The sequence below is a fragment of the Kitasatospora sp. NPDC101183 genome (assembly GCF_044767945.1).
Lineage (GTDB): Bacteria > Actinomycetota > Actinomycetes > Streptomycetales > Streptomycetaceae > Kitasatospora.
The window spans coordinates 222,913-278,015 of sequence record NZ_JBIWOW010000005.1; the positions used below are offsets into that span (position 1 = coordinate 222,913).

55 protein-coding genes (1 of these 55 running past the window's edge) are annotated in these 55,103 nt (G+C 73.9%); 27 read left to right on the plus strand and 28 right to left on the minus strand.

Features of this window, described 5'->3' with window-relative positions; translation table 11 throughout:
* Window positions 1-540 carry the start of a CRISPR-associated helicase Cas3' gene (cas3, locus tag ACIRRS_RS08565; protein WP_402966782.1) on the minus strand. 2,505 nt of this gene lie to the left of the window's left edge, so the window shows 540 of its 3,045 coding nt (coding positions 1-540); it begins with the start codon at window positions 538-540; its stop codon lies beyond the left edge, outside the window.
* On the opposite strand from cas3, the gene ACIRRS_RS08570 reads away from it, so the two are divergent.
* From ACIRRS_RS08570 to ACIRRS_RS08590, 5 genes are read left to right on the plus strand one after another with little or no spacing between them, the layout of a single operon-like run.
* Window positions 539-2,080, plus strand: coding sequence for a type I-E CRISPR-associated protein Cse1/CasA (locus ACIRRS_RS08570; RefSeq protein ID WP_402966784.1), 1,542 nt, complete (start codon window positions 539-541; stop codon window positions 2,078-2,080). The two genes, cas3 and ACIRRS_RS08570, sit on opposite strands and share 2 nt — an antisense overlap.
* A complete protein-coding gene (gene casB, locus ACIRRS_RS08575; RefSeq protein ID WP_402966786.1) occupies window positions 2,077-2,733 on the plus strand; it encodes a type I-E CRISPR-associated protein Cse2/CasB in 657 nt (218 codons plus the stop codon). Before ACIRRS_RS08570 ends, casB begins: the two co-directional genes overlap by 4 nt.
* Complete coding sequence (locus ACIRRS_RS08580; RefSeq protein ID WP_402966788.1) at window positions 2,730-4,154, plus strand: type I-E CRISPR-associated protein Cas7/Cse4/CasC; 1,425 nt, start codon at window positions 2,730-2,732, stop codon at window positions 4,152-4,154. Before casB ends, ACIRRS_RS08580 begins: the two co-directional genes overlap by 4 nt.
* Window positions 4,151-4,999 (plus strand): type I-E CRISPR-associated protein Cas5/CasD, encoded by an 849-nt coding sequence (cas5e, locus tag ACIRRS_RS08585; protein WP_402966790.1) that lies wholly within the window; start codon window positions 4,151-4,153, stop codon window positions 4,997-4,999. Before ACIRRS_RS08580 ends, cas5e begins: the two co-directional genes overlap by 4 nt.
* Window positions 4,996-5,709 carry a type I-E CRISPR-associated protein Cas6/Cse3/CasE gene (locus ACIRRS_RS08590; RefSeq protein WP_402966792.1) on the plus strand — a complete coding sequence of 238 codons (714 nt, stop codon included), beginning with the start codon at window positions 4,996-4,998 and terminating at the stop codon, window positions 5,707-5,709. The genes cas5e and ACIRRS_RS08590 overlap by 4 nt, the downstream gene beginning before the upstream one ends.
* Before the next feature lie 195 nt (window positions 5,710-5,904).
* On the opposite strand, the gene ACIRRS_RS08595 is transcribed toward ACIRRS_RS08590, so the two are convergent.
* A complete protein-coding gene (locus tag ACIRRS_RS08595; protein ID WP_402966794.1) occupies window positions 5,905-9,105 on the minus strand; it encodes a cytochrome P450 in 3,201 nt (1,066 codons plus the stop codon).
* A 184-nt stretch (window positions 9,106-9,289) separates the two neighbouring features.
* Between ACIRRS_RS08595 and ACIRRS_RS08600 the strand changes: the two genes are divergently transcribed.
* Window positions 9,290-9,973 carry a LuxR C-terminal-related transcriptional regulator gene (locus ACIRRS_RS08600; protein ID WP_402966796.1) on the plus strand — a complete coding sequence of 228 codons (684 nt, stop codon included), beginning with the start codon at window positions 9,290-9,292 and terminating at the stop codon, window positions 9,971-9,973.
* 32 nt (window positions 9,974-10,005) lie between these two features.
* Here the strand turns inward: ACIRRS_RS08600 and ACIRRS_RS08605 are convergent, their stop codons facing one another.
* The 7 genes from ACIRRS_RS08605 to ACIRRS_RS08635 all read right to left on the minus strand — a co-directional run bounded on the left by ACIRRS_RS08605 (window position 10,006) and on the right by ACIRRS_RS08635 (window position 15,600).
* A complete protein-coding gene (locus ACIRRS_RS08605; RefSeq protein ID WP_402966798.1) occupies window positions 10,006-10,563 on the minus strand; it encodes a hypothetical protein in 558 nt (185 codons plus the stop codon).
* 134 nt (window positions 10,564-10,697) lie between these two features.
* Window positions 10,698-11,207 carry a hypothetical protein gene (locus ACIRRS_RS08610; protein WP_402966800.1) on the minus strand — a complete coding sequence of 170 codons (510 nt, stop codon included), beginning with the start codon at window positions 11,205-11,207 and terminating at the stop codon, window positions 10,698-10,700.
* A 151-nt stretch (window positions 11,208-11,358) separates the two neighbouring features.
* On the minus strand, window positions 11,359-12,288 hold the full coding sequence (locus ACIRRS_RS08615; RefSeq protein WP_402966802.1) for a GlxA family transcriptional regulator: 930 nt from the start codon (window positions 12,286-12,288) through the stop codon (window positions 11,359-11,361).
* Complete coding sequence (locus ACIRRS_RS08620; protein ID WP_402966804.1) at window positions 12,285-12,869, minus strand: cysteine hydrolase family protein; 585 nt, start codon at window positions 12,867-12,869, stop codon at window positions 12,285-12,287. Before ACIRRS_RS08620 ends, ACIRRS_RS08615 begins: the two co-directional genes overlap by 4 nt.
* Before the next feature lie 139 nt (window positions 12,870-13,008).
* A complete protein-coding gene (locus ACIRRS_RS08625; RefSeq protein ID WP_402966806.1) occupies window positions 13,009-14,172 on the minus strand; it encodes an oxygenase MpaB family protein in 1,164 nt (387 codons plus the stop codon).
* A 104-nt stretch (window positions 14,173-14,276) separates the two neighbouring features.
* The gene (locus ACIRRS_RS08630) at window positions 14,277-15,329 is read right to left on the minus strand and encodes a polyprenyl synthetase family protein (RefSeq protein ID WP_402966808.1); all 1,053 of its coding nucleotides are present in this window, start codon (window positions 15,327-15,329) and stop codon (window positions 14,277-14,279) included.
* The gene (locus ACIRRS_RS08635) at window positions 15,322-15,600 is read right to left on the minus strand and encodes a polyprenyl synthetase (RefSeq protein ID WP_402966810.1); all 279 of its coding nucleotides are present in this window, start codon (window positions 15,598-15,600) and stop codon (window positions 15,322-15,324) included. The genes ACIRRS_RS08630 and ACIRRS_RS08635 overlap by 8 nt, the downstream gene beginning before the upstream one ends.
* A 505-nt stretch (window positions 15,601-16,105) precedes the next feature.
* Here ACIRRS_RS08635 and ACIRRS_RS08640 point away from each other — a divergent pair.
* From ACIRRS_RS08640 to ACIRRS_RS08660, 5 genes are all read left to right on the plus strand, one after another.
* Window positions 16,106-16,477, plus strand: a complete 372-nt coding sequence (locus ACIRRS_RS08640; protein WP_402966812.1) for a hypothetical protein — start codon at window positions 16,106-16,108, stop codon at window positions 16,475-16,477.
* A 92-nt stretch (window positions 16,478-16,569) separates the two neighbouring features.
* On the plus strand, window positions 16,570-18,435 hold the full coding sequence (locus ACIRRS_RS08645; RefSeq protein WP_402966814.1) for a tetratricopeptide repeat protein: 1,866 nt from the start codon (window positions 16,570-16,572) through the stop codon (window positions 18,433-18,435).
* A complete protein-coding gene (locus tag ACIRRS_RS08650; protein ID WP_402966816.1) occupies window positions 18,428-19,753 on the plus strand; it encodes a serine/threonine-protein kinase in 1,326 nt (441 codons plus the stop codon). Before ACIRRS_RS08645 ends, ACIRRS_RS08650 begins: the two co-directional genes overlap by 8 nt.
* Before the next feature lie 24 nt (window positions 19,754-19,777).
* Window positions 19,778-20,089: a hypothetical protein gene (locus tag ACIRRS_RS08655; protein WP_402966818.1), complete on the plus strand. Its 312-nt coding sequence runs from the start codon at window positions 19,778-19,780 to the stop codon at window positions 20,087-20,089.
* Between the two features lie 164 nt (window positions 20,090-20,253).
* The gene (locus ACIRRS_RS08660; protein WP_402966820.1) at window positions 20,254-20,577 is read left to right on the plus strand and encodes a putative quinol monooxygenase; all 324 of its coding nucleotides are present in this window, start codon (window positions 20,254-20,256) and stop codon (window positions 20,575-20,577) included.
* A gap of 125 nt (window positions 20,578-20,702) precedes the next feature.
* Here the strand turns inward: ACIRRS_RS08660 and ACIRRS_RS08665 are convergent, their stop codons facing one another.
* Window positions 20,703-21,506 (minus strand): exodeoxyribonuclease III, encoded by an 804-nt coding sequence (locus ACIRRS_RS08665; protein ID WP_402966822.1) that lies wholly within the window; start codon window positions 21,504-21,506, stop codon window positions 20,703-20,705.
* 291 nt (window positions 21,507-21,797) lie between these two features.
* On the opposite strand from ACIRRS_RS08665, the gene ACIRRS_RS08670 reads away from it, so the two are divergent.
* A complete protein-coding gene (locus tag ACIRRS_RS08670) occupies window positions 21,798-22,571 on the plus strand; it encodes a GntR family transcriptional regulator (RefSeq protein ID WP_402966824.1) in 774 nt (257 codons plus the stop codon).
* A gap of 128 nt (window positions 22,572-22,699) precedes the next feature.
* Window positions 22,700-23,125: a hypothetical protein gene (locus ACIRRS_RS08675; protein ID WP_402966826.1), complete on the plus strand. Its 426-nt coding sequence runs from the start codon at window positions 22,700-22,702 to the stop codon at window positions 23,123-23,125.
* Between the two features lie 16 nt (window positions 23,126-23,141).
* On the opposite strand, the gene ACIRRS_RS08680 is transcribed toward ACIRRS_RS08675, so the two are convergent.
* Both ACIRRS_RS08680 and ACIRRS_RS08685 read right to left on the minus strand, forming a co-directional pair.
* Window positions 23,142-24,305 (minus strand): ROK family protein, encoded by a 1,164-nt coding sequence (locus ACIRRS_RS08680; protein ID WP_402966828.1) that lies wholly within the window; start codon window positions 24,303-24,305, stop codon window positions 23,142-23,144.
* A 320-nt stretch (window positions 24,306-24,625) separates the two neighbouring features.
* On the minus strand, window positions 24,626-26,155 hold the full coding sequence (locus ACIRRS_RS08685) for a hypothetical protein (RefSeq protein WP_402966830.1): 1,530 nt from the start codon (window positions 26,153-26,155) through the stop codon (window positions 24,626-24,628).
* Window positions 26,156-26,451: 296 nt separating this feature from the next.
* Between ACIRRS_RS08685 and paaK the strand changes: the two genes are divergently transcribed.
* From paaK to ACIRRS_RS08700, 3 genes are all read left to right on the plus strand, one after another.
* The gene (paaK, locus tag ACIRRS_RS08690) at window positions 26,452-27,792 is read left to right on the plus strand and encodes a phenylacetate--CoA ligase PaaK (protein WP_402966832.1); all 1,341 of its coding nucleotides are present in this window, start codon (window positions 26,452-26,454) and stop codon (window positions 27,790-27,792) included.
* Between the two features lie 176 nt (window positions 27,793-27,968).
* Window positions 27,969-28,643 carry a class I SAM-dependent methyltransferase gene (locus ACIRRS_RS08695; protein ID WP_402966834.1) on the plus strand — a complete coding sequence of 225 codons (675 nt, stop codon included), beginning with the start codon at window positions 27,969-27,971 and terminating at the stop codon, window positions 28,641-28,643.
* A 74-nt stretch (window positions 28,644-28,717) separates the two neighbouring features.
* Entirely contained in the window at window positions 28,718-29,158 is a 441-nt protein-coding gene (locus ACIRRS_RS08700; protein WP_402966836.1) for a GNAT family N-acetyltransferase, read from the plus strand.
* Here the strand turns inward: ACIRRS_RS08700 and ACIRRS_RS08705 are convergent.
* Entirely contained in the window at window positions 29,155-30,600 is a 1,446-nt protein-coding gene (locus tag ACIRRS_RS08705; protein ID WP_402966838.1) for an aminopeptidase P family protein, read from the minus strand. The genes ACIRRS_RS08700 and ACIRRS_RS08705 overlap by 4 nt on opposite strands.
* Before the next feature lie 134 nt (window positions 30,601-30,734).
* Between ACIRRS_RS08705 and ACIRRS_RS08710 the strand changes: the two genes are divergently transcribed.
* Window positions 30,735-31,337: a helix-turn-helix domain-containing protein gene (locus ACIRRS_RS08710; RefSeq protein ID WP_402966840.1), complete on the plus strand. Its 603-nt coding sequence runs from the start codon at window positions 30,735-30,737 to the stop codon at window positions 31,335-31,337.
* Between the two features lie 25 nt (window positions 31,338-31,362).
* Here the strand turns inward: ACIRRS_RS08710 and ACIRRS_RS08715 are convergent, their stop codons facing one another.
* The 4 genes from ACIRRS_RS08715 to ACIRRS_RS08730 all read right to left on the minus strand — a co-directional run bounded on the left by ACIRRS_RS08715 (window position 31,363) and on the right by ACIRRS_RS08730 (window position 34,889).
* Window positions 31,363-31,956 carry a hypothetical protein gene (locus ACIRRS_RS08715; protein ID WP_402966842.1) on the minus strand — a complete coding sequence of 198 codons (594 nt, stop codon included), beginning with the start codon at window positions 31,954-31,956 and terminating at the stop codon, window positions 31,363-31,365.
* Between the two features lie 119 nt (window positions 31,957-32,075).
* Window positions 32,076-32,744: a GNAT family N-acetyltransferase gene (locus ACIRRS_RS08720; protein ID WP_402966844.1), complete on the minus strand. Its 669-nt coding sequence runs from the start codon at window positions 32,742-32,744 to the stop codon at window positions 32,076-32,078.
* Between the two features lie 102 nt (window positions 32,745-32,846).
* Window positions 32,847-33,362, minus strand: a complete 516-nt coding sequence (locus ACIRRS_RS08725; RefSeq protein WP_402966846.1) for a ricin-type beta-trefoil lectin domain protein — start codon at window positions 33,360-33,362, stop codon at window positions 32,847-32,849.
* A gap of 135 nt (window positions 33,363-33,497) precedes the next feature.
* Window positions 33,498-34,889, minus strand: coding sequence for an MFS transporter (locus ACIRRS_RS08730; RefSeq protein ID WP_402967057.1), 1,392 nt, complete (start codon window positions 34,887-34,889; stop codon window positions 33,498-33,500).
* Window positions 34,890-35,052: 163 nt separating this feature from the next.
* Between ACIRRS_RS08730 and ACIRRS_RS08735 the strand changes: the two genes are divergently transcribed.
* The gene (locus tag ACIRRS_RS08735; RefSeq protein ID WP_402966848.1) at window positions 35,053-35,472 is read left to right on the plus strand and encodes a winged helix-turn-helix transcriptional regulator; all 420 of its coding nucleotides are present in this window, start codon (window positions 35,053-35,055) and stop codon (window positions 35,470-35,472) included.
* On the opposite strand, the gene ACIRRS_RS08740 is transcribed toward ACIRRS_RS08735, so the two are convergent.
* From ACIRRS_RS08740 to ACIRRS_RS08755, 4 genes are all read right to left on the minus strand, one after another.
* Entirely contained in the window at window positions 35,462-36,442 is a 981-nt protein-coding gene (locus tag ACIRRS_RS08740) for a hypothetical protein (RefSeq protein ID WP_402966850.1), read from the minus strand. The genes ACIRRS_RS08735 and ACIRRS_RS08740 overlap by 11 nt on opposite strands.
* Before the next feature lie 65 nt (window positions 36,443-36,507).
* A complete protein-coding gene (locus ACIRRS_RS08745) occupies window positions 36,508-36,924 on the minus strand; it encodes a hypothetical protein (RefSeq protein WP_402966852.1) in 417 nt (138 codons plus the stop codon).
* Window positions 36,925-37,208: 284 nt separating this feature from the next.
* A complete protein-coding gene (locus tag ACIRRS_RS08750) occupies window positions 37,209-37,838 on the minus strand; it encodes a DUF4328 domain-containing protein (RefSeq protein WP_402966854.1) in 630 nt (209 codons plus the stop codon).
* Between the two features lie 115 nt (window positions 37,839-37,953).
* Complete coding sequence (locus tag ACIRRS_RS08755; protein ID WP_402966856.1) at window positions 37,954-38,916, minus strand: AraC family transcriptional regulator; 963 nt, start codon at window positions 38,914-38,916, stop codon at window positions 37,954-37,956.
* Between the two features lie 282 nt (window positions 38,917-39,198).
* Between ACIRRS_RS08755 and ACIRRS_RS08760 the strand changes: the two genes are divergently transcribed.
* Window positions 39,199-40,887: a hypothetical protein gene (locus ACIRRS_RS08760; RefSeq protein WP_402966858.1), complete on the plus strand. Its 1,689-nt coding sequence runs from the start codon at window positions 39,199-39,201 to the stop codon at window positions 40,885-40,887.
* 3 nt (window positions 40,888-40,890) lie between these two features.
* Here ACIRRS_RS08760 and ACIRRS_RS08765 read toward each other — a convergent pair whose 3' ends face one another.
* On the minus strand, window positions 40,891-41,982 hold the full coding sequence (locus tag ACIRRS_RS08765; RefSeq protein WP_402966860.1) for a DNA gyrase subunit B: 1,092 nt from the start codon (window positions 41,980-41,982) through the stop codon (window positions 40,891-40,893).
* A gap of 282 nt (window positions 41,983-42,264) precedes the next feature.
* Between ACIRRS_RS08765 and ACIRRS_RS08770 the strand changes: the two genes are divergently transcribed.
* A complete protein-coding gene (locus ACIRRS_RS08770) occupies window positions 42,265-43,500 on the plus strand; it encodes an epoxide hydrolase family protein (protein ID WP_402966862.1) in 1,236 nt (411 codons plus the stop codon).
* Between the two features lie 9 nt (window positions 43,501-43,509).
* Here ACIRRS_RS08770 and ACIRRS_RS08775 read toward each other — a convergent pair whose 3' ends face one another.
* Window positions 43,510-44,106 (minus strand): hypothetical protein, encoded by a 597-nt coding sequence (locus ACIRRS_RS08775; protein WP_402966864.1) that lies wholly within the window; start codon window positions 44,104-44,106, stop codon window positions 43,510-43,512.
* Window positions 44,107-44,237: 131 nt separating this feature from the next.
* A complete protein-coding gene (locus ACIRRS_RS08780) occupies window positions 44,238-45,104 on the minus strand; it encodes a phosphotransferase family protein (RefSeq protein ID WP_402966866.1) in 867 nt (288 codons plus the stop codon).
* A 143-nt stretch (window positions 45,105-45,247) separates the two neighbouring features.
* Between ACIRRS_RS08780 and ACIRRS_RS08785 the strand changes: the two genes are divergently transcribed.
* The gene (locus tag ACIRRS_RS08785) at window positions 45,248-46,207 is read left to right on the plus strand and encodes a 2-dehydropantoate 2-reductase (RefSeq protein WP_402966868.1); all 960 of its coding nucleotides are present in this window, start codon (window positions 45,248-45,250) and stop codon (window positions 46,205-46,207) included.
* Window positions 46,208-46,217: 10 nt separating this feature from the next.
* Here the strand turns inward: ACIRRS_RS08785 and ACIRRS_RS08790 are convergent, their stop codons facing one another.
* On the minus strand, window positions 46,218-47,213 hold the full coding sequence (locus tag ACIRRS_RS08790; protein WP_402966870.1) for a LuxR C-terminal-related transcriptional regulator: 996 nt from the start codon (window positions 47,211-47,213) through the stop codon (window positions 46,218-46,220).
* Between the two features lie 308 nt (window positions 47,214-47,521).
* Between ACIRRS_RS08790 and ACIRRS_RS08795 the strand changes: the two genes are divergently transcribed.
* Genes ACIRRS_RS08795 through ACIRRS_RS08805 form a run of 3 tightly spaced genes read left to right on the plus strand, consistent with a single transcriptional unit; the run spans window position 47,522 to window position 50,031 of the window.
* Complete coding sequence (locus ACIRRS_RS08795; RefSeq protein WP_402966872.1) at window positions 47,522-47,842, plus strand: hypothetical protein; 321 nt, start codon at window positions 47,522-47,524, stop codon at window positions 47,840-47,842.
* Window positions 47,843-47,847: 5 nt separating this feature from the next.
* Complete coding sequence (locus ACIRRS_RS08800) at window positions 47,848-48,123, plus strand: hypothetical protein (RefSeq protein ID WP_402966874.1); 276 nt, start codon at window positions 47,848-47,850, stop codon at window positions 48,121-48,123.
* Window positions 48,124-48,153: 30 nt separating this feature from the next.
* Complete coding sequence (locus tag ACIRRS_RS08805) at window positions 48,154-50,031, plus strand: hypothetical protein (protein ID WP_402966876.1); 1,878 nt, start codon at window positions 48,154-48,156, stop codon at window positions 50,029-50,031.
* A gap of 29 nt (window positions 50,032-50,060) precedes the next feature.
* Here ACIRRS_RS08805 and ACIRRS_RS08810 read toward each other — a convergent pair whose 3' ends face one another.
* Window positions 50,061-50,300 carry a multiprotein-bridging factor 1 family protein gene (locus ACIRRS_RS08810; RefSeq protein WP_402966878.1) on the minus strand — a complete coding sequence of 80 codons (240 nt, stop codon included), beginning with the start codon at window positions 50,298-50,300 and terminating at the stop codon, window positions 50,061-50,063.
* Window positions 50,301-50,527: 227 nt separating this feature from the next.
* On the opposite strand from ACIRRS_RS08810, the gene ACIRRS_RS08815 reads away from it, so the two are divergent.
* The gene (locus ACIRRS_RS08815) at window positions 50,528-51,964 is read left to right on the plus strand and encodes an alpha/beta hydrolase (protein WP_402966880.1); all 1,437 of its coding nucleotides are present in this window, start codon (window positions 50,528-50,530) and stop codon (window positions 51,962-51,964) included.
* 42 nt (window positions 51,965-52,006) lie between these two features.
* Here the strand turns inward: ACIRRS_RS08815 and ACIRRS_RS08820 are convergent, their stop codons facing one another.
* Both ACIRRS_RS08820 and ACIRRS_RS08825 read right to left on the minus strand, forming a co-directional pair.
* Window positions 52,007-52,528, minus strand: coding sequence for a hypothetical protein (locus ACIRRS_RS08820; RefSeq protein ID WP_402966882.1), 522 nt, complete (start codon window positions 52,526-52,528; stop codon window positions 52,007-52,009).
* Window positions 52,529-52,684: 156 nt separating this feature from the next.
* Window positions 52,685-53,683 (minus strand): helix-turn-helix domain-containing protein, encoded by a 999-nt coding sequence (locus ACIRRS_RS08825; RefSeq protein WP_402966884.1) that lies wholly within the window; start codon window positions 53,681-53,683, stop codon window positions 52,685-52,687.
* Window positions 53,684-53,787: 104 nt separating this feature from the next.
* Between ACIRRS_RS08825 and ACIRRS_RS08830 the strand changes: the two genes are divergently transcribed.
* Window positions 53,788-54,570, plus strand: coding sequence for a GNAT family N-acetyltransferase (locus tag ACIRRS_RS08830; protein ID WP_402966886.1), 783 nt, complete (start codon window positions 53,788-53,790; stop codon window positions 54,568-54,570).
* A 152-nt stretch (window positions 54,571-54,722) separates the two neighbouring features.
* Entirely contained in the window at window positions 54,723-55,013 is a 291-nt protein-coding gene (locus ACIRRS_RS08835) for a hypothetical protein (protein WP_402966888.1), read from the plus strand.
* The last annotated feature ends 90 nt before the right edge of the window (window positions 55,014-55,103 follow it).

Consider the following 55,103-nt stretch of genomic DNA (forward strand, 5'->3'; position numbering starts at 1 on the left):
GAGGTGAGCCGCCGTGATGTGTTCGTGCCGGGCGTCGACCTGACCGTAGGGGTGGGCGTCGCCGGGGAGCCGGGCGGCGGAGGCCTGGGCGCGCCAGGCGTCCGACTCGCGGGTCCTGAGCGGCAGGTCGTCGTTGCGGCCGGTTCCGAAGGTGCGGAGGAAGCAGCCGGAGGCCTTGCCGAGGTCGTGCAGACCGGCGAGCAGCATCACGATCCGGCGCGCGGTCTCCTCCTCACCACCCCCGAACGCCTCCGTGAGCCTCCGCCGCATCCCGGGCGTGAGGTACCGCTCCCAGAGCCGCCCCGTGCACGCGGCCGTGTCGAGGACGTGCGCGGTGAGCGGGTTCCACGCCGGGCCGCCGCTTCCACGGGACCGTCGGCGCTGGTCGGTCTTTCCCCAAATCGTATGGTGAGTAAGGATCTTGATCCTCTGATGCTCCGTCATGACACCCCTTCCTGGGCTGCTACTGTCCTGCCGTGACGGCGGGACCAACGGAGTCTGTGACTCGACGCCGACCCGGCGGAGGGGAGGAGCGGACATGCGATGGGACCCACGCCACCAAGCATGGATCCCGGTCCTGACACTCGACGGCGAGTCGGGTCGAACCGACCTCGCCAAGGTCTCCGCCGTCCGCGCGCTCCGGGACGCCGACCGGATCGCCGCCGTCTACGGGCGGACACCGGGGGAGACCGTCGCCGTCGTCGAATGGCTGCTCGGCGTGCTGTACGCCGCCGGGTGCCACCCGGAGACGTACGGCCAGTGGCTCGCCCTGGTGGAGGAGCGCGAACCGCTCACCCGGGCCGCGGACCGGCTCGCCGGGCACGAGGGCGTGTGGGACCTGTTCGACGCCGAGCGCCCGCTGGGCCAGAACGCCGCCCTGCTCAGGCATCTGGACGCCTTCGGCGCGGGCCCCGCCCAGCTGGTGATCGAGCAGGCCGGCGACTACAACCAGCACTTCGACCACCGCCACCTCCACCACGCCGCACCGCTCCCGGCCGACGCCGCCTGGCGCGCCGTGCTGACCCAGCACGCCTTCGGCCAGGGCCGCCGCGCCCGGATCCAGGCCAAGGAGATGGGCCTGCCCGCCCCGTTCACCAACCTCTCCACCTGCCGCCTCGGTGCGCGCATCCGGGTCCTCGCGCTCGGCCCCACCCTGGGCGACACCCTGCGGCTCAACCTCGCTCCCTGGGACGGGGAGACGGCGGGCACGCTCAACCTGACCTGGGGGGACCACCCCCTCCGGCGGGAGTTCCGGCGCACCGGCGCCCACGAGGCCCGCCGGATCGACGGCCCGGCCGACCTCCACACCGTCCTCGGCCGCTCGGTCGCACTCCGGCCCGTGGTGATGGAGGACGGCGAGCCGGGCGTCGACAGGGTCCTCGTCGGCCCCGGGGACACGCTCGTCCCGCTCCCCGACGTCTACCGCCAGGACGAGGTCCTGGTCATGCGCGCGGGCAAGCCGGTGACCCTCAAACCGCAGGCCTCGCGGGAGCTGTGGCGCGAGTCGCACGCGCTGTACGCCGCCATCGCCGAACGCGTCAAGGGCAACGACCTGTACGGACGCCTCGCGATGCTGCGCGGCCTCCGCCCGGAACTGTGGGCCGTCGGCCTGCTGGCGGACAAGGGGCAGCCGATCGCCTGGGTGGACGACCGCTTCCCGTACGTCCCCGGGCGGGAGGCCGGCCTGCGGCACGCGAGCGAGCAGGGCTCGGCGGTCGCCGAGTACGCGGCGACGGCGCTTCGGGCCGCCGCCACGACCGCCTGCGAGCACGCCTACCCGGGCGCCAAGGCCACCGGCCGGGCGGCCGGCTTCACCGGCGAGCGCACGATGTGGGCGGGGGCCGGTGAGGAGTTCCACGCCCTGCTCGACGCCGTGGCCGACGGCCACCCGGTCGCGGAGGCGCTGGCCCTGTTCGGCGCCAGGATCAGGGCGCTGGCCACGGCCGCCCTGAAGGCCGACCTGGACGGCCTCCCCGCCGCGGGCCGGGGCTTGAAGGCGCACACGCTGGCCGCCAAACGGCTCCAGGACGTCCTGGACCACCCCGACGCGCCGAAACCGCTGAAGGAGACGACCCCGTGACCGACCCCGTGACCGATTCCGTGACCAACCGCGTGACCGACCCCGCGCCGACGCTCCCGGAACCGCCCGCGGAGGCGGACGGCCGGCCCGACCCGGCCCCCGGGAGGCAGCTCACCGCCTGGCTCTGCGGCCTCGTCCGCGCCCGGCAGTACGGGCAGTTGGCCGACCTGCGGCGCCCGGCCGCCGTGACGCATGCCCGCCTCGTCGCCGCGAACTTCGCGCCCTCCGAGGGGACCAGGCCCGTCTTCGAGCACGTCGCCTTCCTCTTCGCCCGGTACCACGCCGGGCGGCTGGACCCGTCCCCGGGCCGGGGCGACGTCGGGGCGGCCCTCGGCCGCATCGGTACGGGGGCGGGACGGGGCCAGGCCAACCCCGGCGCGGTGCGGCTGCTGGACCGCGTGGTGGCCTCCCGGAGGGTCCCGTGGCGCCACCTCCAGCACGTGGTCGAGCGCGCCAGGTCCTGCGACACCGCGCCCCCGTCCTGGGCGGTGCTGACCGAGGACCTCGCCGGATGGTCCGGCCGGGGACGGCCGGTGCAGTACCGGTGGGCCCGCTCCTTCTACACCCCGACCTTCACGCCCGGCACCCGGATCGCCGCGTCCCGGCACCGCGGGGCCGCGCCCGCCGCCGATCCGATCGGAGACAGCACGTGACCAGCACCGCAGAGCCCTTGACCGCCGGGGTCTCCGCACCGGCCACCGGAGGCGCCGACCTCGACGACGCGCAGTACCTCTCCCTGCACCTCCTGGAGACCCTGGTCGCCGTCCTGCCGGTGCGTGACGAGAACGGGATGCCGAAGTCGATCAGCCTCGGCGGCGACCTCCGGACGATGATCACCTCGCAGGCGCGCCGCCGCGCGGAGCGCACGTACTCCCGCAACCGCGCCAACGCGGGCGAAGGGGCCCTGGCCGGCCACACGATGGGGCTGCGCACCCGCGAGTGGGCGAAGATCACGGCCGCCGCGCTGGAGGCCGGGGGCTGGGAGGCGGGGACGGCCCTGGCCACCGCCAAGGCCGTGCTCAGCGGCGTGGGCCTGAAGTTCGGCGACAAGCCCACCACCGCCGACCTCACCAAGGTGCTGCTGTTCGCCCCCGAGAACGCCGGGAAGGCCCTCGCCGACAGACTCCTCGAACACCGCACCGCCGTCGCCGAGTGGAGCACCGCGTACGTGGCGGCCCAGGAGGCCGCGGCGGAGAGGAAGGCCAAGGCCGCCGCCAAGCGCCGCGCCCAGGCCAAGGACCGCAAGGAGGGCCGGGTGCCCGTCGAAGACCCGCAGGAGGGCGGCGGCGAGGCCGGGGAGGAGAAGCTGCCTGTCCTGCCGAAGGACCTGCGGGCCGCCGTCCTCACCGCCCTCGCCCCCGGAGACGCGATCGACATCGCCCTCTACGGCCGCTTCCTCGCCGAGATCGCCGACTCGCCCAACGTCGACGGCGCCGTGCAGACCGCCCACGCCTTCACCGTCCAACCCGCCGAGCACATCGACGACTTCTACTCGGCCGCCGACGACGCCAAGCTCGACCGCCGTGACCGCTCCCGCGCCAACGCCCTCGACCACCTGGACGCCGCCGAGGACTCCGGCGCCGGCATGACCGGGTACCAGTCGCTGGTCTCCGGCACCTTCTACCGCCACGCCGTCCTGGACCGCCACAAGCTGCGCGCCAACCTGAGGGCCGCCGGGATGCGGGCCGAGCGGATCGAGGCGGCGGCCCGCGCGGCCGAACGGGAGGTGGTCGACGCCTTCGTCAACTCCCAGCCCAGGGCCAAGGCCAACACCACCGCCTCGACCGGCACCCTGCCGAAGCTCGTCATGGCCTTCGACGGCAAGCGCCCGTTCAACTACGGCCTGGCCTTCGAGAGCGCCGTCTTCGAGGAGGCGCAGGGCCCGGCCTCCCTGGAGGCCGTCCGACGGCTCCTCGCCCAGCACGCCCTCGTCCTGCGCAAGCGCGACGACATCGGCCCCGCCCGCCTCCTCACCTACGACCTCGCGGTCGAGCGCCTGCTCAGCGAGGAGGCCGCGAACGGCGACCTGCCCGGCGAAGAGGTCCACTCCGTCGACGGGCTGACTCGGCCGTGACGCGGTCCGTCCTCCTCGTACGGCTCGCCGCGCCCCTCCAGTCCTGGGGGACGAACTCGCACTTCGAGCGGCGCGACACCCGACTCCGCCCCACCAAGGCGGGGTGCGTCGGACTGGTCGCCGCCGCCCTCGGCCTCGACCGCGCCGACGACATCGGCCACCTCGCCGCGCTGCGCTTCGGCGTGCGCGCGGACCGCCCCGGCACGCCCGTCCACGACTACCAGGTCGTCGGCGGCGGGCCGATGCCGCTGCGCCCGCGCGACCTGATCACCGACTCCCGGCGCGCGGACGCCGCCGCCGTCCACCTCGACGGCGAGAACGGCCCCCACTTCGGCCGTTGCGCCGGCACCGCGCTCGCCTCCTGGTACGGAGCGCCGAAGGAGATCGCCCCGGAGGAGCGGACCGGGGCCCTCACGGCCGGGAACCTCCGCCGCGACCCCCTGCAGACCTACCGCTGGTACCTGGCGGACGCCGCCTTCCTCGCGGCCTTCGAGAGCCTGGACCGCGACCTGCTGGAGCGGATCGCGCAGGCGCTGGAGCAGCCGAGGAGGCTGCTCTGGCTCGGACGGAAGTCCTGCCCGCCCTCCGGCACCCTCGCGGGCGGGGTGCACCCGGGCACCCTGGAGTCGGTCCTGCGCTCCACCGCGCTGCTGCCCAACGCCACGGCGCCGGCGCCGTGGTTCTGGAGCGAGGTCCCGCCCGGCACCGGGAACGCGAGCCGGACCACCGACCAGCCCGTCACCTTCGACCCCGAGCAGCGCATGCACGCGGACCGCTGGGAGTCCCGCACCCGCCTCACGCCCGACCCGGACCCCGCCATCCGATGGGAGGACCTGATCCCGTGACGGTCCGACTGATCACCTGCCACAGCGTCATCGCCCTGAACGCCCGCCACCCCGTCGCCGCCCGCAGCCTGCTCGACGCCCAGGACATGCACCGCCTGGTGATGAGCGGCTTCCGCGGCTGGGTGGAGGACGGCGAGCGGGACCCCAGGGCGCAGATGGGAGTCCTGTCGACCTGGACGGTGGACCTCAGGACGGACACCCTGCTCATGGTCGTGCAGTCCAAGGTCCCCCCGGACTGGTCGCTCGTCCCCCGGGAGGCGCTCACCCGCAGGATCGAGACCATCGACGTCGACCAACCCGTCCGCAAGGGCGACCGGTTCACCTTCCGTACGGTCCTGAGCGCCCTGACCGCCCGCAGCGGCGGCCCACCCCGGGAGGCGCGCTCCCGCAAGCTCCCGGCGTCGACGCCGGACCAGGTCCGCGCCTGGCTGATGAAGCGGGCCCGGCCCACCGTCGACGCCCCGGCCGCGCCGCCGGACAGCGGCGTACGGTTCCTCGGAGCCGACATCGACCGCGCCACCCTCGCCGTCCGCATGCTGCCCCCGGTGACGAGCCGCCACCACGCGGGCCTGAAGATCACCCGCGCCGAGGCCAGGGGCCGACTGACGGTCGACGACCCGGAGGCGCTCCACCGCACCCTGACGGACGGCCTCGGCTCCGCCCGCGCGTACGGCTGCGGCCTCCTGCTGGTCCGGCCCGCGCACGGGTAGCGTCACCCCGCCCCGCCCACGCGGGGATGCCTCTGGAGTGTGGGACGTCGATGCCCCAGGCCCGGCCCCGGCCGGGACGGCCTGCCGGCGCGCGGGTCGGACGTACGGGCCGGACGTACGGGCCGGACGTACGGGCCTGACACGCGCCGCGCCGCCCGGGGCTTCCGGGTGGCGCGGCGGCGGTGGTGTGCGGGGTCAGCGGGCGGCGTAGACGTCCTGGACGTAGCGGCCGGTGTCGAGCAGGTGCTGGAGCCAGGCTTCGGCGTCCGCCTGCGTCGCGCCGGGGGTGTGGCTGAGGTGGAGGGCGCGGAAGGCGGCCCGGACGCCCGGGGCCATGCGGGCGCCGTCGCCGCAGACGTACACCTGGGCCCCGGCCTCCAGGAGGGCCCAGATCTCCTCGGCCTCGGCCGCGATGCGGTCCTGGACGTAGCGGGCGCCCGCGACCGGCGCCTCGCTGAAGGCCGGGCGCAGGGAGACGGCGCCCGCCTGCTCGGCGGCCTCCAGTTCGGCCCGGTGGAGGTAGTCGGCGCCGGGGGCGTCGCAGCCGAAGTAGAGGAGGGCGGTGGGCAGTTCGGCGGTGGGCAGGCCGAGGCGGTCGGCGACGGCGCCGCGGAAGGGGGCGAGGCCGGTGCCCGCCGCGATCATGATCACGGGGGTGGCCCGGTGGTCGATCCGGAACGCCTCCCGGCAGGGCTGCACCCGGGCGAGCACGGTGTCCCCGACGGCGACGCGGGCCAGGTGGCCGGAGCCGGTGCCCCGGAAGGCGCCGCGCCCGGAGCGGGCCGGGGCGTCGAGGACCGAGACCATCAGGTCGACGTGGGCGGGGCTCGCGGCGGGGGAGGAGGAGACGGAGTAGTGCCGGGTCCGGATCGGCGGCAGCAGGTCCAGGAGCACCGGCCAGGTCAGGGCCTCCCGCAGCGCGGGGTGGTCCTCGACGAGGTCGAGCAGGGTGCGCGGGTCGTCCTCGGCCACGGCGAGCAGCGCGGCCCGCTCGGGCGGGCACGGGTTGAGTGCGGCCAGCGCCGTACGCTGCCCGGCGGTCGGACGGTCCTGCAACTCGACGTGCCGGCCGAGGAGTTCGCGCACCGTCAGCGGCCGGTCCACGGCGAGGCCGCCGCGCCGGTGGGAGACGATGCCGAGCACGGTGTCCGGATCGGCGCCGAACAGCTTCGCCGCCCGCTCGACGAGCGCCGGGTCGTTGACGGGCAGCACGGTGAGGTGGTCGGCGGTGCGGTAGGCGACCCCCTCGGGCAGGGCCAGCCGGACGAGCCGCTTGACCCGCGGGTGGGCGGGGTCGGTGAGGCTCTCGACGGCCGTGACGGTGAAGGCCGCCAGGTCGTGCCGTGCGGCCAGGGCGTGCAGGGGGCCGCCGGTCACCTCCGTCACGGTGTAGGCCGCCTCGGGCGCGGCGGCGGCCGCCGGCGCGTCGGCGTCGCCGTAGCGCTCCAGCAGCAGCGTGCGCAGGGCGGTCGTGAACGTCCGTACGCCGCCCGCGAGGTCGCCGGAGGCGTCGGCCTCGCCGGCGGGGAGAAGCCGGGTGCCGCCGAGGGCGGCGAGGCGCTCGTCGATGAGGGTCGGGACGCGCTGGTAGGTGGCGGCGTAGGTGCGGTCGCCGATGCCGAGCACCGCGTACACCACGCCGCGCGCCGCGCCGTCCTCCGTCGTTTCCTGGAGGCGGCGGACGAAGAGCGCCGCGTCGTCGGTCGGCTGGCCGTTGTAGCTGGCGGCGGTGATCACCACCGGTCGGTCGGTCGGCAGCCCGTCCGCGTACGCGTCGAGCGGGGCGACAGCCGTGTCGCAGCCCAGTTCGGCGGCCGTCTCGGCGAGTTGCCGGGTGAAGTCGCGCGAGGCGCCGTAGTTGGAGCCGTGCAGGAACAGCACCCCGGTGCCCTGCCGCACCCGCCCGGGCAGGTCGGCGGCGCCCGGGCGGGCCGTCGCTGGGGTCGGGGTCGTGACCGGCGGGGCGGGAGTGCGCGGGGCGAGGGCGAGGGTGAAGCCGTCCGGCTTGATGGTGAGCGTCTGCTTGAGCGTCAGCCGGTAGTTCGCGTGGTCGATCAGCCGGTAGCGGTGCACCAGCATGCCGAGCAGCATGGTGGCCTCGTGCATCGCGAACTGCCGCCCGATGCAGGCGCGTTCGCCCGTACCGAAGGGCTTGAAGGCGTGCGGGGAGCGGGCCGCCTCCACCTCGGGGTCGAAGCGGGAGGGGTCGAACAGCTCCGGGTTGTCGCCCCAGACCGAGGTCCGGTGGAGCATCGGCGTGCTCACCATGACGGTCTGCCCGGGGCGCAGCGGGATCCGCCCGCCGAGCAGGGTCTCCGTACGGGCTTCGCGGCTGAACGCGGGGGCCGTCGGCCACAGCCGCAGCGCCTCGTTGAGCACCTGCCGGGTGTAGCGCAGGAGGCCGACGTCCTCGAAGGAGGGCTCGGGGTCGGCCTGCCGGCCCCAGAGGGCGTCCACCTCGCGCTGGACCTCGCGGAGCACGGCCGGGTTCTTGGCGAGGTGGTGGAGGGCGAAGGAGAGCATGCCGGAGGTGGTCTCGTGGCCGGCGATCAGGAAGGTGATCACCTGGTTGCGGATGTTCTCGGCGTCGAGTCTGCTGCCGTCACCGGGGTGGACGGCGCCGAGCATCAGGCCGAGCAGGTCCTCGGCGGCCCCCGGCTCCTGGGGGCTGTCGGCGCGGCCGGCGATCACCTCGTCGACGACGCGGGCCAGGTAGTCGGCGTCGGCCCGGAAGGCCGCGTCGCGCTCGGCGTGGTCGAGGTCGGGCGAGCGGGTGAGCTTCGTCATCGCCCACTCCAGGCAGTTGACCATGGCCTCGACGAAGGGGTGCGGATCGTCCCGCTCGAAGGAGCCGAAGTCGAATCCGAACCCGGCCAGGCCGATCGTGTCCAGCGTCATCCGGGTCATGTCGCCGGGGACGTCCACCGGCAGCCCGGCGGCGAGGGCGCCGTCCCAGGAGTCGATCAGGCGGCGGGCGACGCGGAGCATCACCGGGTGGTAGGTGCGCATCGAGCCGAGCGCGAACGCGGGCATCAGGATGTCGTGCGCCCGGGCCCAGTTGGGCTCCTCGTTGTACGCGGTGAACAGCCCGTCGCCGGTGAACTCCCGGACGTTGAGCAGGCCGGGGCCGATGGACTTGGCGAACCGCTCCTCGTCGGCCAGCTCCTCGACGAGCTCCAGGCTGCTGATCATCAGGAGGTCCCGGCCGTGCAGGCGCTGGACGAAGGCGGGGCCGTGCTCCCGGGCCAGGTCCAGGGTCCGCAGGAGCGGGACGGCAGTGGGCGGCAGGGCGGAGATGTCCACGACGGGGACGCCGACGAAGGGGGAATCGGCGGAGGCGGGGGCCTGCGCGGAGGCCGGTGCGGGGGCCGGTGCGGGGGCCAGGGTCTCGGTCATCGGTGGGATCGCCTTCCGTGACAGGTGCGGCAGGTGGTGGCGGAACGCTGACGACTCTTCACACCCACCACTGTGCGCCCACCGGGTGGGCCACCAAGGCCCCCTGACTACATGATGGTGTAGTGCGCGAGGCCCGTCCGGGCCTTGCGCACGCACCGTCGGATGTGGTGGGAGGGGAACCGGCATGCAACTGATGATCGACTGCGAGACGGGCGCCGAGAGCTGGTACGAGCGCGCCGTCGTCTGGCGCAACCGGACGCTGCGCCTGCTCGACCACGTACCGGTGCCGATCGCGGTGTGCGAGTACGGCGGCCGGATCATCCTCGCGAACCGGGCGATGGCGGCCGAATTCGGCTTGCTGACGGGGGAGTTGCTCCAGCGGAAGATCCTCGACCTGTTCACCCTCCGCGACAGCGCCACGCTGCCCGTGCTCGCCGAGGCCGTCCGGCTGCACCGCCGCTCCCAGTACGACGCCCGGGTCTCGTGGACGGCCGCCGGCGGCGTCGAGCGACAGGGGGAGATGAACGTCGCGCTGGTGAGCGACACCGCCGAGGAGAGGCCCAACCTGCTGCTCTCGCTGCGCACGTACGCGACGCTCCCGGCCCCGCCGCCGCCCGCCGCGCCGCCCGCGCCGTGCGCCGCGGTGAGCCCGACTGAGGCGCGCATCCTGGCCGCCGCCGCCCGGGGCGCCACCACCGCCCGGATCGGCAAGGAGATCGGGCTCACCACGGACGGCGTCAACTACCACCTCGCCCGCCTCAGCCGCCGCTGGCACGTCCCCAACCGGACGGCCCTGGTGGCCCGCGCCTACGCGTACGGCGTCCTCGCGGCGGACGTCTGGCCCCCGGAGCCCGCCCACCGCGTGTGACGGGGCGGGCGGTCGGGGCCCTCAGCAGTCCGTCACGGGCAGAGGTGGTGGGGGTAGGGCTGGCACGCGTTCACGAGGATCGGGGGAAAGTTGGTGTACCACAGGGGGTCGTCGCCCTGGAAGATCGCCATGTTGCCCTCCTGGATGGAGAGGACGGCACCGGGGCTGCCGGCCGTACCGCTCGACCAGACGGGCTTGAGGTCCCAGTTGTAGACCACGAGGTTGCCGTCGCCCTGCATGGACAGGTGGTGGCCGGTGCCGACGGTCCAGGAGGCCCAGACCGCTGCGCCGTCCTTGTAGAGCACGAGGTTGCCGTCGCTCTGCATGGTGAGCACGGTCCGGCCGCTGGGCGTGGTCCAGGACTGGTTCCAGTTGAGGGTGCTGCCGGCGGGCACGTTCCTCCAGGGGTGGGCCGGCGCGGTCGTGGCGGAGGCCGGGGTCGCGGCCGTCGCGGCCTGCGCGGTACCGGCCGCGATGCCGCCGAGGCTGATGGCGACGGCGGTGGTGACGGCCGCGGCGCGTAAACGGAGCTTGGACATGCGTACCTCGTTCTTCGGGGTGGGCGCGGCTCCGGTCGGGGCCGGTGTCATCTGACGATGTGTCAACCATGCTGGTGCGAGGGCCGATCGCGGGCCGCCGTCCGGTCCGTTCCCCCGGCGCCTCCGCAACGTGCCGGCTCTGCCGCTCGGGCGACGGGGCCGGCGGTCGGGGCTTCAGGCGTCCGTCACGGGCAGATGCCGTGGGGGTAGGTCCCGCAGGGGTGCTCCGCCACCTGCGGGTAGAAGTCGGACCACCACAGGGGCAGGATGCTCTGGTAGACCACCATGTTGCCCTCCTGGACGGAGAGGTAGGCGCCGGAGTGGGCGCTGGTGCCGCTCGACCAGAGGGGGATGTTGTTCCAGGTGTAGACCACGAGGTTGCCGTCGCCCTGCATGGACAGGTGGTGGCCGGTGCCGACGGTCCAGGAGGCCCAGACCGCTGCGCCGTCCTTGTAGAGCACGGCGTTGCCGTCGCCCTGCATGGTGAGCACGGTCCGGCCGCTGGGCGAGGCCCAGGACTGGTTCATGCCGAGGACGCTGTTCCCGAGGACGGTCGTCCCGGAACTGGTCAGTGCGGCCTTGGCGGGGGCCGGGGGCGCGGCGGTCGTGGCCTGCGCGGTACCGGCCGCGATGCCGCCGAGGCTGATGGCGACGGCGGAGGCCAGGGCCGCGGTGCGTAAACGGAGCTTGGACATGCGTACCTCGTTCTTCGGGGCGGGCACGGGTCCGATCGGGACCGGTGCTGGTGTCTGACAGGAAGTCGGCAGCGCTGAAGCGCAGTTCAGCCATCGGCCGGACGCGAGAGCGGACATCCGTGGAACCACGGAGCGTGAGACGTGGTGAGCCTCAGGCCTCGGGGGCGGCCTCGGCCTCGGTGCGGGCGCGGAGGCGGCGCAGCATGCGGGCGTCCTGGAAGCCGACCGTGCGGGCGGCCGTCTCGGCGGTCGCGCCGTGGGACATGAGGTGTTCGGCGCGTTCGAGACGGAGTTCCTGCTGGTAGCGCAGCGGGGTGAGCCCGGTGGCCTCGGTGAAGTGGCGGGTGAGGGTGCGCTCGCTGACACCGGAGGCGCAGGCGAGGTCGGTGAGGCTGAGCCGGGTGTCGAAGCGGGCGTCGAGGAGGTCCTGGACGCGGTGGACGGCGTCGACGAGGTGGTTGCGGTGCCGGAGCAGCGCGCTGGTCTGCCGCTCCTCGCCGTTGCGGCGGGCGTAGACGACCATCTCGCGGGCGATCCGGGCGGCCGCCGCCGGGCCGTGCCGGACGGCGACGAGGTGCAGGGCGAGGTCGATCCCACTGGCGATGCCCGCCGACGTGACGACCCGGTCGTCCACGACGTAGAGCACGTCGCGCACGACGCGCGCCCGCGGGTAGCGGTCGGCGAGCTGGTCCTGGAGGTCGTGGTGGGTGGTGCAGCGCCGACCGTCCAGCAGCCCGGCGCGGCCGAGCGCGTCGGTGCCGGCGCACACGCTGGCGACCGTCCCGCCGCCCGCGTGGTGCGCGGCCAGCCGCTCCAGCGTGGCCGTGGTCAGCGCGCCCTTCCGCCGCAGCGCGTCCGACCGCCAGCCGGGCACCAGCAGGAGGTCCCCGGGCGACAGCTCCGGCCAGACGGTCGAGGCCCTCAGCGCGATGCCCTGCGCCGTGGGGACGTCCTCCTGCTCGGCCACGTACGCGCTCTCGTAGCCGAGGCCGTGGTCGGCCGCCGTGGAGAACACCTGGGCGGGCCCGGCAAGGTCCATCAGGTGGACGTCCGGGACGAGCAGGAAGACGACGCGGGTCACGATCCGGTCAGCTCCTTCACAGTGGTCACGGTGGCGAAGCGTCCGGCCAGAGCGTACTCGGTACGGGCGATGATGTCGTCCGTGGAGAGGGTGCGCGGGTCGGCGAGGACCTCGGCGAGGCTGCGCCCGGCGGGGGCGTCGCGGTGCTCGATCGGGTGGGTGGCGGTGGCGTCGGTGACGAAGACGACCTCGTAGCCGAGGTCGCTGGCGACCCGGGTGGTGGTTTCGCAGCACTGCTCGGTGCGGATGCCGCTGACGACGACGCCGCGGACGCCGTGCTGGGTGAGCAGCTGCTGGAGGTTGGTCGTGGTGAACGCGTTGTGCGAGGTCTTGGTCACGACGGGCTCGCCCTCGGCGGGCGCCAGACCGTCGATGGGCCGGACGAAGCCGTGGGCCGGGTCGAAGACCGTGCCGGTGCCGGGCTCGGAGTGCAGGACCCAGACGACGAGGTCGCCCCGGCCCCGGGCGTGCTCGACGAGCTCGTTCACCCGCTCGACGATCCGCGGTTCGGACACGGCGGCCCAGTTCTCGCGCTGCCGGAAGGATTCCTGGACGTCGATGACGAGGAGTGCGTTCTTCATACGTCGATCATCGCGCCCGGAGGGGCCGGGGCGTAGACACCATCGGGCCCCGATGCGGAACGATCCGGTCAGGCCGGTGCCCGCCCCGTCGCGGACGGTCAGGGGTGTGGCGGCGGGGCCCCGTCCCGCGCGTCCGCCGTCAGGAGGCGACGGTGGGGGCGGGAGGGGTCCAGCGCCGGTTGGGGGCGACGCCGCCGGTGACGCCGAAGTCCTTCTTCAGGTGCTCCGGGATGGCGTAGTGCATGACGCGCCCCCGGGTGAGGGAGGAGAGTTCGAGGACGGTGGTGAGGTGCCCGAGCCGGTCCAGGGCCCAGGCGCCCAGCGGCGAGTGGTCCTCGATGGTCTCCAGGACCCCGAGCAGGGTGGGCACGGCCTTGACCACGGTGTCCCAGGTGGTGCGGGGCACGTCGAGCCAGTCGGCGCAGGTGTCGCCGACGAGGTAGCGGATGAGGGCGGCGACGATGGGGTCGAAGAACGTCCCGGGGACGACCTCCTCGTAGAGGTCGATGAGCTGCCGGGTCAGGTGGGCGCCCTCCTCCGACGGGCCCATGTGGCGGATCATGTACAGGTCGAGGAACTGCCTGGCGTCCTCCAGGGTCGTGGGCACGGCGTCCTGGTCGACGCCGAGCATGGCGCCGACGACGCGCCACGCGTAGTAGTACGACTCGGCGCCCTCGGTGGTCATGTGGATGCCGAGGCGGTGCAGGCTGTCCAGGACGAGCATGGAGAAGAACATCTGCCCGCCGATCATGTCCTCCTGGCAGATCGGCGTTCCCAGGGCCGCGACGTCCCAGCGGTCCTCGCGCAGGAGGTGGTGGCGGATGGAGGCGTGCAGCAGGCGCACCTTCTGCGCGGCGGGGATGAAGCGGCTGCCCGCCTCGAAGGCGTCGGGCTGCATCAGGTAGACGGTGAACTGGCCCGTCTCGGCCATGCGCCTGGACGGGTAGTTCAGCCCGTGCGTGGCGGACAGCAGCCGGGCGACGTGCGGCACGACGTAGCAGGCGGGCATGGAGGCGAAGGACAGCGCGGTGCTGATGTGCACGTTGTTGTCGACGAAGAAGAGCCGGGCCTTCTCCATCTCGCCCCAGTCGACCCAGGCGGGGGGCGCGCTGGTGGTGTGGAGGTACTCGCGGGCGACCTCCGGCAGTCCGTCGGGCAGGGGGGTTCCGACGGTCGAGACGTAGCGCATCAGGGTGTTGAACTTCCCGACCTCCCCCCGTTCGAACAGCGTGGCCACCACGGCGTCGGCGAGTTCGTCGCCCGATGCGCGCAGGGCGTTCATGGAGGCTTCCGTGTACGGCATGTCGGCAGTCCTTGGGGGTGGCAGGAGGGTGGCAGGAGGGTGGCGGGAGGGCGTCAGGACGGGGTCACGGGCGGGGGCAGCGGCGGCGGTGGGTGTGGCGGAGCTCAGTGGCGGCGGTGGGTGGCGGACTGCGCGAGCGCGGTCAGGGCCCGGCGCGCCTGACCGGGCACGCCGGAGCCGCCCAGCCGGCCGACGGCCTCCCGGGTCCGGGCGGCGATCATGCCCTCCACCCGCTCCAGGGCGTCGAGTTCGACCATCAGCTCGCGGACGTCGCGCAGGTGCCGCTCGTCGAGGTCGCGGCGCCCCAGCACGCCGGCGAGGCGCTCGCGCTGCGCGGCGTCCGCGGCCTGCCAGGTCATGGCCAGCAGCGCGGTGGGCCGGTGGGTGCGGATGTCGTCCAGCGAGGCCTTGCCCGTACGCTCCGGCGTGCCGAACAGGCCGAGCAGGTCGTCGCGCAGCTGGAAGGCCTCGCCGAGCGGAAGGCCGTAGGCCGACAGCGCCTCGCGTACGTCCGGGGAGGCGCCCGCGAGCAGGGCGCCGATGAGCAGGGGCTGCTCCACGGTGTACTTGGCCGTCTTGTAGCGGACGACCTTCAGGGAGACCTCCGGGTCCGGCCGGGATCCGGTGGCCAGGATCTCCAGGCACTCGCCGGCGACCAGGTCCCGCGCCAGGTCGGCCCACAGCGGCCGGGCCCTGGCCAGATAGGCCCCCGGGAGGCCGCTGGCGGCGAAGAGCTGCCCCGCCAGCGCCATCAGGTGGTCGCCCACCAGCATCGCCAGCGAGCGGGCGGCGCCGCGCGCGTCCGGCCTGCCGTCGAGCGCCGTCCGCAGGGCGACGTGGGCGGTGGGCAGACCGTGGCGCAGCGGACTGTCGTCGATGATGTCGTCGTGCACGGTCGCCGCGGCGTGGACGAGTTCCATCGAGGCGGCCGCGCGCAGGAGGGGTTCGCTGTCGGGCTGGCCGCCCGCACGCCACCCCCAGTAGCAGAAGGCCGCCCTGAGACGCTTGCCGTGCCGAGCGGCCGCCCGCAACTGCCCGGCGACCGGCTCCAGGGCCCCGTCGATCGCGAGGAGCCGCTCGCCCTCCTCCGCCAGGAACTCGTCCAGCAGGTCGTCCACACGGTCCTTGAACCCGGCCGGATCCCAGCCGTCAGACATCGCCGCCCGACTCCCGCCGGGCCACCGCGTGCCGGGCCAGCACCTCCAGGTGCGCCGGAGGGGCCGAGTTGACGCGGTCCAGCGCGATGCGGCCCCGGGCCATCAGGTCGTGGTGCACGTCCCGCGCGATCTCTGGCCCGTCCGACCTCCGCAGCAGTTGCTGCAGCGCCCCGACGGCCGTGCCGACGGCACTCACCGCCACGTCCGCCAGACCCGCGACGACCAGCAGCACCTGCTTGTCCGGACCCGGGTTCCCCGGAGTCGATGTCATCCCGATTCCTCTGCCACCTCGGCCACATGCGGCACCCGCCTGTCCGGGGTGCCGCCGGGCCCAAACTAGCCCCGGAAACAGCCGCCGAACCGCGTCATCCCAGCTCGAAACACACTTTCGAGTGATCCGAGAACGGGTTCGCGCCACGCCCGGCGGCCGTGTTGGCGTGAAATGGCCAACGACCGTGGAAGGGCGGGGAGATGGCACGGGGAGGCCGTCACCCACGGGTGACGGCCTCCCCGCTGCCGGTGGTGTGCCCGCGGCGGCGGTCGAAGCCGGGCCCGTACGAGGCGGCGGGTCAGTCGATGTGCTCGGTGACAGGGAGGCGGCGCCGTGAACGAGCCGACCGCAGAACCGAACTGACGCACCGAACAGCCTTCGTCCCCGGCGTTCCGCTCGCCGACGACACAACGCTTCGGCCACGTGGGGAACAGACTGAGCGGTACTCGCGTCCTACGGATGCCGAGCGTTCGCGCCGGTTCGATCCTGAGGGAGAATCGCTGTGGTGGAATCCTGGCTCGTGGTGGAAGCGGGCGGCCCGGAGGCCGTCCTCGATCTCCGTGACTGGCTGGCCGATGAACCGGTGCTCCGTGGCCGGGTACGTGTCCTGGCGACGACTCCCGGCCAGGGCGAACTCGGCTCCTGGTCCGACACCCTCGTCGTGGCGTTGGGGGCAGGCGGCGCGCTCACCACACTCGCCACCTCGCTCAAGGTCTATCTGAGCCAGCCGCGCACCAGCACGGTCCGGCTCAAGACCGTGGGGCCGGACGGTAGCCGGACCGATGTGACGGCCGAGAACGTCGCACCCTCCGACGTGGAGGCGATCATCAAAGCCGCTCTGCACTCCGACCGGCAGCCCGACCGCGCCGCGGACTGACCGTGTACCGGCTTCCGGACGCCTCGTGCTCGTGGGCCGTTCTGATCGGCACCGCGCGCTACTCGCACCAGGACGGTCCCGCGGACGTACCGGTGATCGAGAACAACGTGCTCGACTTCCGCGACGTCCTGACCGACGGACAACCGGGTGCGTTCGCACCCGAGCGCGTCATCCCCGTCCTGGATCCACGGCAGCCGAGGGATCTCGGGCTGCCGCTGTTGAAAGCGGCCGCGGCCGCCGAGGACGTGCTCCTCGTCTACTACTCCGGCCACGGCCTGATCGGCTCCAAGAAGGGGGAACTGTACCTCGCGCTCAGTGAGACCGACCAGAAGATGCCGTCCCTGACGGCCTGTTCGCTCGACGTCGTCAGGGAGGCCTTCCAAGCCACTCCGGCACGCCTTCGTGTGCTCATCCTCGACTGCTGCTTCTCCGGGCGGGCGGTCGCGGGCGGGCTGTCCGGGAGTTCCGCGCCCGTGGCCGAACAGCTCGAGATCGCCGGCGCGTACACGCTCGTCTCGTCGCCGCCCAACTCGCCCTCCCACTTCGAGGAGGGCAAACGGCACACCGCCTTCACCGGTGAGCTGCTGCGAGCGTTGCGCAACGGGGTCGAGCAATCCGGCCCCGAGGGAGTGTCACTGGGCGCGCTCTACCCCCATCTCCAGCTGGAACTGCGCTCGCGGGGGTGGCCCGAGCCGCAGCAGTGCGGTACGAACACCGCCGCCTACCTGATCCTCAGCCGACCGCGGAGCAGGGGCGCCGTCTGGCCCGCGCCCGAGAAGCCCGTCGACGGCCCCCCGGGGCCGACCACGGAGCGGGAGCGCTTCCAGTCCCTCGTGCACGCCGGGCGGCGACTCGGAGAGGGCGGCCATGTGCGGTCGGCGGCAGCGGAGTTGGGAATCGTCCTCGATGAGATGACGCAGATCCTGGGCTCGGAGGATCCGGACACCCTGGCCGGACGGATCGAGTACGTCCAGTGGCTGGGCGCGGCCGGACACGTTCGTGAGGCACTCGACCTGTCCACGGCGGCCGTGGGCGCCCTGACCCGTGTGCTCGGTGCCGACAATCGGGTGACCCTCGTCGGCCGCGCCCAGATCGCCCACTGGACCGGGGAGGCGGGCCAACCGGTGGAGGCGGCCCGGCTCACCGGCGAGGTGGTCTCCGACCTGACCCGCGCCCTGGGGCCGGACGACCGTGAGACCCTGCTGGGCCGCGGCCGACTCGCCCACTGGATCGGGATCGCCGGCGACACCGGCGCCGCGTTGCGGCTCACCGACCTCCTGGTGACGGATCTGCACCGGGTCCTCGGCGCCGAGGATCGCGACACCCTGGTCGGACGGATCAACCAGGCGCAGTGGACCGGCCGGGCCGGCCTGACCCGGCAGGCCGTCCTCCTCCTCGGCGCCCTCGTCCCCGACCTGTACTGGCTGCTCGGCGCCGACGACCTGCACACGTTGATCGGCCGAGCCAGACTCGGCCAGTGGACCGGCCTGTCCGGTTCACCGAAGGGCGCTCGCAGACTGTACGCGGCCGTGGTGCCCGACCTGAGTCGAGTGGCAGGGCGGGACGCCCGCGAGACGCTCATCGCCCGTAGCCAGTACGCGCATTGGACCGGTGAGGCCGGAGACCCGCGCAAGGCGATCGGCCTCCTGCGGCAACTGCTGGACGACCTGGAGTGGATCCTGGGCGAGGAGGACCAGGTGACCCTGGTGAACAGGGCCCGGCTCGCTCACTGGACGGGTGCGGACGGGGACGTCCGTACCGCGTTGCGGATCTTCCACGAGGTGCTGCCCGGGCTGCGCCGAACCCTCGGGCCCGACCACCCCGAGGTCCGGGCGAACGAGGCGCTGCTGGTGCGCTGGCGCCGCCGGGCCGACCGGCGGCTGAGGTCGGAGATCCTCTTCGGGCGCGGGCACCGCAGCACCGACCGACGGGGTCTCGGGACGTGGAGCGATGGCTGAAGCCGACGACTGGACCGGCCTGCCCGACGGGATCACGCCCCTCACGCCCGGCGACCGCCGGGAGTTGGGCGGCTACCAGCTCCTGGCCCGCCTCGGCTCGGGCGGCATGGGGATCGTGTACCTCGCGCGCTCCGTCACGGGGCGGACGGCGGCGGTCAAGGTCGTGCGCCCGGAACTGCTGGGCGAACGGGAGGGGCAGGAACGGTTCCGGCGCGAGAGCGCGGCGGCGTCGCGGATCCCCAGGAGGTTCACCGCGCCGCTGCTGGACGCGGACATCGGGGAGGACGGCGCCTGGATGGCCACGGCCTTCATCCCGGGGCTCTCCCTCCAGCAGAGCGTCCACGCCTTCGGCCCGCTCCCGACCGACTCCCTGTACGCCCTGTGGTACGGACTCCTGAGGGCCCTGCACGCCGTTCACGCGGCGGGTGTGGTGCACCGGGACCTCAAGCCGTCGAACGTCCTGCTCACCGCGTCGGGCCCTCGGCTCATCGACTTCGGGATCTCGCTGGTGACCGGCTCCCCGAGTCTGACGTCGACCGGAGCCTTCATCGGGACACCGGGCTACCTCGCTCCGGAACAGATCACGGGACGACCCGTGACCGTCGAGGCCGACGTCTTCGCGCTGGGAGCGGCCATGGCCTTCGCGGCGACGGGATCGCCGCCGTTCGACGGGGAGAACATCGTCAACGCGATCTTCAACGTGCTACAGGGCGAGCCCCGGATATCCTCGCTGCCCGCCGACCTCGACGGCTGGGTCCGTGCCTGTCTGAGCAAGGAACCCGCCCACCGGCCGACCGTCGACGGACTGCTCGGAGCACTCCCCGACCAGCGGGTCACCACCGCGTGGCGGCAACTCGCCGGGGACTGGCTGCCCGAGGCCGTGTCCCGGGCCACGCTCCGGCGGACCCAGTTCGTCCTCGACCTCGACGGCCCCTACCTGCCGCCACCGGGCGGAGCACCCGAGCATCCGCCCGGCCCGCGCACCGCGGTGACGATCGAGCGACCGGCTCCGGGGGGGCCGACCGTACGGCTCCGATCACCCGCACTGTCGGCTGGAGCGGCGCCGGCCCCGACAGGCCCGGCGGCCACGCGCGCCGGTGGCGACCGGCCCCCGACACCCGGGCCACCTCCCGTACTGCCGGACTCTCCACCGAACCCCTCACCGGTGCCGCCGGCACCGGGAGGAGCCCACCCGGCCCCCGACACCCCGCTGCGCACCTTCGCCTCCCCCCTGGAAGCGGAGCTCCCGCCGCCGCCTCGCACGGGCCTGCGCCGCCGTTGGTTCCTCCGCTCGCGCGACGGAACCAGCCGAGGGTGACATTCCGTCCGGGGAGGGGGCGTCATGTGGCCGGTCGTGGTGCTTCTGGCCGCAGCGGTGACGGCGGTGGCCGTGGCCGCCGTGCGCTGTTACGCCGGGCTGCGGGAGATCCACCGGGCCGAACGGCTCGCGGCAGGAAAGGAGTTCGACCTGGAACCCGTCGAACTCGCCCTCCTCGCCGAGAACCTCACGGACCTGACCGTCATGGAGATGTACGGGGCCGGGCGGCCGGACCCCGCCCGTACGGACCGGCGGCCGTGGCCCTGGACGGACTCGACGCCCTGCCCGTCGGCCACGACCTGCGGGCCTGCCAGGACGGTACCGACGCCCGACTGACAGCCGCTGCCGCGATTTCGATGCAGCGCCACCACAGCTGCGGTACCGACTGCGACCACTGAAGCCCGTTCCGGAAGGTTCGGGTCAGAACATTCCTCCTGTACGGGTGGTGCGCGCCGACCCGCCCGCGCCCGCACGTCTGGAACACGCTCTAAACTGGGCGAATGATCTTCATTGTGGTCAAATTCCCCGTCAAGCCCGAACACGCCGATTCCTGGCTGACCCACGTCGACGCGTTCACCCGGGCCACCCGCGCCGAACCGGGCAACCTGTGGTTCGAGTGGTCGCGCAGCACCGAGGACCCGCACACCTACGTGCTCGTCGAGGCCTTCCAGGACGGCACCGGCGAGGCCCACGTGAACTCGGACCACTTCCGTGCGGCGATGGAGACGCTGCGTCCGCTGGTCGAGCGGGCCCCCCAGATCGTGAGCACCACCATCGAAGGCGCTGACGGCTGGGGCAAGATGGGCGAGCTCGGCATCGACTGACAGCAGGAACGCGCCGCTGGTGACCGCACGAGGTCACCAGCGGACCGGCGGCCCCGACAGCCGGCGAACCTCGGCCACACGGCCCGTGGGTGGCACGGCGCCGGGGCTTCCGCGGTGGAGACCTGTCAGTCCCCGTGGGCGTACGACACCGTGACCGGGGCGTGGTCGCTCCAGCGCTCGGTGTGGGTGTCGGCGCGTTCGACGTGGGCGTCGGTGGCCGTGGCGGCGAGGGCGGGGGTGGCGACCTGGAGGTCGATGCGCCAGCCGGAGTCGTTGTCGAAGGCGCGGCCGCGGTAGGACCACCAGGAGTAGGGGCCGGTGCGGTCGGGGTGGAGGGCGCGGACGACGTCGACGTAGCCGGCCTCGTCGTAGACGCGGGAGAGCCAGGCGCGCTCCTCGGGGAGGAAGCCGGCGGCCTTCTGGTTGGACTTCCAGTTCTTGAGGTCCTCGGGCCGGTGGCAGATGTTCCAGTCGCCGCAGACGACGACCTCGCGGCCGTCGGCGGCGGCGCGGGCGCGCAGGGCGGTGAGGTGGGCGAGGAACTCCGCCATGAAGCGTTCCTTCTCGTCCTGGCGCTCGGTGCCGACCTCGCCGGAGGGGAGGTAGAGGCTGGCGACGGTCAGGCCGGGCAGGTCGACCTCGACGTAGCGGCCGGAGGCGTCGAACTCCTCCGAGCCGAAGCCGATGGCGGTGCGCTGGGGTGCGCGGCGGGAGAGGATCGCCACGCCGGCGCGGCCCTTGGCGGAGGAGGGGGCCCAGGCGGGGTGCCAGCCGTCGAGGTCGCGCAGCTCCACGGGCAGCTGCTCGGGTTCGGAGCGCACCTCCTGGAGGCAGATCACGTCCGCCTCGGTGCCGGCGAGCCACTCGACGAAGCCCTTCTTGGCCGCCGCGCGGATTCCGTTCACGTTCACTGTCGTCACCACGGTCACCCGAGCAGCGTACCGGCCGGGGGCTGATGCCCTGGTCGGGGCGCGCTCGGGCCACGGTGGAGTGGCGGGGAGGCGACTGACGTGAACGTGGCATGAAGATGTGCAGTGAAGGCGCCGGGCGATGTCATTGGTCTTGACCATCTCCCGACGCAGCCCCTAGGGTCGCTTACTGCAAGGACCTTTAATAAAGAAGGACGGATAAAAGCCCGCTCTCCCACCTGCCGCAACAGCGGACAGCGGGCCGGAGATCCGCCCTCGTCGCAGGGCAGACCGAAACAGGTGGAGGACACGGTGGGGACGACAGGACAGCTCTCGGCGGTGCCAGAGCCCAAGTACTGGCACCTGCGCACGGTGCTGCTCAAGGCCATCGACACGGAGTTCTCCACCGGCCAGGTCCTGCCGAACGAGCGCGAGCTCTCCGCCCGCTTCGGCGTGGCCCGGGCGACGCTGCGCCAGGCCCTCGACCAGCTGGAGCTGGAGGGCCGCCTGGTGCGCCGCCGGGGGATCGGCACGCTGATCGCCGCCCCGCGCGTGGGCGTTCCGGTCAACCGGCAGGAGGAGGGCTGGCCGGGCGCCGCCCGCAGCCACGCCTGGCGCACGGTGGACTGCACCACCGCCCCCGCCCCCGCGCAGCTGGCCAAGGGCCTGGGCGTGGCCGAGGGCGCGACCGTCCACACCGTCCGCCGGGTCCGCCTGGTCGAGGGCCGTGCGATGGCGGTCGAGTCGCTGCACGTGCCGGCCGCCGCGCTGCCGCACCTGCCGGGCTTCCGGGCCGAGAGCGACCGCGCCCGTTCCGTGCTGCGCCAGCTGGAGCGCCTCGAGGTCGACGGCGAGCAGCGCGCGGTGGAGCTGGGCGTGGCCGAGGCCGAGGAGGCCTCGCTGCTGGAGCGGCCCCCGGGCTCGCCGGTGCTGGTCATGACCACCCAGTACGCCGCCGCCGGGCGCCTGGTCGCGCTGGCCGTCTCCACCTACCGCGCGGACACCTGCAAGCTGACCTTCGGCGAGACCGGCCTGGTCGAGGTCACCCCGGTCGGTGCGGCGGAGGGCGTCCGCACCGCCTCCTGAACCACTTTCCCGACACCCTCAGGGCGAGGCCCGCACACCCCAACCGGTGTGCGGGCCTCAACCGTTGGAGAGGAGGAGGGCGGAAGAGCGGGAAGACTGGTAAGGAAGCGGACGGGAAGGGGGGCCCGGTGAATCCGGTGCTGGAGGCGTGGGCGAAGCTCGAGGTCCTGGCGTTCGACTGCCTGTTCCGGGCGGACGGCACGGCCAGGGAGGCGGTGTTCGACGGTTCGGAGCACCTGCGGCTGGAGCTGGGCGGGCCGGTGGACGTGGCCGAGCTGGTCGCCGATCCGCCGTGGGACGCGGGGGCGGTCAGCGAGTACTGGAAGGCCGAGCTGCCGGACGGGCGGGGCTACGCGATCTGCGGGGACGGCATCCTGGGCCACCTCGGGTACATCGGCCGGCTCGGGCCGGACGGCGAGCTGGTGTGGCTGCTGACGACCTCGACCGGCAACCCGTTCATCGCCGTGTCGGTCGACTGGCCGCTGGCGACCTTCGTCAACGACTGGGGGACCACCCTCACCCTCGACTTCACCGATCCGGTGTACGCGGGCTGAGGACGCGGCGGGAGGCTCAGCCCCTCGGCGGGTCGACGGCGAAGAGCTGGTCCTCGACGTGGTCGAGGGCGACGCGCAGGGCGCCCATGGCGACGACCTCGGAGCCGAGGGCGGCGAGGGCCACCTCCGGTGCGCGGAGGGTGAATTGGGCGAGGCGTTCGCGCAGGGGCTCCAGGACGCCGTCGAGGCCGGCGGCCCAGCCGCCGATGACGACGAGCTGCGGGTCGATGGCCAGGACGAGGGCGGCGACGCCCTGGACGAGGCGGGTGAGGAAGCGGTCCATGGCGACCTGGGAGACCTCGTCGCCCTCGCGGGCCAGGCGCAGGACGCGGGCCACGGCGGCCTCGTCCAGCGGGTTGAGCGGCTTGCCGGTGGTGGAGAGCAGGCGTTCGGGGGTGACCTCCTGGCCGAGCAGGTGGAGGGCGCCGATCTCGCCCGCCGCGCCGCCGTAGCCGCGGTGGAGGCGGCCGTTGATGAGGGAGCCGGCGCCGGGGCTCAGGCCGGCCATGACGAAGACGACGTCGTCGGCGCCGACCGCCGCGCCCTGCCAGTGCTCGGCGATGGCGGCGAGGTTGGCGTCGTTCTCGATGCGGACGGGGCAGCGGAAGGAGCGGCGCAGCCGGGTGCCGATGTCCAGGCCCGTCCAGCCGGGCATCGCGGTGCCGAGCTTGATGGTGCCCTCGCGGTCGACGATGCCGGGCGTGCCGACGCCGACGGCCCACAGGTTGTCGCGGGAGATGGCGCCCTTGCGCAGCACCTCGGCGACGGCGGTGCGGACGGCGGCGAGGCGGTCCTCGGCGTCCAGGGTCTCGTCGACGGGCTTGAAGTGACTGCCCACCACCTCACCGGTGAGGTCGGCGAGGATGACGCGGATGTCGTGCACGCCGATCTCGATGCCGAGGATGTGCCCGGCCTCCGCGCGGAAGCGGAACCAGCGGGCGGGCCGCCCGCGCCGCCCGGTGCCCGGCTGGACGTCCTCGCGCGGCTGCTCCACCTCGGCGACCAGCCCGGTCTCGACGAGGCCCTCGATCACGCCCTCGACGGTGGGCCGGGAGAGCCCGGTCTCGCCGACGAGTTGGGTGAGGGTTACCGCGTGGCCCGTCCGCAGCGCCCGGAGCGTGACCGCCGCGTTGATGCGCCGCAGCAGTGAGGAGTCTCCTCCGGTGAGCCGATCCGCCAAAGCGTTGCCCTTCGCCGTTCGCGCGACTGCCCTGGCGCGCGATGTCGAGTGCGCGGAGACCCACCGAAATGGCCCGCGGGGGTGCGCCACCGGATCGCGGCACGGCGGCACGGGGCCGCCCGCGCGGCCGCCGGAGACTAGCCCGGAGCCTACCCGGGCCCGGCCCCGCGCGGCGAGGATTCCCGCAGCTCATCCGGGCTTCGGTATCGAAATGGTACGGATCGGGTGGCAGTGCGTGATCCGGGCTTCACCGGACGGCCACGCGGTTGGGGTACGGGGGCCGGGGCGAGGGCGCTGACCTGGGAGGACGCCGCCGCCCGTCACCCCGCCCGGGCGACGAACAGCCCCTGCCCCAGCGGCCCCGTCGGGTGGCCCTCCCCGGGCAGGGTGACGACCTGCGGGCAGCCGGCCGCGGCGAGCGCCGCGCGCCACGCGGAGGCCGGTTCGGCGGGCACTGCGCGCGCGTCTCCGGTGACCAGCAGGTCCAGCTGCTCGGCGACGGGGGCGAGCAGCAGGAGCCGTCCGCCGGGGGCGAGCAGGCCGACGAGGGCGGCGGCCTCCTCCTCGGGCCGTCCGGTGGCGGTGGCCACGACCACGTCGTAGCGCCCGCCGTCGGGGGCGAGGTGGTGCTCGCTGTGGCGGCGCGGGCGGCCGGCCAGGGCGCGGGCGACGGTGGTCTCCACGCCCTCGCGGTCGAGTTCGAGGACGCGCAGCGGCTGCGGCCCGTCGTGGGCCTCGGCGCTGCTGCGCACCAGGGCGCCGAGCGCCGTGCCGAGGTAGCCGCGGGCGGCGGCCCGGCGGACGGGGGCGGCGTACGGCCGGGGCGCCTCCTCGCCGGTGACGAGGCGGGGCAGGCGGGCGGTGCCGCGGCGGACGCGGTCCAGGGCGGCGGCGGGGCCGAGGCCGTCGGCCCAGGCCTCGGCGGCGAGGCGCCAGGCGTCGCGGGTGTCGGTGGCGGCGAGGGGCGGGGCGCCGTGGAACAGGGGGCCCCGGCGGGCGATCAGGCCGTGGCGGGCGAGGGCGTCCAGCCAGTTGGCGACCCGGGGGCGTTCGGCGGGGGTGACGAGGGCGGCGGCGAGGATCTCGGCCTCGGTGTGGCCGTGGTCGGGGTCGGTGAGGACGCCGGCCTGCTGGAGGGTCAGCAGGAGGGAGGCGAGGACGGCGTGGTCGAGGTGGGCGCCGAAGGCGCGGGTCTGGTCGGCGGTCAGGCCGATGGTGTGCTTCCAGGCGGCGGCCTCGGCGGCCTCCGCGTCGGTGCGCAGCCGGTGGTCGGCGGCCTCGTCCTCGCTCTTGGGGGCGCGGACGTGGGCGAGGACGGCGCCGAGGGCGTCGACGGCGGCGTAGACGTCGTCCTGCCGGGGCTCGGGGCCGACGTGCAGGATCAGCCGCAGGGCGCCGAGGTCGTGGTCGTCGAGGCCGGGGCGGCCGCTGAGCCGCCACAGCAGCGGGGACGGCAGGCTGAGGTGGGTGGTGCCGGTGGCGGCGAGTGCGGCGAGCTGCTCGTCGGGCTGCTGCTCGGGGTCGCCGCAGTGGACGGTGCCGCCGGCGAGCAGGGTGGCGAGGGCGAGTTCGACGGCGAGGTCGGTGGCCGGGTGCAGCACGGTGTGCCGTATGGGCGGCGGGCCGAGGACGCCGGCCCAGTGCCGCAGCCGCGCCTCGGCGGTGCGGGCGGCGGAGGGCGCGAGCGCGGCGTGTTCGGCGACCCGCTCGGCCAGGGCCTTGGGCAGGCCGCCGGGCGGGGAGACGCCGAGCAGCAGGCCGATGCCGCTGATCGCGCGGCCTTCGGCGACGACGGCGGGCCGGTCGCCGAGGTCGCGCAGCGCGCTGACCAGGGAGGAGGACGAGGACACGGTGTTCACTCCGGGGTGCAGGGGAGAAGCCGCACCACTGAACCATGCGGTCGGGCCGGGAGAGGCCGTGCGTCGGTCAAACTTCCGTAATGATTTTCATATCGGCCAACCAAGCCTAGGGGAGGACTTGACGCGAAGTTGCCGGAACCTCACATTCCGGAACGGTGGTCGGAGGTCTTGACAGGCGGGTGCGGGGGTGGGTTACCTGGCCGTGGGCTTCTGGCCGAACGTTCGGTCGGTGTCGAAGTCGGTGCTGGAGCCGGTGCCGAAGGAGCCTCCGAAGGAGCTGAGCGACGATGACCGGCAGCACCCCTGAGCAGCCCGCGCCCCGCCGCCTCGGGGAGCCCCTCCCGCCCGCCCTCCTCGACGCCGGCGAGCGCATGAGCCCCGAGGAGCTGCGCGCCCACCAGCTCACCCGCCTCCGCGCCACGCTGCGCCACGCGTACGACAACGTCGAGCTCTACCGCCGCAGGTTCGACGCCGCCGGCGTCCGCCCCGAGGACTGCCGCACCCTCGCCGACCTCGCCCGCTTCCCCTTCACCACCAAGGCCGACCTGCGCGAGGGCTACCCCTTCGGCATGTTCGCCGTCCCCATGGAGAAGGTCCGCCGCCTCCACGCCTCCAGCGGCACCACCGGCCGCCCCACCGTCGTCGGCTACACCGACGGCGACCTCTCGATGTGGGCCGACGTCGTCGCCCGCTCGATCCGCGCCGCCGGCGGGCGCCCGGGCGACAAGGTGCACATCGCGTACGGCTACGGTCTGTTCACCGGCGGCCTCGGCGCCCACTACGGCGCCGAGCGGGCCGGCTGCACCGTCATCCCCGCCAGTGGCGGCATGACCGCCCGCCAGGTGCAGCTGATCCAGGACTTCCGGCCCGAGATCATCATGGTCACCCCCTCCTACCTCCTCACCCTGCTCGACGAGTTCGAGCGCCAGGGCGTCGACCCGCGCGGCACCTCGCTGCGCATCGGCATCTTCGGCGCCGAGCCCTGGACGGAGGAGATGCGCAGCGAGATCGAGGACCGCCTCGACCTGCACGCCGTCGACATCTACGGCCTCTCGGAGGTGGTCGGCCCCGGCATCGCGCAGGAGTGCGTGGAGACCAAGGACGGCCTGCACATCTGGGAGGACCACTTCTACCCCGAGGTCGTCGACCCCTTCACCGACGAGGTGCTGCCCGAGGGCGTCGGCGGCGAACTGGTCTTCACCACCCTCACCAAGGAGGCCCTGCCCGTCGTCCGCTACCGCACCCGCGACCTCAGCCGGCTGCTGCCCGGCACCGCCCGCCCGGCGTTCCGGCGGATGGAGAAGGTCACCGGGCGCAGCGACGACATGATCATCCTGCGCGGGGTGAACCTCTTCCCGACCCAGATCGAGGAGATCCTGCTGCGCACGGCCGGGGTGGCGCCGCACTTCCAGCTGCGGCTGACCACGCGCGGGCGGATGGACCACCTGACGGTGCGGGTGGAGGCCCGCCCGGAGGCGCCGACGGGGCTGCGGGAGGCGGCGCGGGCGGAGGTCGTCCGGGCGGTGAAGGACGGGGTGGGCGTCAGCGTCGAGGTGGAGGTGGTCGACCCGTACGTGCTGGAGCGCTCGGTCGGGAAGATCAAGCGCGTGGTGGACGAGCGGAGTTGACGCCCGCACGGGGTCGGGCGCCGGAGGCGGGCGGCCGTCCGGGGAGAGGACACGCGCGCCTCCGGCGACTACAGCAATGTAGACGCAAGGCGCCGGCGGAGTCCAGCCCCGGCCCGGTGCCCGGGCGGCCACGCAGCGTGCGCGGGCGCCCGCCCGTGGGGCCTATGCTGCGGGGCATGCCGAGTGAGCTGCGCACCCCTCACCAGCCGGTGTCCGACCTGGACTTCATCCGGAGCGCGACCGAGCTGAAACCCGTCCCGTTCGTCCCCGAGATCAGCCTGCACATGGCCGAGGACGCCATCGCGCTGTGGGAGCGGACGGAACGGGCGCGCGGGGAGGCCGGGCTGCCGCCGCCGTTCTGGGCCTTTGCCTGGGCGGGCGGCGTCGCCGTCGCCCGGTACGTCCTGGACAACCCCGAACTCGTCGACGGGCGCGCGGTGCTGGACATCGCCGCGGGCTCCGGGCTGGTCGGGATCGCCGCCGCGCTGCGCGGGGCCCGGGCGGTGGGCGCCGCCGAGATCGACGCCTACGCCGTCGCCTCGATCGGGCTGAACGCCGAGGCCAACGGGGTGCGGGTGGAGGCCGACCTCGTCGACCTGGTCGACGGGGACGGCGCGCCCGCCGAGGTGGTGCTCGCCGGGGACGTCTTCTACGAGCGGGAGATGGCCGCCCGCTTCCTGCCGTTCCTGGAGCGGGCCGTGGCGCGCGGCGCCACCGTGATCGTCGGCGACCCCGGGCGCGCCTACCTGCCGCGCGAGCGGTTCACCGCCGTCGCCGCGTACCGGGTGCCGGTGGTCGCGGACCTGGAGGACACCTCCGTGAAGACCACCACCGTGTGGCGGCTGGGCTGACCGGGCCGGGCCCGGCCGACCACGGTACGGAATTCCGGGCGGACCGGGGCGGCGGCCTGCTAGAACAGGCCGCCATGACCGACGAGATCGTGATCCGACCCGCCACCCCCGACGAGATCCCCGCCCTGCTCGCCCTCTGGGCGCGCGCCGCCAAGGGCGCCAGCATCACCGACGACGAGGCGGGCGTGGCCGCGCTGCTCGCCCGCGACCCGCACTGCCTGATCGTCGCCGCCCCGGCCGGGGACCCGGGCCGCCCGGTCGGCACCGTCATCGCGGGCTGGGACGGCTGGCGCTGCCACCTCTACCGCCTCGCCGTCGACCCCGACCACCGCCGCCGGGGCATCGGCGCGGCCCTGCTCGCGGCCGCCGAGGAGCGGTTCACCGCCCTCGGCGGCCGCCGGGCCGACGCGATGGTGCTGGACGACAACGCCCTCGGCCACCGCACCTGGCAGGCCGCCGGCTACCACCCGGAGCCGCAGTGGAGCCGGTGGGTCAAGCCGCTCCCGGAGAGCTAACGGAGTTCGGCCAGCCAGGCCTCGACCTCGTCCGAGCGGCGCGGCAGGCCCGCCGAGAGGTTCTCGCTGCCGTCCTCGGTGACGAGGATGTCGTCCTCGATGCGCACGCCGATGCCCCGGTACTCCTCGGGGACGGTCAGGTCGTTCTCCTGGAAGTAGATCCCCGGCTCGACGGTGAGGACCATGCCGGCCTTGAGCGGGCCGTCGACGTGCTCCTCCGTACGGGAGTGGGCGCAGTCGTGCACGTCCAGGCCCAGCATGTGGCCGGTGCCGGCCAGGGTGAAGCGGCGGTGCAGGCCGAGCTCGTACACCTTGTCGGCGCTCAGGTCGCCGAACAGGCCCCAGGAGGTGAGGTGTTCGGCGAGGGTGCGCTGGGCGGCGTGGTGGAAGTCGCGGAAGTCGGCGCCCGGCCGCACGGCCGCGATGCCCGCCTCCTGGGCGTCGTACACGGCGTCGTAGACCTTGCGCTGCAGCTCGGTGAAGCGGCCGCCGACCGGGAGGGTGCGGGTGACGTCGGCGGTGTAGAGGCGGTTGGTCTCCACGCCCGCGTCGAGCAGCAGGAGGTCCCCCGGGAGGGCCTGGCCGTTGTTGCGCACCCAGTGCAGGGTGGTGGCGTGCGCCCCGGCGGCGGCGATGGTGCTGTAGCCGACGTCGTTGCCCTCCAGGCGGGCGCGGACGAAGAAGGTGCCCTCGATCAGGCGCTCGGGGGTGGGCGTGTCGGTGCCGAGGACACGGACGACGTCCTCGAAGCCGCGGGCGGTGGCCTCGCAGGCGAAGCGCAGCTCGGCGATCTCGAACTCGTCCTTGACCAGGCGCAGTCCGGAGAGGTGGATCTCGAACTCCGCGTCCCGCTCGGCGTCGAGGCGGCCCTCCAGGGCGCTCTGCACGCCCGCGTCGTGACCGCGCAGCAGGCGGACGGGGGCGCTCGCGCCGGCCAGGTCGGCGGTCAGGGTGCGCACGTCGCGACAGGGCAGGCCGAGGAGGAGCTCGTTCTCGGCGAGGCCGTTGCGGCGGCCGTCCCACAGCTCGCCGTGGTTGTCGAGCCAGAACTCGCCGTTCTCGACGACGGAACGGCCGCGCAGGTAGGCGACGGCGGTGTGGCCGCTCTCGCCCGCGGGCTCCAGGACGAGGACGGCGTCCTGGGAGAGGTCGCCCGTCAGGTAGACGTAGTCGGAGGAGGGGCGGAAGGCGTAGTCGCAGTCGTTCGCCCGCACCTTGGGGGTGCCGGCCGGGATGACCAGCAGCTCGCCCGGGTACGCGGCCGACAGCTCGGCGCGGCGGCGGGCGGTGTGCGCGGCCTGCGGGATCGGCTCCAGGTCGCGGCGCTCGGTGTCGGCCCAGCCGTGCTTCATGCTCTCGGCCAGCTCGTCGGTCACGCCGCGGGTGAGGCCGTTCTTGCGGTATTTGATGGGCGGGGTGGCAGGGGTGCCCGTCTCGGTCATTCTGCGTCTCCTGAGGAGGGAGGAGGGTGGTGACTGCGGCGCGTTTCGCTACGCTGACCTGCCTGCCTGTGCGGCAGACGAACCATTCGGTCCGTACGGTATAGCGAACAGTGCGCGGAGAGAAGAGGTCGAGCGTGAACGACTCCGAGAACTCGGTGAAGGGCGTCCTCGCGGCGAACCTCAAGCGGGTGCGGGCCGAGCACGGGCTCTCCCTCTCCGAGCTGTCCCGCCGCGCCGGCATCGGCAAGGCGACGCTCTCCCAGCTGGAGTCCGGCGCCGGCAACCCCACCCTGGAGACGGTGCTCGGCCTCTCCCGGGTCCTCGGGGTGCCGATCTCCGACCTGGTCGAGGCCCGGCCCGCCGGCGAGGTCACGGTGGTGCGGGCGGCGGACGCCCAGGTGCTCAGCGGGCAGGGCGTCGACCTGCGGCCGCTGCGCCGGATCGACTGCGGGGACGCCCTGTTCGAGGTCTACGACCAGCTGGTGCGCACGGGCGCCCCGCAGGAGTCCGGGGGCCACGGCGGCACCGAGCACACCATCGTCCAGGGCGGACGGCTCGGGGTGCGGGTCGACGGGCGGGAGCTGGAGCTCGGCCCCGGCGACTACGTCGGCTTCGACGCGGCGCTCCCGCACGCGTACACCGCCCTGGGCGGGGAGCCGGTGCGCTCGGTGCTGCTGCTCCAGCACCGGGCCGAGCAGCGGCTGCACCTGGAGGACGGGGTTCACCCTGTCGCCTGATCGTTCTGCCATCTGATCGTTCGGTTCAGCGAACGCCCTCGGCGCTGTGAACGCTCTCGGTACGGCGACGACGGCGGTAGTAGTGCACCGTCAGCACCCCCAGCAGCGGGCCCCAGACGGCCAGCGGCCAGTACGCCGCGAGGAAGACGACCTGCCGCCACCCGCCCGTGTGCAGGCCGATGGCGCCGCTCCCGTCGACCCGCCGGCCGAGGCTGACCATCACCATCCCGTACGACCACAGCACGGTGTTGACCGCCGCCCCGAACCCGGCCGGCACCACCGCCGCCGGCAACGGCACCCGCCGCCCGCCCAGCCCCGGCACCCACCTCGGCCACACCTCACCCCACCCGCTGACCAGCCCGATCGCCAGGAACGCCAGCAGCTCGCCGGCCACGCTCAGCCCGATCACGTACCACCACTCCCCGCCGAACCAGTCCGGCGGCGGGGGCGCGTCCGGCGGCACGTCCATCAGCGGCACCCGCAGGTCGACGGCCAGGATGCGCCACAGCCCGGCCGGCACCACGGCGAGCGAGACGGCGTACGCGGCCCACACCGCCCACCGGGGCACCCCCGCCACCGGCCGACCGTGCAGACGGGCGAGGATCGTGTGCGAGGCCATGGCGGTTCTCCCGGACGCGAGTTGGCGACTTCCGACACCCCGACCCTCCCGCGCGGAGCCCGACCCCGGCATCCGCCCGGGGAACGTCCCGACTCACCCACGCGGGGGACGGGCCCGGGCTACGCGTCGCCGGTGGGCGGGGGTTCCTGGGCGCCGAACAGGGGGAGGCAGGGCGGCAGTCCGGCGATCGAGACCTGGACGGTGCGGTGGGACTCCCAGTCGGCGCGGGTGAGGCGCAGGCGGCGGTTGGTCTCCGGGCGGCCCCGGACGGCGTAGCGATCGATGCCGTCGGGGAGGTAGCCGAGCTTGCGGGAGACGGCGTAGGAGGAGTCGTTGTGCGCGAAGGCGCCCGAGCGGGCCTCCTGGGCGCCGAGGCCGGCGAAGGCGAGGTGGAGGACGGCGGCGCGCATCTCGGTGCCGATGCCCCGGCCCTGGTGGCGGGTGCCGAGCCAGGAGGCGGTCTCGACCTCGCGGAGGACGGCGAAGTCCCTGGCCATGACGGTCTGGAGGCCGACGACGCGGCCCTCCTCGAGGACCGTGAGGTTCAGGGCCCAGTTCCCGGGCGTCCAGTCGCCGCGGCGCAGCCAGTGGTGCTGGACGACGGACCGGGCGCGCTCGGCCGGGGGCAGGTCCGTCCACGGGACGACGAAGGGCATCCGGTCGGGGTCGTGGAACCCCTCGGCGGCGAGGTCGGCGAGGGCGGCCAACTCCTCGTCGCCGGGCAGCCGCAGCTCCAGGCGGGGCGTGGTCAGGCGCAGCCCCATGAGGGGCCAGTGGTCGGTCAGCATGCGCCATTGTCGCTGGTGGCGGGCGCGCAGGTCATGTGGTTTGCGCGGCGGAGCGGCCCGTACGGGGGAGTGACGGGCCGCTCCTGGGTGGCGGTGTGGTGCTCAGCCGCTGTGCGCGAGACGCGGCGACGAGAAGGACCACTGCTGCGACGCCGTGTAGTTGCAGGTGTAGATCTGCACCTGGTTGCCGTCCTGGGCGACGCCGCCGGGGACGTCCAGGCACTTGTTGGACTGCGGGTTGATGAGGACGTTGCCCTCGTAGCGGACCCAGCGCTGGGCGTCGCTGCCGTTGCAGTCCCACAGCTGGACCTTGGTGCCGTCCGTCGTGCCGCTCGCGGTGACGTCCAGACACTTGCCGAGGGCGGAGACCGTCATGCCGATCCCGTCCGGCTTGTCGGTGGTGGCCCACCACTGGGAGGCGGTGCCGTTGCAGGAGTAGATCTGCACCGGGGTGCCGTTGCCCGTGTTGCCGCCCTGGACGTCCAGGCACTTGCTGCTGTTGAACACGCTGATCGTGCTGCTGCCGCTGGCGGAGGCCGTCCCCGGCATCATGGTGACCGCGATCGCGGCCGCCGCCAGGGCGCCGAGCACGTGGCGCTTGCGGATGTGGGTCCTCATCGTTGTTCGTCCCTTCCTCGGTCCTGCAGTCCTTCGGTCCTTCGCGCCGGCCGGGGTGTTGTCCGGTGCGGCGCTCGGGAGGGACTCTGGCGCGGGGCCGTGGACGGGGGATGGACGGCGTCGTTGACGGGCTGTCTACGGGCGGTGGCTAGGCACGGCTTCCGGCTCCGGTGCGGTCGCGGGTTCCGGTGCGGGGGAGCGGAGCAGGGCGGCCGTGAGGAGGAGGGCGAGGGCGACGAGCCCGGCGCCGATGCGGAAGGCGAGCTGGTACCCGCCGGTGAGGGCGGAGGCCGTGCCCGCCCCGCCGCCGAGCAGGGCGTCCGTACGGGCGTTGGCGAGGGTGCTGAGGACGGCGAGGCCGAAGGCGGCGCCGATCTGCTGCACGGTGTTGAACATGCCGGAGGCGATCCCGGAGTCCTCCGGGGTGGCCGCCGACATCGCGAGGGTGGCCAGCGAGGGCATCGCCAGGCCGAAGCCCACCCCGAGCGGCAGCAGCGCGGGCAGCACGTCCGTCACGTAGCTCCCCCCGGCCGGGACGCGGCCCAGGACGGCGAGACCGGCCGCGATCAGGCCGAGGCCGGGCAGGAGCACGGCGCGGGGGCCGAAGCGCGCGATCAGCCTCGGCGAGAGGCCCAGGGACAGGGCGCCGATCGCGACGGAGACCGGGAAGATGCCCAGGCCGGTGCTCATCTCGTCGAAGCCCAGCACCTTCTGGAGGTAGAGGACGCACAGGAACTGGAAGCTGAACACCCCAGCGATCATGAGGACTTGGATGCCCAGCGCCCCGGAGACGTCACGCGAGCGGAACACGCGCAGCGGCAGCAGCGGGTGGCTCGCCCGCGCCTGGCGGGCGAGGAAGCCCGCGAGCAGGAGGAGCGCGGCGAGGCCGCAGCCGAGGGTGTGGGCCGAGGCCCAGCCGTGGTCGCCGGTCTCGACGATCGTGTAGACGCCGAGCATCAGCGCGGAGGTGACCAGCAGCGCGCCCAGGACGTCGGGCCCCCGGCCGAGGCCGAGGCCCCGCTCGGGCGCGAGCACCCGCGAGGCGGCCAGCAGGGCGACCAGGCCGACCGGGAGGTTGACGACGAAGATCCAGTGCCAGCCGACACTCTGCGTCAGCGCGCCGCCCGCGAGCAGGCCCAGCGAGCCTCCGGCGGACTGGACGAAGCTGTAGACGCCGATCGCCTTCGCCCGCTCCTTCGGCCGGGGGAACAGCGTCACGACCATGCCGAGGGTGACGGCCGAGGTCACCGCGCCGCCGACGCCCTGGAGGAAGCGGGAGGCGAGCAGTTCGGTGGGGCTCTGGGAGAGGCCGCACAGGAGTGAGGCGGCGGTGAAGAGCGCCAGGCCGGCGAGGAAGACGCGCTTGCGTCCGACGAGGTCGCCGAGCCGTCCGGCGAGCAGCAGCAGGCCGCCGAAGGGGACGAGGTAGGCGTTGACCACCCAGCCGAGGCCGGAGGGCGAGAAGCCGAGGCTGTGCTGGATGGACGGCAGGGCCACGTTGACGATGGTGCCGTCGAGGATGACCATCAGCTGCCCGGCGCAGAGGACGGCCAGGGCGGACCAGCGTCCGGTTCCGGAGGCGGTGTCGGTTCTGGGCATTCCGGGCATGGAGGCCCCCTTCCAAAGGTGCACGATTTGTTACAGCGGCCATCCTCTGTAACCATCGAGCTCCACGGAAGGAGGAACTTTCTTGTCACACCGTCACACCGATGTGTCCGACCAGGTCAGCGTGTCCGAGCAGGTCAGCAACCACGCGTGCCCGCTCACCGAGGTCCTCGACCACGTCGCGGGCAAGTGGAGCATCGGCATCCTCGTCGCCGCCGCGCACGGGCCCGTCCGGTTCACCGAGCTGGAGCGCGCCATCACGGGCATCAGCCGCCGGATGCTCACCCTCAACCTGCGCAAGCTGGAGCGCGACGGGCTGCTCGTGCGGACGGTCTACCCGACCGTGCCGCCCAAGGTCGAGTACACCCTCACGCCCATGGCCCGCGAGCTCCACGCCTCCCTCGCCGGCCTCGTCGGCTGGGCGGAGCGCCACCGGGGCGACATCACCACCGCCCGCGCCGCGTACGACGAAGCCGCCGGCGCCACCGGAGTGCCTACGGGGTGACGACGGCGCGGGCGGTGTCGAGCATGGCCTCGTTGGCGGCCTTCGCGGCGTCCAGCTCCCGCTGGTGGCGGCGGATCAGCTCCTCCTCGTACGCCGTCTCGACGGTGAACCAGACGCCCACCACGTTGCTGCCCTCCTTGCACCGGACGTCCGCCGTGGCGGTGGAGATCTCCTCGGCGGACGGGGAGGGGTTCGTCGCCCACCGGGGGTCCTTGAGGGCGTCCCCGGGAGTGGGGTAGTCGTGGCCGTGCTCCGCCATGCAGCGCGACCAGTCCCGGAAGACGGCCCGCACGCGGGGGTCCGCCTTCGAGCGTTCGAAGCCCTCGTAGTTGATCCCCACCGCGACGTCGGAGTCCCGGCCGGTGCCGCCGTGCGCGGTCAACTCCCGCTGGGCGGCGCCGATGCAGCCGCCGGGAGGAAGGTCCCGCCCGTGGAAGGCGGCGGCGGAGCCGGGGGCCGGCCTCCCTCCGGGGCCGAGGCCGGTGCCGAGCACGGTGGTGACGTCGGGGCTCAGTGAGGGGACGTCGGAGGGCTTCCTCCCGGCGGACGGGTCAGGCGCGTGGTAGCCGTGCGCGGACACGTCGGACAGTTCGACCGGGTCGTACCGGTGGGTGGTCTGGGTCTCGGTGGCGAGGGCGCCGGCCTCGGTGTTCGCGGTGGCGGGCCCGGGGTAGTCCAGGCCGAAGCCGCGGACGCAGCGCGTGACCAGGGTGGCCTGCGCCCGGTCGTACTGCCGGAACTGCTCACCGCTCAGCAGGTACTCCTCGATCGGTAGCGTCCGGCCGCTCACCTCGCTCAGCCGGGGGACGTCCCCGACCGGAGGCGGCTCCATCGGGGCGAGGGAGGCGGGCGGCGGCCCGTCCGGGGCAGCGGCGGGTTCGGCGGCGCAGCCGACCGCGAGGAGGAGGGCAACCGGCAGCAGGACGGCCGGCAGCAGGACGGCCGGTGAGCGGCGGCGGGGCGTCGGCATGGCGGGCTCCTCGGGTGCCGGGCCCGTCGGAACGGGCCCGGCACCTGCACCTGGTCGGGGTGGGATCAGAGCTCCCAGCTCTGCGAGTGGTTGTTGTTGCGCATGTCGATGCCGCCGCCGTTCCACGGCACGGGACCGAGGTTCGCCCACTGGTCGTGCGGGATGTACTGGTTCGGGCCGGTGTTGCGGATGCTGTACTCGCGGTAGTGCACCCGCAGGTTCCACCGGTGGTCCAGGTTGTAGACGGACGCGGCGTTGTTCACCACGACCTCCCCGTCGCCGAGCCCGCCGCCGCCGAAGCGGCCGTCGTAGTTGCCGGCCTCGCTCTTGCCGAAGAACGCGCCCTTGAGGTCGGGCTTGTAGTAGAGACAGGCGTCGCCGGTGATGCACCCGCCCGAGCTCGCCACGGCGGGGGCGGCGGTGCCGAGCAGCACCGTGCCCAGCGTGGCCGCGGCCAGGGCGGCGGCTGCGAGTTTCTTCATTCCACTGCCTTTCGTTGGTGGATCGGGAGTCCGTCGGTGGTTCGGTGGTTCGGTGGTGAGGGCCGTGCCCGGTGGAGAGCCCCATTGGTTGGCGTGAGCACGACATGTGCCAGGCTGTCAGGAGGTCAAGGCAAAGCCAAGGGCCGGTTTCCGGCGGCCCAAGGTTTTTGGACAAAGGGAACGGCGAACTCCCGCGTCGACGGGGAGAAGGCCGGAAACGCCCCGGCGCAGGAAGTCGGCCCGGCCGACTTCCTGCGCCGGGGCAGGGGTGTGCGGGGTGTTGCTCAGGCGGAGGTCGGCCGCCCGCCGAAGGGGGCGGCGGCGAGGGTTCCGGTGGCCTTGGCGTGCTGGCGGGCGGTGAGTTGGCGGATCATCAGGACGGCGAGGACGCCCAGGAGGACGGCCATGACCTGGTCGTAGGGGGAGTACGGGGTGGGGCGGTCCTCGACGAAGCACACGAGGATCACGCCGCCCAGCGTCTTGGCGAGCCAGGCGGCCCACCAGGCCTCGACCACCCAGCTGCCGCCGGCCGGGCCGCTGGCGCGCCAGGTGTCCAGGGCGATCCGGCGGGGGATCCACCACATCGCGAGGGGGATGAACCAGGCGCCGACCGCGAAGCCGTAGGAGAACTTCTGCGTTCCGGGGGCGAAGACCTCGGCGTTGAGGCGGCAGCGGCGGAACCAGCACAGGAACACGACGATGGTCGCGATCCAGAGGGGGTACGAGACCGGCGCGAGCGCCCGGAAGGTGTCCGACCGGGAGCCGCCGGTGAGGCCGAGCACGATCTGCAGGGCGCTCTGCGCGCCGACCAGGACCTGGGCGGCGACCCCCAGGCGGCGCGGGTCGACGGCCCGCCCGCTGTAGGCCCGGACCTGCGGGCGCGGTATCTCGTTGTGGAAATCGGTCGTGCTCACGCGGTCCCCCCACGCAACGCCTGCGGTGCTGGTCACGCGCAAGATCGGGAGAAGAATAGGGGCACGTGTGCGACCTGTCCACGCGGTGTCCACACACCCTCCCCGCCGGACCGCCTCAACCGGCCGCCTTGCCCGTACGGCCCTGTGACCGGACCTGGGAGGGCAGGCGCCCGTACGCGCGGCGGTACTCCTGCGAGAAGCGCCCCAGGTGTGTGAAGCCCCAGCGCAGGGCGACCTGGGTGACGGTCTCCGGGGTGCCGTCGCGGGCGGCGGTGAGCAGGTCCTGGTGGACGCGCTCCAGGCGCAGCTCGCGCAGGTAGGCCATGGGCGTGGTGTCCAGGTGGGCGCGGAAGCCCTGGCGCAGGCCCGGGACGCTGACCCGGGCGGCGCGGGCGATGTCCGCGACCGCGATCGGCTCGTGGGCGTGCTCGGCGCAGAAGGTGACGGCCCGGCGCACGGCGGCGGGTGCGGCGACCATCGCGGGCGTGCGGACGAGGTCGTGCGGCTGGAGGTCGAGCAGGCCCTGGACGAGGAACTGCTCGTGGTGCTGCTGGGCGAGCGGCGAGCGAGCGAACAGTCCGCTGCCGGCGGCGCGCACGTACGCGCGGGCGAGCTCCAGCCAGCAGGCCATGGCCTCGCCGTCCTGCTCCAGCGCCGGGTCGAACCGTACGGCGGCGGCGCCCGGTTCGCCGCGCCGTACGGCCACCGCCTCGTCCACCAGCCGGCGGGAGATCAGCAGCACGTGGTTGACGCAGCCCCGGGGGAAGGACATGGCGAGGTGCTGGCCGGGCCCGGCGATGCTCAGCGGGGTGGTGACGGGGCGGCCGTCCACGGTGACGCAGCCGGCGCCGGCCAGGGGCACCTGGAGGCTGTAGAAGTCGGCGAGTTCGCCCGGGACGACGTCGACGTCGACGCCCCAGCCGAGCTCGTACACCGACACCTCGCCCCGCCAGTGGCGCACCAGCCGGCCGCCGCTGCCGCTGTCGCCGCGCACCCGCAGCTCGTGCGGCGCGAGTTCCGTGGCCACCGCGTCGTGCAGGCCCTGCACGTCGTCGCCGCTGTAGAGCACCGTCGGCATCGCGACCGCCCCGTTCCCGTTCTCCGCATCCGCAGCCGGTCCAAACTACCGGGTGCGCGAGCGGGCGGGCCCACCCGGTCCCGTACGGCAAAATCGACTTCGTCCGAAACCCCGGCAGGGGATGGACGTCTTACAGGGTGGGCCGTTCGACCCGAGGCCCGTGCCGCTCCACGAAAGCGAACCGAGATGACAGATCCGGCCCCGTACGCCCTCGGCGGACCTGACGACGTGTTGACACCGTCCGCAGATCCGGCGACCACCGCTCCGGCGACCACTGCCCCGGTGACCGCGAGACTCCGAGGCCGGTTCGCCCGGTTCGCGCGGAGCCGCTACGCGCTGCCGCTGGCCGAGATCGGCGTCAGCGCGGGCGTCGGCGTCGGCTTCATGCTGCTGTGCACGCTCATCGACGTGAACCCGATCAGCCGGGTCGGCCAGGTCAGCGGCCTGGCCGCCGTCCAGCAGTACGCGGCGCTCCTCGGCATCCCCCTCCTCGCGGTGCTCCTCCTCCTCGCCCACCGGGGCCAGTTGCGCCACTACCGCACCGCCCGGCGGCTGGTGTGCGCCGCCGTCGCGGGTCTCGGCACCGGGGTCGTCGCGGGCGGCATCGCCGTGGCCCTCAACGGCACCCCGTGGGGCCTGGGCGGGCAGGAGGGCGACCCAGGGAACCTCATGGGCATGGCCATCGACATGATGCGGGGCCGGGGCCTGCCGGGCGTCTACCCGCCGCTGTTCCCCGGGCTGCTCGCCGTCTGGGCCGAGCTGTTCCACCACGGCAGCGTCGGCGTGGGCCACGCGCTCAAGGACCTGCAACTGCTGCTCAGCGCGCTCGTCGGGCCGATGACGTACGCCGCCTGGCGGCTCCTGCTGCGCCCGTTCTGGGCGATGGCGGTCGCGGTGCCGACCTCCATCGTCTTTCTCGACCCGATCCGCCCGTACAGCCACGGTTCCATGCTGGTGCTGCTGCCGCTGCTCGCGGCCTGCTTCCGGGAGCTCCGCCGGGCCGGCGAGCTCTCCACCCGCTCGGCGGTGCGCCGCGGGGCCGGCCTCGGCGCCGCGCTCGGGCTGATGTTCCTCTGGTACTCGGGCTGGTTCATCTGGGCGGCGCCCGGGGCGCTCGTCCTCGGCCTGCTGCTCTTCCCCTGGCGCGGGGACCGGGCCGTCCGCCGCCGGGCCGCCGTCCTCGCGGGCGCGGTGCTCGCCACCGCCGGGGTGATCGGCTCGCCGCTGCTGTACCAGCTGGTGCGGCTGGGGGCCACGACGATGGACCGGTACGCGTACATCAACACCTACATCGACCCGGCCTACGTCACCGGCTGGGCCTCCGACCGCGCCGGCACCCTCACCTACCACGACTGGCCCCAGGCGGGCGAGTTGGCCGGCCAGACGGGCTTCGGCGTGCTGCTGCTCCTGGGCGCCGGCCTCGGGGTGGGCCTGGGCCTGGGCAACGTCGTGGTCCGCACGACGGGCTTCGTCCTGGCGGGCGCCTGGCTGCTGCGCTTCTGGTTCGCCTCCAGGATGGAGCAGGACCAGGCCGTCCAGCTGTACCCGCGCACCACCTGGATCATCTTCTACTGCCTGATCGTCCTGGCCGTCCTCGGCGTGATGCTCGCCCACGAGCGCGGCGCGCGTCTTCTGCCGGTCACCCCGCGCGCGACGGCCCAGCTGGCGGCCGGACTCGTCTGCGCCGTCGCCCTGTTCGGGGCGATGGGCGGCTCCTGGTCCGCCAACCGCTTCATGCCCTCCACCAACCCGGGCGTCGAGGACATGGGCCTCGACGCCCTGCGCGCCCACCTCCTTCAACTGGAGAACGGGGACTGCCCCAAGTACTCCCCCCTCAAGGGCAAGGAACCCTGCAGCCCGCCCAACCGCGGCCTCTCCCGCTACGACACCGGCCCGGACGTCAAGAAACTCTGGTGCGCCAACGCCGGAAAGGACTACGACATCGTCTGCGGCCGCCCCCCGAAGGACTGACCCTCACCCCACCCGCCGCACCCACCCCGAGGCCCACTCCGGACGCTCCTCCAACCACCCCGCGAGGCACTCCCGGACGGCCTCCTCCACACAGGCGCGGGCGGCGGCGTTGCCGAGCACATCGCGGGTGGAACCCTGGAACTCGGGGGCGTCCAGCTTCACCGAGACGACGGCCGTCAGGCCCTCGGTCGCGCGCTCGGGGTCGATGTCGGGGGCAGTCTCCGGCAGCAGGCGGTGTGCCCGCGCGTAGGCGGTCAGGGCGGCCGCGACGCCTGCACGGAAGCCGGCCTCGTGCGAACCGTCGTACGTGGCACGGCTGTTGGCGAAGCCGCGGATGCGGGGCTCGCCGGAGTCGCGTCGGCGCAGGGCCAGTTCCATCATGCCCCCCATGCGCGGGTCCTCCCGTTCGCAGGCGAGGATGTCGGTGTCCTCGCCGTCCAGGGTGGCGACCAGTTCGCGGACGCCGTCGGGGTGGTGGAAGCGGAGAGAGCGAGGCTCGCCCTCGGTGCGCAGGTCGGTCAGGGTCATGTCCAACGCGCGGTTGAGGTAGGTGAGTTCGTCGAAGCGCTCGGCGAGGGTGTCGAAGGGGAGCGCCGTCCCGTCGAAGACCTCCGGGTCGGGGTGGAAGGTGATGGCCGTCCCCTGGCCGGCTGCCGGGCCCGTTGCGGCGGGCGGGGTGACGGCGATGCCGCGTTCGTACGCCTGGACGCGCTCGCCGTGGACCTCGGCGGTCAGGCGGCTCGACAGGACGTTGACGACGAAGGGCCCGACGCCGACGTACCCGAGCGGTACGTCGACGCGGCCTCGGGGGCCCGGCACGGCCCCCAGGGTCGTCAGGCGGTCGCCGAGCTCGGGATCGCCGGGCCCGTCGTCGGCGACCCTCACCCCGCCGTCCGGGGTGAGGGTGATGTCCACCCGGCTCGCGCGGCCGGCGAGGACCTCGTTCACCGCGCGCTCCGCGATCTCGAACACCATGTGGCACAGGCCGCGTTCGCCCGTCGAGCCGATGTACATCCCGGGCCGCTTCCGTACGGCCTCCCGGCCCGTCAGCACCTCGATGTCGGTAGGCCCGTAGCCGGTGGATTCGCTGCTCATGACGATCCCTCCCAAGGATTGGTGGAACTCCCGCACAGCCTAGGCGAGTTCTGGGAAAACACCAGGTCAGGGCCTATGTGGCGATCGATGGAACGGGGCCCGTCGGCCCCTCCCCGGAGGCCCTCGCCGCCGCCGTCCCGGCCCCGCCCCGGCGAGCGGCCCCGGCCTCACCAGGGGTGCCTACGGGGCCGTTCCGGGCGGCTCCGGGGTCTCCTGACGGAGAAATCTTTTGGGAGACTGGCGGGGATCGCGATTCCCCGTGGCACGGAAGGAAGTCGAGTGATGGCCGACCCGCAGGCGTTTCCGTTGGAGCCGAGGCCGATCCGGGTGGGGGAGGGGGTGCTCGAGGATTTGCGGGTGCGGTTGGGGTTGACGAGGGGGGCGGTGGAGGAGGGGAACGAGGACTGGGCGTACGGGGTGCCGGCGGGGTACCTGGCGGAGTTGGTGGCGTACTGGCGGGACGGGTTCGACTGGCGCAGGGCCGAGGCGGCGATCAACGCGTACGAGCACTACGAGGTGGAGGTCGCGGGGGTGCCCGTGCACTTCCTGCGGAAGGCGGGGAAGGGCCCCCGGCCGGTGCCGTTGATCCTCACGCACGGGTGGCCGTGGACGTTCTGGCACTGGTCGAAGGTGATCGACCCGCTCGCTGACCCGGGGGCGTTCGGGGGTGATCCGGCGGACGCGTTCGAGGTGATCGTGCCCTCTCTGCCGGGGTTCGGGTTCCCGGGGCCGCTCAGGGGGTTCCCGGACGTCAACTTCTGGAAGGTGTCGGACCTTTGGCACGTCCTGATGACGGAGGTGCTGGGGTACCGCCGGTACGCGGCGGGCGGCTGCGACGTCGGCGGGGTGGTGACCAGTCAGCTCGGCCACAAGTACGCGGACGAGCTGTACGGCATCCACATCGGCTCCGGGCTGCCGCTGGACTTCTTCAACGGCCAGCGAGCCTGGAACTTCGCCCGCGCCATGCCGCTCGTCGAGGGGCAGTCGGAGGAAGTGCGGGCGAGGATCGCGGAGTTGGACCACCGCTTCGCCCCGCACGTCGCGGTGCACATGCTCGACGGCGCCACCCTGTCCCACGGGCTGAGCGACTCGCCGGCCGGGTTGCTCGCCTGGCTGCTGGAGCGCTGGCACGCGTGGAGCGACGACGGGGGCGATGTCGAGTCCGTCTTCACCAGGGACGACCTGCTCACTCACGCCACCATCTTCTGGGTGAACAACTCCATTGCCACATCCGTGCGTTACTACGCCAATGCCAACCGCTACCCCTGGACTCGCTCGCACGATCGCACCCCGGCCGTGGAGGCCCCGGTGGGCGTGACGCTGGTCGCGTACGAGAACCCGCCCGGCATCCGCACCGCCGCCGAACGCGTCGAGGCGTTCCTCGCGGGCCCGCAGGCGGCCTGGTTCAACCATGTGAACGTCAACGCCCATGAGCGGGGCGGCCACTTCATCCCCTGGGAGAACCCCGAGGCCTGGGTGGACGACCTGCGCCGCACCTTCCGGGGGCGTCGGCCGTAGCGGCCTGGCTCAGTGGCCGTACGGCGGTTGGAAGCAGCTGCCGGTCTCCGGGTAGGTGCCGTTGACCGAGACCGCGTACGTGGACGGGTCGACCGAGGCGGAGACGCAGGTGTCGGGGTGGACGCGCAGGCCGATCCGGGCGCCGGGCGGGGTGACGTAGTGGTCGGTCTCGAAGCGGGAGTCCATCGCCCGGACGTCGAGGGTGCCGCCGAGGATCTCGCCGTTCGGGCCGGTGCGCTCCACCTGGTAGCCGAGGGCGATCAGTTGGGAGCGCACCACCTCGGGCGTCCAGGAGCCCTGCTCCCAGAGCCTCTTGAGCACCGGCTCGATCCTGTCGGCCTCGCGCTTGGCGTCCGCCGTCTGGGCCGGGGTGATCTCCTTCGCGCGGCGGTAGGCCAGGTTGTCGCGGTTGTGCGGCGCCCCGTCGACGATGCCGGGGTCGACGTACGGGGTGGCCTCGGCGGGCCCGGCCGTCGCGGGGTCGGCGGGCCCGGCCGTCGCCGTGGTGCGCTGCTCGCCGCAGGCGGTGAGGGCCGTCGCGGCGGCGAGCAGGACGGCGAGGGCGGCCAGGGTGCGGCGGGTGGGGCCGAGGGGGGTGACGGGCATGGCCACGACTCTCCCACGTGCCGGGGGTCGGACGTAGCCGATCTCCGCCATTGGGGAGGGGGCGGCCCCAGTCGTCGGGCGTGGTCGCTCACGGCGGTCGCGCTAAGTCGCACTACGCGGAAGGACGCGCCTCAGCGGTAGCCGGCCAGGCCGTCCGCGAGCTCGTCCGTGTCGCCGTCGCGCAGGGCGCAGAGCGCCTGCTGGAGGGCGAAGGTGCCGCGGATCGCCGAGACACGGGTGGCGAGCGTGCTGTCCGGGGCGCCGCCCAGGGCGAGGACCCGGCGCAGGAAGCCGTCGCCGTAGCCCGCGCCGACGGCCGCGAGGTCCTCGGCACGGTCGCCGAGCGCGACGTCGTCCCAGTCCAGGACCCCGGCGAGGCGGGGCAGGCCGTGCGCCCGCTCCCAGAGGAGGTTCTCGGGGCCGAGGTCGCCGTGCACCAGGGCGTCGGTGCGATCGGGGATGCCGTCGAGCGCCGCGAGCTCCCGCTCGGCCCGCAGGCGCCCGCCGTCGGAGAGCAGCGGGAACAGTTCCGCGCGCACGCCCTCGGCGAACTCCCGCCACCGCCGCGACGGGGCCTGGGCCGCTGGCAGTTGGGCCCGTACGGCGCCGTCGCGGCCGGTGCGGGACAGCGCGCCGAGCAGCGCCGCGACCTGCGCCGCTGCGGACTCGGCCACGCGGTCGTCGTCGAGCGCCTCCGGCGGGAGCGGCTCGCCGGGGAGCCGGGTGAGGACGAGGTACGGCTGCTCGCCGCTGCCCTCGGCGAGCGGCTCGGGCGTGCGGACGCCGAGGTCGAGCGCGGCGAGGAGGCGCAGCGCGTCGGCTCCGCCGGGCAGCCGCGCGGCCGCCGCCGGGGTGCGGGGCAGGCGGACGACGCGGTCCGCGCCGATCACGACGGTGTGGAACTGCCCCTGCTGTACGGGGAGTTGGTCGGGTCGGTCGTCCGGCAGCAGTCGGCTCAGCAGGGCGGCGCGGGACTCGCGGGACTCGCGGGCGGTCAAGGGCGCGGCCTCTCTGCGACAGGGGCGTGTGTGGTGCGGGGCCGCACCATCCTCGCAGCAGGGGGCGCCCGCCGGGCGGGCCGGGCGGAATGATCCACGCCACGGCACGGTTCTCGCTGGAACAGCGCGACCGTGGAAGGGGCATGATGCGGATTCTGATCGTGGGGGCCGGCGCCACCGGGGGCTTCTTCGGCGGGCGGCTCGACGCCGCCGGGCGGGACGTCACGTTCCTGGTCCGGGAGGGCCGCGCCCGGGTGCTGCGCGAGCGGGGCCTGCGGATCGTCGGGCGCGGCGAGGAGACGGTGACCAGGCCGCACCTGGTCGCCGCGGCGCGGATCGACGGCCCGTACGACGTGATCCTGCTGGGCGTCAAGGAGTCCGGGCTGGCCTCGGCGGTGGAGGACATCGCGCCGGCGGTCGGGCCGGACACCCGCATCGTGCCGATGCTCAACGGCCTGCGGCAGATCGACGCCCTGGTCGAGCGGTTCGGCGAGGAGGCGGTGCTCGGCGGGGTCGCCATGGTCGTCGCCACGCTGGACGAGCAGGGGGACGTGGCCGTCCTCGCGGACATGGGCAGCCTCACCTACGGCGTGCGCGGCGGCCGTACGGACGGGCGCGTCGAGGGCGTCCACGCGGCGCTGTCCGGCGCCGGGTTCGGCGCCACGCTCACCGACGCGATCGACGCCGCCATGTGGTCGAAGTGGGCGTTCATCGCGAGCCTCGGCGGCGTCAACGTCCTGGGCGGCGGCACGGTCGGCGAGGTCGCGGCCGCGCCCGGCGGCACGGCGCTGGCCGAGGCCGTGATCGCCGAGGCCGCCTCCGTCGCGGCGGCCGCCGGGTACCCCGTCCCGGAGGCCGTGCAGGCCCGGACGCGGGAGCAGCTCACCGCGCAGGGGTCCGAGCACACCTCCTCGCTGTTCCGGGACTACGGCGCGGGCTTCCCCGTCGAGGCGGAGCAGATCTTCGGGGACCTGGTGGCACGGGCGGAGGCGCTGGGCGTGCCCGTGCCGCTGCTGCGCTCGGCCGCCGTCCGCCTGCGGGTCCACAACGCGCGGGTCGCGGGGCGGGTCCACGACGCGCGGGTGGCGGGGGCCGGCCGGTAGGCCCCCGCGCTCAGAGCCAGCCGCGCTGCGCCGCCTTGAGGCCCGCCTCGAAGCGGCTCGACGCCTCCAGCCGCTCCATCAGCCCGGCCATCTGGCGCCGGACGCTGCGGGCCGAGATACCGAGGTTGCGGCCGGCGGCCTCGTCCGTCAGGCCGGAGGCGAGCAGCCGCAGGAGCTCCCGCTCGGTGTCGCTCAGGCCCGTCCCGGCGTCCTTGGGCCGGTCGGTGCCGAGCGGGACGGCGTCCTGCCAGGTCCGCTCGAAGAGCGCGACCAGCGAGGCGACGATCCCCGGCTCGCGGGTGCACAGGGCGCCGAGCCGGGTGTTCGCCGGGTCGATCGGGACGACGGCGATCTCGCGGTCGAACACCAGCATCCGGGGCGGCAGCGTCGGGCAGGTGCGGACCAGCCCCGTCTCCTCGGTCATCCAGCGCGCGTACGCGAGCGTGGCCGGGTCGTGCCGGGCGCTGTCCTGGTAGAGCGTCAGCAGCGCCACCCCGCGCCGCATCGCCGCCTCGTCCAGCGGCCGCGACGCCTCCAGGCTGGCCCGGGACTGCGCACCGCCGGGCATCACCGCCAGGCACTCGCCGGTGACGCCCCGGGCGAGGACCTCCAGCTTCGCCTGGACGGCGTCCAGGCCGACCAGCCGCTCGGCGTTCTCGGTCGGGGTGTTCGGCCGCAGATCGGCGTACTCCGCGATGGCCCGGGCGGCGACCGCCCTGCCGATCTCCAACTCCCGTTGGCGGCGGAGTAGTTCCTGCTCCTGGCGGTGCAGGATCAGCTCCAGCCCGAGCTCCGGGCTCACCGGCAGCAGGAGGTCCGGCGCCTCCCGGGACGCGCGCAGCAGCTGGAGGTCGGCGAGCCGGTCCAGCGCCTCCCGTACGGCGGCCTCGGTGAGGGCGAGCCGCGCGCAGAGCTCGTCCACCCCTCCCCGAGGATCGGCGAGCATGGCCCGGTAGACGGCTTCGGCGGCGCCGTCCAACCCGAGCATGTCCAACATGTCCTGCATGTGCGCAGCCCCCCGGTGCGACATTCGAACGCGTCGTACTGTCGTACGGCACGGCGGAATCATCCCAGCCAGGCTGACGGCTCCACAAGCGGACCCCTGCCCGGGCGGGGGAGCGTCCTGATGCGGCCAGGCCGCTTGCTGAAGGGCTTCCCGCCTTCCGGGGCGGGTCGGCGGCGAGCAGGATTGTGGTCACCGGGAGGGCGGCGGAAACAACCGCCGGAAGGCCTCCCGGGGCAGCCGGCCGGACGCTCGAACGTCCCGGCAGCGGCTCGACCACACCACTACCCACGCCGTCCGGGGGGACCGCCATGTCCAAGATCGCCCGCATGCTCGCCACCACCGTCGCCGCCGTCGCCCTGTCCGGCGCCCTGGCGCCCGCCGCCACTGCCGCGCTCGCCTCCGACGGGCCGTCCGGTATCGGCTGGGACGGCCCGACCACCGTCCTCGCGGGCAAGGCCCCCTCCGGCATCGGCTGGGACGGCCCGACGCCGACCCCGGCCCCGGCCCCGACCTCCACCGTTACCCCGTCCGGCATCGGCTGGGACGGCCCGAACCCCACCCCCACCCCCACCCCAGCGGGCATCGGCTGGGACGGTCCGGCGCCGACCCCGGCCCCGGCCCGGGTCTGACCGCCGTGCTCACCGTCCGGGTCACCGTCGTGGACGCCGGCGGCACGCCGCCCACGACCGCCGCCGCACGGATCGTCGAGGACATCCTGTGGGCGCACGCCGCCCCCGAGCACGGCCTCGAACACGTCCGCGCCACGCCGGCCCCGGACGGCATCGCCGTGATGCTCTTCCTCCGCGCCGACGACCGCGCCCACGCCGTCGCCAACGCCGAACGCCTGCTCTCCCACGCCCTCTCGGCGGGCACCGCCCACCGCTACGCGGCCGCGATCCACCTTTCCTGACGTGCTGTGCCCACTTCCCCGGAGACTCCCGTGAAGCTCGCCACCGCCGCCCGCCGCCTCTCCTTCGCCGGCCTCGTCACCGCCTGCGTCGGCGCCCTCGTCACGCCGCTGATGACCGTCGCCCCCGCCCACGCCGTCGGCTCGTACGACAACGCCGCCCTGGCCGACAAGGCCCTCGCCTACTACCGGACGGACTCCGGCGGCAACCCGGTCGGCTCGGGCACCTCGGCCTGCGCCGACGCCGGGCGGCCCGGCGGCGACCAGTGCAAGCAGTTCGTCAACTGCGTCGTCTCGATGGTGAGCGGGCGCAGCCAGTACCCCGTCGACCCCAACGGGAACTACCAGAAGAGCTACACCGACGTGGGCGGCGTCGCCGTCACGGCCGCCACCGCCGTCAAGGGCGACATCATCCAGATGGGCACCTACGACAGCACCGACAAGATGCACACCGCCATCGTCCTCACCAACTACCACAACGGCACCTTCGAGGTCGTCGACGCCAACTGGGGCGGCGACGGCATCGTCCGCCGCCACACCTGGACCCCGCCGACCGGCAACATCGGCTACTACCGGATGGGCACCGTCGCCCCCGCGATCCCCTCCGGCTTCAACGTCCTGCTCTGGGGCTTCAATTCGGGCCAGACCGTCTCCGGCACGCTCAACCTGACCTCGCACCCGACCCAGAGCGGCGTCATCAACTGGCTCGACTACGTCGTCACCGGCCCGAACGGCTACCGCAGCGAGGTGCGCGCCGGCGGGGGCGCCACCAACTACCCATACGCGCTGAACACGTCGGCCCTGCCCGCCGGCGCCTACACCGTCTCGATGATCGCCAGCGAGATCGACGGCCAGAACCACGCCTACCAGGGCGGCTCCTTCACCGTCCCGAACGCCACCCAGTACCAGTCGGTCAGCGCGCTCCAGGCCCCGGACGGCACCATCGCGCTCTACAGCATCGGCGCGGACGGCAACCTGTACGGCACCAACCAGAGCGTGGTGCGCGGCGGTTTCGGCCCCTGGCTCACGCTGTACGGCGGCGGCAACCTGGTGGGCCGGCCGACGGTGGTCCAGGTGGCGGACGGGCGGATCGCCCTCTACGCCCGCACCTCCGTGACCACGATCGTCAGCAGCATCCAGGACGCTCCGCACGGCGGCTTCGGCGCCTGGACGCAGATCGGGGACACCGGCGGCGTCGCCAGCGACCCGACCGTCCTGCTGACCAGGGACGGCGGCGTGGCCGTCTACGTCTCGAACGGCGCGGACATCGTCGGGACGGACCAGGCGACGCCCGGTGCGCCGTCGGGGAAGTGGCTCCAGCTGTCCAACACCGGGAACCTGACCGGCAAGCCGGCCGTCATCCAGGGCTCGGACGGCCGGGTCTCCCTCTACGCCCGCACCTCCGCCACGACGATCCTGAGCAGCATCCAGGACGCTCCGCACGGGGCCTTCGGCGCCTGGACGCAGATCGGCGACACCGGCGGCGTCGCCAGTGACCCGACGGTGCTGCTCGGCAGCGGCGGGAACGTCGCCGTGTACGTCTCGAACGGCGCGGACATCGTCGGGACGGACCAGGCGGCGCCCGGTGCGCCGTCGGGGAAGTGGCTCCAGCTGTCCAACACCGGGAACCTCACCGGCAAGCCGGCCGTGATCCAGACGGCGGACGGCCGGGTGGCCCTCTACGCCCGCACCTCGGCGACCACGATCCTGGGCACCAACCAGACGGCCCCGGGCAGCGGGTTCCTCCCCTGGGTGCAGATCGGGGACACCGGCGGCGTCGCGAGCGACCCGAGCGTGATCCTCGCCCAGGACGGCACGGTCGCCGTGTACGTCTCCAACGGCGCCGACATCGTCGGCACCGGCCAGGGCGCCCCGGGCGGCGGCTTCAGCCCGTGGCTCAAGATCGGCTGATCCGACGGTCGCCCCGGTGGGCCCGGACCCTACGAGGGTTCGGGCCCACCGCCGTTGGGCTCCGACGGGATGGTGCCCGGAGGGAGGCCGAGGATCACCTCGAACCGCTCGGCCACGAAGGGGGTGGGCGTGCGTCCGGTCTCGCGCTCGAAGCACCGGATGGTCGCCATGCTCAACTCGGCGCGGTGGGCGACCTCCTGCACCGAGAGACCCTGGCTCTCCCGGTACGCGACGAGGGCCTTCGCCAGCGATTCGAACTCTCCGCTCATGCCCCGAGCATGCCTCAACCCTGAGCCCCGGGTGGGACCTCAGGCCCACGAAAGGGCCTCGCCGTACGCCGCAAGTCGGAGCGCGAGCCCATCCGTCGGCCGTACGCGGCGTGGGCCCGGCGGCCCGGAGACTGGAGGCATTCCGAGGCACCGATTCTGTACAGGGGACTGGCATGGTTCTGCGTGACAGGCGAACTTCCGCAACGGCAGTGGGGGCGGTCGGGGCGGTGGCGACCGTGCTGGCGGCGCTCACCCCCGCGACGGCCTTCGCGGAGTCCCCCGCGGCGTCCTCCGTCGACGAACCGCTCCGGGTGTACGCCCAGCAGCAACTCCACTGGGAGCGCTGCGACGTGGGCCAGCCGGCCGCCCTCGAGTGCGCGAAGGTCAAGGTCCCGCTGGACTACGGGGCCCCCTCGGGCCGGACGATCGACATCGCGGTCTCCCGGGTCAAGGCGGGCAGCGCGAAGGACCGCCACGGCGTGCTGCTGATGAACCCCGGCGGCCCGGGCGACCCCGGGCTGACCATGCCCGTGGACATGGAGACCGTGCTGGCGCCGGAGGTGCGGGCGCGCTTCGACCTGATCGGCTTCGACCCGCGCGGGGTCGGGCGGAGCTCGCCCGTCGCCTGCGATCTCACCGAGGCCGAGCGGAGCTTCCAACACCCTTACGCGGCAGGGACGTTCGCCAAGGACGTGGAGTGGGCCCGGACGGTGGCCGACAAGTGCCGCGCCAAGGCGGGGGACGTGCTGCCGTACATCACCACCCGCAACACCGCCCGCGACATGGACGTCGTCCGCGCCGCCCTGGGGGAGAAGCGGATCTCCTACTTCGGGTACTCGTACGGCACGTACCTGGGCGCCGTCTACACCCAGATGTTCCCCCAGCGCGCCGACCGGTTCGTGCTCGACAGCGCCGTCGACCCGACGCTCGCCTGGCGCGGCGTCTTCCGCGGCTGGTCGGAGGCGGCCGAACTCGCCTTCACCCGCTGGACGGAGTGGGCCGCGGCCCGCGACACCACGTACCACCTGGGCGCGACCGGGGCGCAGGTCCGGCAGACGTACTGGGCGCTGATCGCCCGCGCCGACCGCACGCCCGTCCCCACCACGGGCGGCACGCTCACCGGCGACGCCATCCGCTCCACGTACGCCGCCTTCGTCCAGCCCGCGGAGGTCACCCCCTGGATCGTCGCCCTCAAGGCCTCGGCCGAGGGCGGCCCCGCCGCCCCGGCCCTGGAGACCGGCTCCCTGTCCGACAACGCGGCCGCCGTCGCCTGGTCCGTCTTCTGCGGCGACACCCGCAGCTGGCCGCGCGACCCCGAGCAGTACCGCCGCGACGCCGTCCGCGACCGCGCCACCCGCCCCCTCGCCGGCGACCTGGGCGCCAACATCCAGCCCTGCGCCTTCTGGAAGCCCGCCCTCGAACCGGCGACCGTCGTCGACAACGACGTCAACGCCCTGATCGTCCAGAACCAGTGGGACCCCAAGACCCCCCTCGCCATGGCCCAGGGCATGCGCCGCGCCCTCCACGGCTCCCGCCTCCTCACCGTCACGGGCGGCGAGGGCCACGGCGTCGTCGTCAACGGCCCCTCCTGCGTCGACCCCACCGTCACCCGCTACCTGACGACGGGCCGCCTCCCGGCCACGGACGGGACCTGCGGCGGGTAGCCGGTCCGGGGCCCGGCCACGGACCGGCTACCCGTGGCCGGGTCAGTGCCAGGAGCCGCAGTAGAGGATCTGGTCGGTCACGTCCCACAGACAGGCCCGGGTGCTGTAGGGCGGGCCGTCGTAGACCGCCTCGGACCACCGGAGTTCGTTGTACGAGACGTTCAGCCGACCGTCCCAGTTGCGGCCGCCGTCCCAGCTCCGGTCCATGTAGACCTGGTACTCGTGGCCGGGGGCGATGCCCTGCGCGGTGGCCCACTCGTGGTGGCCGGAGCCGAGGAACGTGCCGAGCTTGACCCAGCCCGGCCCGGCGGACCAGACCCTGCACCAGTACAGACCGGCGTCGCCGCAGCCGGCGAGGTCCGTCCGCTCCCGCGCGACGATCGGGTTCGCCCGGGAGCCCGGCTTCGCCGTCGGGTCGTAGGCGACGCGGCCGCCGGCCGGGGGCGCCGAAGTGCTCGCGGTGACGGAGCCGGCCGACGGCGCCGCGCCCGCCGCTGGGGCGAACGGTCCGACCGCCAGCGCGACGGCTACGACGGCCATGAGGATGCCCTGCCTCGTCTTCATGATCACCTCTCGTTCGGTCGTGGCCCCGGCGCGCTCGGCGCCGGGGCCACCGGGAAGGAAGCGGTGCACCCTCAGTCTGTGTCGCGGCGCGAGGGACGTCATCGGCCTCCTGCGCACGGTTCGTTGACCGTGCGCGCAGGCGGCGGGAACCGACCGTCAACGGCCGCCCGGAGCGCCGGCCGGCCCCAGCGCGAGGCGGCGGTGCTCCCCGGGCGTGATGCCGTACGCCGCGCGGAAGGCGCGGTTGAACCCCGCCGCACTCCCCAGGCCCCACCGGGCCGCGACGGCGTGCACCGGCAGGGACCGCAGGGACGGCTCCCCGAGGTCGGCGAGGCACCGTTCGAGCCGGCGGCGGCGGATGCTGGCCGACACCGTCTCCGTCCGACCGCTGAACAGGTGGTGCAGCAGCCGCACGGAGATGCCGTGCCGCGCGGCCACGGCGCCGACGTCGAGGCGCGGATCGGCGAGGTTGTCGTCGATGAAGGTGTCGACGGAGGCCAGCAGGAGCTGGTGCCGGGTCTCGGCGGGGAGCCGCTCCTGCGCGCCGATCCGCTCGGCCAGCACCCCGGTCGCCAGGTCGAGGCTCACCGCACCGAGGCGGCGGCACCCGGCCTCGTCCAGGGCGGCCGCCTCCTGGACGACGGACCGGAGGAATCCGGCGAAGACGCGGGCCAACCCCGAGGAGGCCGGGATCCGGCGGGCGCACAACTCCGCGACCCCCTTGGCCGGGAGGGGGAGCAGCGCGTGGGGCAGGTGCAGGATGACGGCGCGGGAGCGGCCGCCCTCCGCGCTCCCGGCGGTGCGACCGCGGTACGGGCGGGACGACGTCCACAACGCGCAGTCGCCGGCCGACAGGTGGGTCTCGTTCCGGTCCTGGGCGACGTGCAGGGAGCCCTCCAGGATCAGGGCGAGTTCCAGCGTCTCGGGGTCGGAACGCCGTACGAGCTGCGCGGAGCGCTCCGACCGCAGCGGGGAGAACGCCATGGTGGTCACCTGGACGTCGCCGAGCAGCAGGAACCCGGCGTGGCCGGAGAAGGCGGCGCCGCAGTCGCTGCTGATCCGGGTCGGCGCCACGCCGCCCTCCACGATCCCGCGCCACCACTCGAACCGGTGCTCCGGCGGCAGACCGGCAGTGTCGAACTCCGCGTAGCCCATGTGACCCCCGCCCTCGGTGCCAGCGCCGCCGCCCCAACGTACGACGGCTCGGGGCGGCGGAAAACCCCGTGACACGGCCGCCCGCCCCGTGCTGGGGTGTGCGGATGGATCATGACGAGGTGCTCGCCCTGTTCGACCGGCAGCTGCGGTACGGCGTGACGGCCGACGGCCCCGGGGGCCGGGTCGAGCGTGAGGGCGGCGTGGTGCGGTTCGTCGGCGGGGAGCGCGGCTGGAACGGGGTGCTCTGGTCGGGGCTCGACGAGGGTACGGCGGATGCGGCGATCGCGGCGCAGGTGCGGTACTTCGGCGCGCTGGGGCTGGAGTTCGAGTGGAAGGCGTACGGGCACGACCGGCCGGGGGACCTCGGGCGGCGGCTGCTCGCGGCCGGGTTCACGGCCGAGCCGGAGGAGGCGGTGATGGTGGCCCGGGTTGACGGCCTGCCCGCCGCCGTCGAGCTGCCCGAGGGCGTCCGGCTGCGCCCGGCGACCGACGCGGCCGGGGTGGACCTCGTCGTGGAGGTCCACGAGCAGGCCTTCGGCACCAGCGGCGCCCGGCTGCGGCGGCGGCTGCTCGACCAGCTCGCCGAGAGCCCGGAGACGGTCAGCATGGTCGTGGCGATGGCGGGGGACGAGCCCGTGTGCTCGGCCCGGATGGAGCTGAACCCGGACACGGACTTCGCCGGCCTCTGGGGCGGCGGCACCGTGCCCGCCTGGCGCGGGCGGGGCATCTACCGCGCCGTGGTCGCCCACCGGGCGCGGCAGGCGGCCGAGTTGGGCTACCGCTACCTCCAGGTCGACGCCACCGACCAGAGCCGCCCGATCCTTCAGCGCCTCGGCTTCGCGATCCTGAGCACCACGACCCCGTACGTCCGCCAGCCCGAGCGGTAGGCCGCGTGGGAAGTCGGCCCGGCCGACTTCCCACTCCGGGGGCAGGGGCGGGTTGTAGTGGTCCACCCGGACGCGGGATAGCCGGTCGGCGGGCGGGGAAGCACTGACGCGGCGACCTCGCCACCCACCCTCACCAGCACCGGGAGAACCCCTTGAAGCGAGTCCTCCACGCGTTCGGCATCGCCCTGACCGCCGCCGCCCTCTGCCTGACCACCATCACCAGCGCCAACGCGGCCTCCGGCGCGATCATCCTCAACGGCCAGGCCATCCAGGACCCGTCCGGCTGCTACAACTCCCCGGGCTGGCCGACGGAGGTCGACAACCAGACCGACCAGATCGTCACCGTCTTCGGCAACGACGACTGCACCGGCCCGGTCAACGGCACGGTCGGTCCCGGGGAGTCGGGCACCTTCGACTTCGGGTCCAGCGTCTCGGTGCCGTGACGGCTCGACAATCCGATGGCGGGTTCCCCGGCCGCGTCGTCGGCATTCGCGGCGGTGCCGTCCGTGCGCGCGGGTTCCCGGTCGGGCGGT

What these genes read in the sequence shown, in the direction of transcription:
- ACIRRS_RS08570 (WP_402966784.1), top strand. Translation starts at nt 539, where the DNA reads ATGCGATGGGACCCACGCCACCAAGCATGGATCCCGGTCCTGACACTC.
- ACIRRS_RS08595 (WP_402966794.1), bottom strand. Translation starts at nt 9,105, where the DNA reads ATGACCGAGACCCTGGCCCCCGCACCGGCCCCCGCACCGGCCTCCGCG.
- ACIRRS_RS08600 (WP_402966796.1), top strand. Translation starts at nt 9,290, where the DNA reads ATGCAACTGATGATCGACTGCGAGACGGGCGCCGAGAGCTGGTACGAG.
- ACIRRS_RS08605 (WP_402966798.1), bottom strand. Translation starts at nt 10,563, where the DNA reads ATGACACCGGCCCCGACCGGAGCCGCGCCCACCCCGAAGAACGAGGTA.
- ACIRRS_RS08610 (WP_402966800.1), bottom strand. Translation starts at nt 11,207, where the DNA reads ATGTCCAAGCTCCGTTTACGCACCGCGGCCCTGGCCTCCGCCGTCGCC.
- ACIRRS_RS08620 (WP_402966804.1), bottom strand. Translation starts at nt 12,869, where the DNA reads ATGAAGAACGCACTCCTCGTCATCGACGTCCAGGAATCCTTCCGGCAG.
- ACIRRS_RS08625 (WP_402966806.1), bottom strand. Translation starts at nt 14,172, where the DNA reads ATGCCGTACACGGAAGCCTCCATGAACGCCCTGCGCGCATCGGGCGAC.
- ACIRRS_RS08630 (WP_402966808.1), bottom strand. Translation starts at nt 15,329, where the DNA reads ATGTCTGACGGCTGGGATCCGGCCGGGTTCAAGGACCGTGTGGACGAC.
- ACIRRS_RS08635 (WP_402966810.1), bottom strand. Translation starts at nt 15,600, where the DNA reads ATGACATCGACTCCGGGGAACCCGGGTCCGGACAAGCAGGTGCTGCTG.
- ACIRRS_RS08650 (WP_402966816.1), top strand. Translation starts at nt 18,428, where the DNA reads ATGGCTGAAGCCGACGACTGGACCGGCCTGCCCGACGGGATCACGCCC.
- ACIRRS_RS08655 (WP_402966818.1), top strand. Translation starts at nt 19,778, where the DNA reads ATGTGGCCGGTCGTGGTGCTTCTGGCCGCAGCGGTGACGGCGGTGGCC.
- ACIRRS_RS08660 (WP_402966820.1), top strand. Translation starts at nt 20,254, where the DNA reads ATGATCTTCATTGTGGTCAAATTCCCCGTCAAGCCCGAACACGCCGAT.
- paaK (WP_402966832.1), top strand. Translation starts at nt 26,452, where the DNA reads ATGACCGGCAGCACCCCTGAGCAGCCCGCGCCCCGCCGCCTCGGGGAG.
- ACIRRS_RS08695 (WP_402966834.1), top strand. Translation starts at nt 27,969, where the DNA reads ATGCCGAGTGAGCTGCGCACCCCTCACCAGCCGGTGTCCGACCTGGAC.
- ACIRRS_RS08700 (WP_402966836.1), top strand. Translation starts at nt 28,718, where the DNA reads ATGACCGACGAGATCGTGATCCGACCCGCCACCCCCGACGAGATCCCC.
- ACIRRS_RS08705 (WP_402966838.1), bottom strand. Translation starts at nt 30,600, where the DNA reads ATGACCGAGACGGGCACCCCTGCCACCCCGCCCATCAAATACCGCAAG.
- ACIRRS_RS08715 (WP_402966842.1), bottom strand. Translation starts at nt 31,956, where the DNA reads ATGGCCTCGCACACGATCCTCGCCCGTCTGCACGGTCGGCCGGTGGCG.
- ACIRRS_RS08720 (WP_402966844.1), bottom strand. Translation starts at nt 32,744, where the DNA reads ATGCTGACCGACCACTGGCCCCTCATGGGGCTGCGCCTGACCACGCCC.
- ACIRRS_RS08725 (WP_402966846.1), bottom strand. Translation starts at nt 33,362, where the DNA reads ATGAGGACCCACATCCGCAAGCGCCACGTGCTCGGCGCCCTGGCGGCG.
- ACIRRS_RS08730 (WP_402967057.1), bottom strand. Translation starts at nt 34,889, where the DNA reads ATGGTCATCCTCGACGGCACCATCGTCAACGTGGCCCTGCCGTCCATC.
- ACIRRS_RS08740 (WP_402966850.1), bottom strand. Translation starts at nt 36,442, where the DNA reads ATGCCGACGCCCCGCCGCCGCTCACCGGCCGTCCTGCTGCCGGCCGTC.
- ACIRRS_RS08745 (WP_402966852.1), bottom strand. Translation starts at nt 36,924, where the DNA reads ATGAAGAAACTCGCAGCCGCCGCCCTGGCCGCGGCCACGCTGGGCACG.
- ACIRRS_RS08755 (WP_402966856.1), bottom strand. Translation starts at nt 38,916, where the DNA reads ATGCCGACGGTGCTCTACAGCGGCGACGACGTGCAGGGCCTGCACGAC.
- ACIRRS_RS08765 (WP_402966860.1), bottom strand. Translation starts at nt 41,982, where the DNA reads ATGAGCAGCGAATCCACCGGCTACGGGCCTACCGACATCGAGGTGCTG.
- ACIRRS_RS08770 (WP_402966862.1), top strand. Translation starts at nt 42,265, where the DNA reads ATGGCCGACCCGCAGGCGTTTCCGTTGGAGCCGAGGCCGATCCGGGTG.
- ACIRRS_RS08775 (WP_402966864.1), bottom strand. Translation starts at nt 44,106, where the DNA reads ATGCCCGTCACCCCCCTCGGCCCCACCCGCCGCACCCTGGCCGCCCTC.
- ACIRRS_RS08785 (WP_402966868.1), top strand. Translation starts at nt 45,248, where the DNA reads ATGATGCGGATTCTGATCGTGGGGGCCGGCGCCACCGGGGGCTTCTTC.
- ACIRRS_RS08790 (WP_402966870.1), bottom strand. Translation starts at nt 47,213, where the DNA reads ATGCAGGACATGTTGGACATGCTCGGGTTGGACGGCGCCGCCGAAGCC.
- ACIRRS_RS08795 (WP_402966872.1), top strand. Translation starts at nt 47,522, where the DNA reads ATGTCCAAGATCGCCCGCATGCTCGCCACCACCGTCGCCGCCGTCGCC.
- ACIRRS_RS08810 (WP_402966878.1), bottom strand. Translation starts at nt 50,300, where the DNA reads ATGAGCGGAGAGTTCGAATCGCTGGCGAAGGCCCTCGTCGCGTACCGG.
- ACIRRS_RS08820 (WP_402966882.1), bottom strand. Translation starts at nt 52,528, where the DNA reads ATGAAGACGAGGCAGGGCATCCTCATGGCCGTCGTAGCCGTCGCGCTG.
- ACIRRS_RS08825 (WP_402966884.1), bottom strand. Translation starts at nt 53,683, where the DNA reads ATGGGCTACGCGGAGTTCGACACTGCCGGTCTGCCGCCGGAGCACCGG.
- ACIRRS_RS08830 (WP_402966886.1), top strand. Translation starts at nt 53,788, where the DNA reads ATGGATCATGACGAGGTGCTCGCCCTGTTCGACCGGCAGCTGCGGTAC.